The 57,671-nt window shown below is 32.5% G+C and carries 62 protein-coding genes and 1 riboswitch (1 of these 63 only partly in view); of the genes, 8 read left to right on the top strand and 54 right to left on the bottom strand.

Going from position 1 to position 57,671, the window contains the following annotated elements:
* From thiD to HMPREF3265_RS10120, 4 genes are all read right to left on the bottom strand, one after another.
* Nucleotides 1-577, bottom strand: partial view of a bifunctional hydroxymethylpyrimidine kinase/phosphomethylpyrimidine kinase gene (gene thiD, locus HMPREF3265_RS10135; protein ID WP_070440371.1) — the 5' portion only. Its footprint begins 245 nt before the window's first position; 577 of the gene's 822 nt are visible here — the first part of the coding sequence; its start codon is at nucleotides 575-577; the stop codon falls past the left edge of the window.
* The gene (gene tenA, locus HMPREF3265_RS10130) at nucleotides 570-1,259 is read right to left on the bottom strand and encodes a thiaminase II (RefSeq protein WP_070440369.1); all 690 of its coding nucleotides are present in this window, start codon (nucleotides 1,257-1,259) and stop codon (nucleotides 570-572) included. Before tenA ends, thiD begins: the two co-directional genes overlap by 8 nt.
* Nucleotides 1,260-1,334: 75 nt before the next feature.
* A riboswitch (TPP riboswitch) is annotated at nucleotides 1,335-1,437 on the bottom strand.
* Nucleotides 1,438-1,546: 109 nt separating this feature from the next.
* A complete protein-coding gene (locus tag HMPREF3265_RS10125) occupies nucleotides 1,547-2,254 on the bottom strand; it encodes a transglycosylase family protein (protein ID WP_070440367.1) in 708 nt (235 codons plus the stop codon).
* A 337-nt stretch (nucleotides 2,255-2,591) separates the two neighbouring features.
* Entirely contained in the window at nucleotides 2,592-2,990 is a 399-nt protein-coding gene (locus HMPREF3265_RS10120; protein WP_070440365.1) for a single-stranded DNA-binding protein, read from the bottom strand.
* A 188-nt stretch (nucleotides 2,991-3,178) separates the two neighbouring features.
* On the opposite strand from HMPREF3265_RS10120, the gene HMPREF3265_RS10115 reads away from it, so the two are divergent.
* The gene (locus HMPREF3265_RS10115) at nucleotides 3,179-3,622 is read left to right on the top strand and encodes a YwpF-like family protein (RefSeq protein ID WP_011275248.1); all 444 of its coding nucleotides are present in this window, start codon (nucleotides 3,179-3,181) and stop codon (nucleotides 3,620-3,622) included.
* Between the two features lie 49 nt (nucleotides 3,623-3,671).
* Here HMPREF3265_RS10115 and fabZ read toward each other — a convergent pair whose 3' ends face one another.
* The 27 genes from fabZ to fdaB all read right to left on the bottom strand — a co-directional run bounded on the left by fabZ (nucleotide 3,672) and on the right by fdaB (nucleotide 27,204).
* Nucleotides 3,672-4,109, bottom strand: a complete 438-nt coding sequence (fabZ, locus tag HMPREF3265_RS10110; RefSeq protein WP_016931213.1) for a 3-hydroxyacyl-ACP dehydratase FabZ — start codon at nucleotides 4,107-4,109, stop codon at nucleotides 3,672-3,674.
* Between the two features lie 39 nt (nucleotides 4,110-4,148).
* Complete coding sequence (murA, locus tag HMPREF3265_RS10105) at nucleotides 4,149-5,414, bottom strand: UDP-N-acetylglucosamine 1-carboxyvinyltransferase (protein ID WP_016931214.1); 1,266 nt, start codon at nucleotides 5,412-5,414, stop codon at nucleotides 4,149-4,151.
* Nucleotides 5,415-5,514: 100 nt separating this feature from the next.
* Nucleotides 5,515-5,748: a DUF1146 family protein gene (locus HMPREF3265_RS10100; RefSeq protein ID WP_011275245.1), complete on the bottom strand. Its 234-nt coding sequence runs from the start codon at nucleotides 5,746-5,748 to the stop codon at nucleotides 5,515-5,517.
* Nucleotides 5,749-5,875: 127 nt separating this feature from the next.
* The gene (locus HMPREF3265_RS10095; protein WP_053025287.1) at nucleotides 5,876-6,277 is read right to left on the bottom strand and encodes a F0F1 ATP synthase subunit epsilon; all 402 of its coding nucleotides are present in this window, start codon (nucleotides 6,275-6,277) and stop codon (nucleotides 5,876-5,878) included.
* A gap of 20 nt (nucleotides 6,278-6,297) precedes the next feature.
* Entirely contained in the window at nucleotides 6,298-7,710 is a 1,413-nt protein-coding gene (gene atpD, locus HMPREF3265_RS10090) for a F0F1 ATP synthase subunit beta (protein WP_037551943.1), read from the bottom strand.
* 21 nt (nucleotides 7,711-7,731) lie between these two features.
* On the bottom strand, nucleotides 7,732-8,598 hold the full coding sequence (gene atpG, locus HMPREF3265_RS10085) for an ATP synthase F1 subunit gamma (RefSeq protein ID WP_070440358.1): 867 nt from the start codon (nucleotides 8,596-8,598) through the stop codon (nucleotides 7,732-7,734).
* Nucleotides 8,599-8,629: 31 nt separating this feature from the next.
* A complete protein-coding gene (gene atpA / locus HMPREF3265_RS10080) occupies nucleotides 8,630-10,138 on the bottom strand; it encodes a F0F1 ATP synthase subunit alpha (protein WP_070861615.1) in 1,509 nt (502 codons plus the stop codon).
* A gap of 20 nt (nucleotides 10,139-10,158) precedes the next feature.
* On the bottom strand, nucleotides 10,159-10,698 hold the full coding sequence (locus tag HMPREF3265_RS10075) for a F0F1 ATP synthase subunit delta (RefSeq protein WP_070580756.1): 540 nt from the start codon (nucleotides 10,696-10,698) through the stop codon (nucleotides 10,159-10,161).
* Nucleotides 10,698-11,228: a F0F1 ATP synthase subunit B gene (locus HMPREF3265_RS10070; RefSeq protein ID WP_070861613.1), complete on the bottom strand. Its 531-nt coding sequence runs from the start codon at nucleotides 11,226-11,228 to the stop codon at nucleotides 10,698-10,700. The genes HMPREF3265_RS10075 and HMPREF3265_RS10070 overlap by 1 nt, the downstream gene beginning before the upstream one ends.
* Nucleotides 11,229-11,313: 85 nt before the next feature.
* Entirely contained in the window at nucleotides 11,314-11,526 is a 213-nt protein-coding gene (atpE, locus tag HMPREF3265_RS10065; RefSeq protein ID WP_011275238.1) for a F0F1 ATP synthase subunit C, read from the bottom strand.
* A gap of 32 nt (nucleotides 11,527-11,558) precedes the next feature.
* Nucleotides 11,559-12,284 carry a F0F1 ATP synthase subunit A gene (atpB, locus tag HMPREF3265_RS10060; RefSeq protein WP_070861611.1) on the bottom strand — a complete coding sequence of 242 codons (726 nt, stop codon included), beginning with the start codon at nucleotides 12,282-12,284 and terminating at the stop codon, nucleotides 11,559-11,561.
* Between the two features lie 27 nt (nucleotides 12,285-12,311).
* A complete protein-coding gene (locus HMPREF3265_RS10055) occupies nucleotides 12,312-12,662 on the bottom strand; it encodes an ATP synthase subunit I (protein ID WP_037551936.1) in 351 nt (116 codons plus the stop codon).
* A 154-nt stretch (nucleotides 12,663-12,816) separates the two neighbouring features.
* The gene (wecB, locus tag HMPREF3265_RS10050) at nucleotides 12,817-13,950 is read right to left on the bottom strand and encodes a non-hydrolyzing UDP-N-acetylglucosamine 2-epimerase (protein WP_049426600.1); all 1,134 of its coding nucleotides are present in this window, start codon (nucleotides 13,948-13,950) and stop codon (nucleotides 12,817-12,819) included.
* A gap of 18 nt (nucleotides 13,951-13,968) precedes the next feature.
* The gene (upp, locus tag HMPREF3265_RS10045) at nucleotides 13,969-14,598 is read right to left on the bottom strand and encodes a uracil phosphoribosyltransferase (RefSeq protein WP_037551932.1); all 630 of its coding nucleotides are present in this window, start codon (nucleotides 14,596-14,598) and stop codon (nucleotides 13,969-13,971) included.
* A 26-nt stretch (nucleotides 14,599-14,624) separates the two neighbouring features.
* Nucleotides 14,625-15,863 (bottom strand): serine hydroxymethyltransferase, encoded by a 1,239-nt coding sequence (glyA, locus tag HMPREF3265_RS10040; RefSeq protein WP_049426599.1) that lies wholly within the window; start codon nucleotides 15,861-15,863, stop codon nucleotides 14,625-14,627.
* Between the two features lie 26 nt (nucleotides 15,864-15,889).
* Nucleotides 15,890-16,414: a TIGR01440 family protein gene (locus HMPREF3265_RS10035; protein ID WP_070861608.1), complete on the bottom strand. Its 525-nt coding sequence runs from the start codon at nucleotides 16,412-16,414 to the stop codon at nucleotides 15,890-15,892.
* Between the two features lie 110 nt (nucleotides 16,415-16,524).
* On the bottom strand, nucleotides 16,525-16,941 hold the full coding sequence (locus tag HMPREF3265_RS10030) for a low molecular weight protein arginine phosphatase (RefSeq protein ID WP_053025295.1): 417 nt from the start codon (nucleotides 16,939-16,941) through the stop codon (nucleotides 16,525-16,527).
* A complete protein-coding gene (locus tag HMPREF3265_RS10025; RefSeq protein ID WP_070861606.1) occupies nucleotides 16,938-17,981 on the bottom strand; it encodes an L-threonylcarbamoyladenylate synthase in 1,044 nt (347 codons plus the stop codon). Before HMPREF3265_RS10025 ends, HMPREF3265_RS10030 begins: the two co-directional genes overlap by 4 nt.
* 83 nt (nucleotides 17,982-18,064) lie before the next feature.
* Entirely contained in the window at nucleotides 18,065-18,901 is an 837-nt protein-coding gene (gene prmC / locus HMPREF3265_RS10020) for a peptide chain release factor N(5)-glutamine methyltransferase (protein WP_053025297.1), read from the bottom strand.
* Entirely contained in the window at nucleotides 18,888-19,964 is a 1,077-nt protein-coding gene (gene prfA, locus HMPREF3265_RS10015; protein ID WP_053025298.1) for a peptide chain release factor 1, read from the bottom strand. The genes prmC and prfA overlap by 14 nt, the downstream gene beginning before the upstream one ends.
* The gene (locus tag HMPREF3265_RS10010) at nucleotides 19,964-20,563 is read right to left on the bottom strand and encodes a thymidine kinase (protein ID WP_053025299.1); all 600 of its coding nucleotides are present in this window, start codon (nucleotides 20,561-20,563) and stop codon (nucleotides 19,964-19,966) included. The genes prfA and HMPREF3265_RS10010 overlap by 1 nt, the downstream gene beginning before the upstream one ends.
* A 150-nt stretch (nucleotides 20,564-20,713) precedes the next feature.
* On the bottom strand, nucleotides 20,714-20,971 hold the full coding sequence (locus tag HMPREF3265_RS10005) for a type B 50S ribosomal protein L31 (RefSeq protein WP_070861604.1): 258 nt from the start codon (nucleotides 20,969-20,971) through the stop codon (nucleotides 20,714-20,716).
* A 119-nt stretch (nucleotides 20,972-21,090) separates the two neighbouring features.
* The gene (gene rho / locus HMPREF3265_RS10000) at nucleotides 21,091-22,407 is read right to left on the bottom strand and encodes a transcription termination factor Rho (RefSeq protein ID WP_011275225.1); all 1,317 of its coding nucleotides are present in this window, start codon (nucleotides 22,405-22,407) and stop codon (nucleotides 21,091-21,093) included.
* Between the two features lie 266 nt (nucleotides 22,408-22,673).
* A complete protein-coding gene (locus HMPREF3265_RS09995) occupies nucleotides 22,674-24,101 on the bottom strand; it encodes an aldehyde dehydrogenase family protein (RefSeq protein WP_070861601.1) in 1,428 nt (475 codons plus the stop codon).
* Between the two features lie 169 nt (nucleotides 24,102-24,270).
* Nucleotides 24,271-24,606, bottom strand: coding sequence for a winged helix-turn-helix transcriptional regulator (locus HMPREF3265_RS09990; RefSeq protein ID WP_011275223.1), 336 nt, complete (start codon nucleotides 24,604-24,606; stop codon nucleotides 24,271-24,273).
* Between the two features lie 186 nt (nucleotides 24,607-24,792).
* Nucleotides 24,793-26,064 (bottom strand): UDP-N-acetylglucosamine 1-carboxyvinyltransferase, encoded by a 1,272-nt coding sequence (locus HMPREF3265_RS09985; protein ID WP_070861599.1) that lies wholly within the window; start codon nucleotides 26,062-26,064, stop codon nucleotides 24,793-24,795.
* 282 nt (nucleotides 26,065-26,346) lie between these two features.
* On the bottom strand, nucleotides 26,347-27,204 hold the full coding sequence (gene fdaB / locus HMPREF3265_RS09980; RefSeq protein WP_070861596.1) for a class IIb fructose-bisphosphate aldolase FdaB: 858 nt from the start codon (nucleotides 27,202-27,204) through the stop codon (nucleotides 26,347-26,349).
* Nucleotides 27,205-27,404: 200 nt separating this feature from the next.
* Here fdaB and HMPREF3265_RS09975 point away from each other — a divergent pair, with 200 nt between their 5' ends.
* Entirely contained in the window at nucleotides 27,405-27,926 is a 522-nt protein-coding gene (locus tag HMPREF3265_RS09975; RefSeq protein ID WP_070861594.1) for a DUF2529 family protein, read from the top strand.
* A 64-nt stretch (nucleotides 27,927-27,990) separates the two neighbouring features.
* On the opposite strand, the gene HMPREF3265_RS09970 is transcribed toward HMPREF3265_RS09975, so the two are convergent.
* The 3 genes from HMPREF3265_RS09970 to HMPREF3265_RS09960 all read right to left on the bottom strand — a co-directional run bounded on the left by HMPREF3265_RS09970 (nucleotide 27,991) and on the right by HMPREF3265_RS09960 (nucleotide 31,307).
* Nucleotides 27,991-29,598 carry a CTP synthase gene (locus HMPREF3265_RS09970; RefSeq protein ID WP_070440342.1) on the bottom strand — a complete coding sequence of 536 codons (1,608 nt, stop codon included), beginning with the start codon at nucleotides 29,596-29,598 and terminating at the stop codon, nucleotides 27,991-27,993.
* A 215-nt stretch (nucleotides 29,599-29,813) separates the two neighbouring features.
* On the bottom strand, nucleotides 29,814-30,332 hold the full coding sequence (gene rpoE / locus HMPREF3265_RS09965) for a DNA-directed RNA polymerase subunit delta (RefSeq protein WP_053025303.1): 519 nt from the start codon (nucleotides 30,330-30,332) through the stop codon (nucleotides 29,814-29,816).
* Between the two features lie 114 nt (nucleotides 30,333-30,446).
* Entirely contained in the window at nucleotides 30,447-31,307 is an 861-nt protein-coding gene (locus HMPREF3265_RS09960; RefSeq protein WP_070861592.1) for a GNAT family N-acetyltransferase, read from the bottom strand.
* A 190-nt stretch (nucleotides 31,308-31,497) separates the two neighbouring features.
* Between HMPREF3265_RS09960 and coaW the strand changes: the two genes are divergently transcribed.
* Nucleotides 31,498-32,298 carry a type II pantothenate kinase gene (gene coaW, locus HMPREF3265_RS09955; protein WP_070861589.1) on the top strand — a complete coding sequence of 267 codons (801 nt, stop codon included), beginning with the start codon at nucleotides 31,498-31,500 and terminating at the stop codon, nucleotides 32,296-32,298.
* A 335-nt stretch (nucleotides 32,299-32,633) separates the two neighbouring features.
* Here the strand turns inward: coaW and HMPREF3265_RS09950 are convergent, their stop codons facing one another.
* The 3 genes from HMPREF3265_RS09950 to HMPREF3265_RS09940 form a co-directional block, all read right to left on the bottom strand.
* Entirely contained in the window at nucleotides 32,634-33,299 is a 666-nt protein-coding gene (locus HMPREF3265_RS09950; RefSeq protein ID WP_070861586.1) for a DUF2750 domain-containing protein, read from the bottom strand.
* Between the two features lie 252 nt (nucleotides 33,300-33,551).
* Complete coding sequence (locus tag HMPREF3265_RS09945) at nucleotides 33,552-34,745, bottom strand: L-aspartate--L-methionine ligase LdmS (protein ID WP_070861583.1); 1,194 nt, start codon at nucleotides 34,743-34,745, stop codon at nucleotides 33,552-33,554.
* On the bottom strand, nucleotides 34,742-35,926 hold the full coding sequence (locus HMPREF3265_RS09940) for a M20 family metallopeptidase (RefSeq protein ID WP_070440335.1): 1,185 nt from the start codon (nucleotides 35,924-35,926) through the stop codon (nucleotides 34,742-34,744). The genes HMPREF3265_RS09945 and HMPREF3265_RS09940 overlap by 4 nt, the downstream gene beginning before the upstream one ends.
* A gap of 255 nt (nucleotides 35,927-36,181) precedes the next feature.
* Here HMPREF3265_RS09940 and HMPREF3265_RS09935 point away from each other — a divergent pair, with 255 nt between their 5' ends.
* A complete protein-coding gene (locus HMPREF3265_RS09935; RefSeq protein ID WP_070861580.1) occupies nucleotides 36,182-36,652 on the top strand; it encodes an S-ribosylhomocysteine lyase in 471 nt (156 codons plus the stop codon).
* Between the two features lie 70 nt (nucleotides 36,653-36,722).
* Here HMPREF3265_RS09935 and HMPREF3265_RS09930 read toward each other — a convergent pair whose 3' ends face one another.
* The 4 genes from HMPREF3265_RS09930 to deoC all read right to left on the bottom strand — a co-directional run bounded on the left by HMPREF3265_RS09930 (nucleotide 36,723) and on the right by deoC (nucleotide 40,301).
* Entirely contained in the window at nucleotides 36,723-37,073 is a 351-nt protein-coding gene (locus HMPREF3265_RS09930; RefSeq protein ID WP_053025305.1) for a DoxX family protein, read from the bottom strand.
* Nucleotides 37,073-38,260: a phosphopentomutase gene (gene deoB / locus HMPREF3265_RS09925; protein WP_070861577.1), complete on the bottom strand. Its 1,188-nt coding sequence runs from the start codon at nucleotides 38,258-38,260 to the stop codon at nucleotides 37,073-37,075. Before deoB ends, HMPREF3265_RS09930 begins: the two co-directional genes overlap by 1 nt.
* Nucleotides 38,261-38,275: 15 nt before the next feature.
* Nucleotides 38,276-39,577 carry a pyrimidine-nucleoside phosphorylase gene (locus HMPREF3265_RS09920; protein ID WP_037551899.1) on the bottom strand — a complete coding sequence of 434 codons (1,302 nt, stop codon included), beginning with the start codon at nucleotides 39,575-39,577 and terminating at the stop codon, nucleotides 38,276-38,278.
* Nucleotides 39,578-39,638: 61 nt separating this feature from the next.
* Nucleotides 39,639-40,301, bottom strand: a complete 663-nt coding sequence (gene deoC / locus HMPREF3265_RS09915) for a deoxyribose-phosphate aldolase (protein ID WP_070440327.1) — start codon at nucleotides 40,299-40,301, stop codon at nucleotides 39,639-39,641.
* 166 nt (nucleotides 40,302-40,467) lie between these two features.
* Here deoC and deoD point away from each other — a divergent pair, with 166 nt between their 5' ends.
* Entirely contained in the window at nucleotides 40,468-41,178 is a 711-nt protein-coding gene (deoD, locus tag HMPREF3265_RS09910; RefSeq protein ID WP_037551894.1) for a purine-nucleoside phosphorylase, read from the top strand.
* Nucleotides 41,179-41,251: 73 nt separating this feature from the next.
* Here the strand turns inward: deoD and HMPREF3265_RS09905 are convergent, their stop codons facing one another.
* The 6 genes from HMPREF3265_RS09905 to HMPREF3265_RS09880 all read right to left on the bottom strand — a co-directional run bounded on the left by HMPREF3265_RS09905 (nucleotide 41,252) and on the right by HMPREF3265_RS09880 (nucleotide 46,327).
* Nucleotides 41,252-41,695 (bottom strand): Dps family protein, encoded by a 444-nt coding sequence (locus tag HMPREF3265_RS09905; protein WP_029376676.1) that lies wholly within the window; start codon nucleotides 41,693-41,695, stop codon nucleotides 41,252-41,254.
* 239 nt (nucleotides 41,696-41,934) lie between these two features.
* On the bottom strand, nucleotides 41,935-42,330 hold the full coding sequence (locus tag HMPREF3265_RS09900; RefSeq protein WP_070442136.1) for a thiol-disulfide oxidoreductase DCC family protein: 396 nt from the start codon (nucleotides 42,328-42,330) through the stop codon (nucleotides 41,935-41,937).
* 190 nt (nucleotides 42,331-42,520) lie between these two features.
* Complete coding sequence (locus HMPREF3265_RS09895; RefSeq protein ID WP_070861575.1) at nucleotides 42,521-43,894, bottom strand: EVE domain-containing protein; 1,374 nt, start codon at nucleotides 43,892-43,894, stop codon at nucleotides 42,521-42,523.
* A gap of 226 nt (nucleotides 43,895-44,120) precedes the next feature.
* Nucleotides 44,121-44,351, bottom strand: coding sequence for a hypothetical protein (locus HMPREF3265_RS09890; RefSeq protein ID WP_048667989.1), 231 nt, complete (start codon nucleotides 44,349-44,351; stop codon nucleotides 44,121-44,123).
* 53 nt (nucleotides 44,352-44,404) lie between these two features.
* A complete protein-coding gene (locus tag HMPREF3265_RS09885) occupies nucleotides 44,405-45,337 on the bottom strand; it encodes a type I phosphomannose isomerase catalytic subunit (protein ID WP_037551888.1) in 933 nt (310 codons plus the stop codon).
* Nucleotides 45,338-45,670: 333 nt separating this feature from the next.
* Nucleotides 45,671-46,327, bottom strand: coding sequence for an SDR family oxidoreductase (locus HMPREF3265_RS09880; RefSeq protein ID WP_048667988.1), 657 nt, complete (start codon nucleotides 46,325-46,327; stop codon nucleotides 45,671-45,673).
* Nucleotides 46,328-46,469: 142 nt separating this feature from the next.
* Here HMPREF3265_RS09880 and HMPREF3265_RS09875 point away from each other — a divergent pair, with 142 nt between their 5' ends.
* Together HMPREF3265_RS09875 and czrB are read left to right on the top strand one after the other, a co-directional pair.
* Complete coding sequence (locus HMPREF3265_RS09875; RefSeq protein WP_070580801.1) at nucleotides 46,470-46,799, top strand: ArsR/SmtB family transcription factor; 330 nt, start codon at nucleotides 46,470-46,472, stop codon at nucleotides 46,797-46,799.
* A complete protein-coding gene (gene czrB, locus HMPREF3265_RS09870; RefSeq protein WP_070861573.1) occupies nucleotides 46,792-47,742 on the top strand; it encodes a CDF family zinc efflux transporter CzrB in 951 nt (316 codons plus the stop codon). Before HMPREF3265_RS09875 ends, czrB begins: the two co-directional genes overlap by 8 nt.
* Before the next feature lie 77 nt (nucleotides 47,743-47,819).
* Here the strand turns inward: czrB and HMPREF3265_RS09865 are convergent, their stop codons facing one another.
* On the bottom strand, nucleotides 47,820-48,551 hold the full coding sequence (locus HMPREF3265_RS09865; protein WP_037551877.1) for a metallophosphoesterase family protein: 732 nt from the start codon (nucleotides 48,549-48,551) through the stop codon (nucleotides 47,820-47,822).
* A gap of 131 nt (nucleotides 48,552-48,682) precedes the next feature.
* On the opposite strand from HMPREF3265_RS09865, the gene HMPREF3265_RS09860 reads away from it, so the two are divergent.
* On the top strand, nucleotides 48,683-49,801 hold the full coding sequence (locus HMPREF3265_RS09860; protein WP_070861570.1) for a lytic transglycosylase: 1,119 nt from the start codon (nucleotides 48,683-48,685) through the stop codon (nucleotides 49,799-49,801).
* Between the two features lie 56 nt (nucleotides 49,802-49,857).
* Here the strand turns inward: HMPREF3265_RS09860 and HMPREF3265_RS09855 are convergent, their stop codons facing one another.
* From HMPREF3265_RS09855 to cdaA, 6 genes are all read right to left on the bottom strand, one after another.
* Nucleotides 49,858-50,712, bottom strand: coding sequence for an HAD family hydrolase (locus HMPREF3265_RS09855; protein WP_256323932.1), 855 nt, complete (start codon nucleotides 50,710-50,712; stop codon nucleotides 49,858-49,860).
* A 71-nt stretch (nucleotides 50,713-50,783) separates the two neighbouring features.
* On the bottom strand, nucleotides 50,784-51,566 hold the full coding sequence (locus HMPREF3265_RS09850) for an ABC transporter ATP-binding protein (RefSeq protein WP_070861566.1): 783 nt from the start codon (nucleotides 51,564-51,566) through the stop codon (nucleotides 50,784-50,786).
* Between the two features lie 258 nt (nucleotides 51,567-51,824).
* Nucleotides 51,825-53,630, bottom strand: a complete 1,806-nt coding sequence (glmS, locus tag HMPREF3265_RS09845; RefSeq protein ID WP_070861565.1) for a glutamine--fructose-6-phosphate transaminase (isomerizing) — start codon at nucleotides 53,628-53,630, stop codon at nucleotides 51,825-51,827.
* A gap of 668 nt (nucleotides 53,631-54,298) precedes the next feature.
* Nucleotides 54,299-55,651 (bottom strand): phosphoglucosamine mutase, encoded by a 1,353-nt coding sequence (gene glmM, locus HMPREF3265_RS09840; protein ID WP_070678216.1) that lies wholly within the window; start codon nucleotides 55,649-55,651, stop codon nucleotides 54,299-54,301.
* Between the two features lie 23 nt (nucleotides 55,652-55,674).
* Entirely contained in the window at nucleotides 55,675-56,607 is a 933-nt protein-coding gene (locus HMPREF3265_RS09835; protein ID WP_070861564.1) for a CdaR family protein, read from the bottom strand.
* A gap of 1 nt (nucleotide 56,608) precedes the next feature.
* On the bottom strand, nucleotides 56,609-57,415 hold the full coding sequence (gene cdaA, locus HMPREF3265_RS09830) for a diadenylate cyclase CdaA (protein ID WP_070442168.1): 807 nt from the start codon (nucleotides 57,413-57,415) through the stop codon (nucleotides 56,609-56,611).
* Nucleotides 57,416-57,671 lie beyond the last annotated feature (256 nt).

Genomic DNA, 57,671 nt, shown 5'->3' with positions numbered 1-57,671 from the left:
TAAACAAGAAATCTTTGGCATTGTTTAAATCAGTAGAATGCCCACCTTTTATTACGACGCCTTTACTACCTATCTCGTTAATAAATATGTTACCAGCTTTTCGTATATTTTCTTCAGTGTCTAGTTTGATACCTGTAATTTCCTCTGCTTCAGGAATATTAGGTGTGACGACATCTGCTAAAGGTAGTAATGTATTCTGTAAATGTTTCTTAGTATCATCATCCATGAGTGAATCACCACTTTTAGCAAGCATAACTGGATCAATAACGTATGGAATATCTGAGTGTTGTTTCAAATAATGTTGGATTAACTCCATTGTTTCATGAGTTGCAATCATGCCTGTCTTAATAGCATGTGGTAATTCATCATTAAAGACACTGTCTAATTGTTCTTGTACCCAACTTGTCTCAAGATTATGGATATGTTGAACGCCTTTAGTGTTTTGCGCAACGATACTTGTAATCGCTGCCATACCGTAGACGCCACAGGCATGAAATGATTTTAAATCGGCCATCACACCAGCGCCACCTGATGGATCGGTTCCTGCAATTGTTAAAGCAATTTTGGGTTTATGCATTTTTATCGCCTCCGAAGTTCCACTGTTCATTAATATAAGCCATATTAAAGAAATTACGTTCATGTACGGTACTTTGTAAGAAACTTTCTTTAATATCTTTCTTCTCTTGTTCTGTACAATTTGTTGTTAATTTATCTAATAAATTATCAAATACTTCAATTAATGGTCGCATTTCTGTACTATAGAAATCAAACCATTTTGCTGTAACAGAATCTCTATTTAGGTTTTGATCCTCTAATGCCATTTTAGCTACTACTTCATATACATAAGGACAAGGTGCCATTGCAGCTATAGTATACGCAGCATTTTCATGAGCATATGCGTGATAATACATATGTTTAATGTAATGATCTCCACTAGGTGGCCATACTTTTTCTTTAACAATTTCTTCATAAGGTTCATTGATATAATCTGCTAGGATTTCATGTGCCTCAACCTCACCATCAAGCATAAATTCAATTTGTTCAACTAAAAATTTAACATCCTTCATTGATGGCGCTTTTGGGATAAGAAGTGCATATAAATTTGTAAATTCTTTCAAATATGACGCATCTGCTCTTAAATATTGACGTACTGCTTGAGCATCTAAATCCCCTTTTAATAGGTCTTGTATAAAGCCATCATTATAAATTTCTTCAATAATAGGTTGCGCAGCCTCTTTAATCTCAGTTGAAAATGTCATATTAATCCTCCTTAAAATTAAAAAATGCTACATTTCAACGTAGAAATGTAGCTATCATTCAATAAAGAGAACGTAACATTTACATAACTACTTTCCTACGTTGGTACTAACCAAATCAGGTTATAAGGGTCTGAATTAATCATCTCAGCCATTTACTATGGCTCCCCTAGTAGCATTAATTTATTAATTTAACAATATCAAAATGACTGCGTTTTATCAAACAAAACAAAAAAGAGTGGAACAAAATTCACTGTTCCACTCTTACTTTAAATGATTAAATTACTATATTATGCAGTTACCCATTGTGAAGCGCCTGCAGTGTTATATAATTTAACTGCTGCAGCATCTTGTACGTGTTCAGGAGCTTGTGCTGGTGAAACACCTTTATATTCATCAGGAGCTACTGAATCCCAAGTAGATTGTAAGAATTGATATTTACCTGCTGCACCTGAACTTGGGTTGATAGCAGTAATGTCGCCACCAGATTCACGTTGTGCAATTTGTTGTAAATGACTGTTAACATTTACAGAAGAACCACTTGAAGCATTGTTATTTGAAGAACTTGAGTTAGAAGTTGTAGCTTCAGTTTGTGGTTGTTGTGTTTGTTCAGTTTGAGGTGCTTGTTGAGTTTGAGTTGGTTGAACTTGACTAGATTGTTGTTGAGAACCAACTTGTTCAGCTGAAGTTTGATTAGAAACAGTTGAAACTTGTGCACTTACATCTTGTTGTTGAGAAGCTTGACCTGATTGTGCATAGTTCCAACTCCAGTTAGTACCATCTGATTCAAAATGATAAGTGAAACCTTCATAATCAAAAGTTACATTGTAAGCACCCTCTTGAATAGGGCTATCATTTAATGATTGATCATTTGATTGAGCTAATTGAGCTAATTCTGCTTTATTTACTTGAGCTTCGCTCGCATCTGCGTGTCCAGCGTTGCCAGCAACTACTCCTAAACCTACTGCTAATGATGAAGCAATAATTGTCTTTTTCATAATATATATATCCTCCTAAGAATGTTTGTGTCTTAATTAATTTTACAAGTACCACTTTAACATCCATAAAATCATAGTAGGTTACAGTGAAATAAAAAAAGACAGGACTTTTTTACATAGAAATTACATTAGTAAAACCATAATTATTTCAATTGCAAACTATCATGACAGCTTTGAATAGGTATATAAACATCTTTTCTTTGTAATATTTATGAAATCTTTCAGATAATTAAACGGGTAATTTAATAGCCTCCCTTATAAATTCTTTATATAAGAGAGGCCATGAGTATAATTAAAAGAAGTTTTTATAGTAAATAGGGATGGAGTTATTAGAAGATTATTTAACATCAATCACTTCAAGGTGATCAAAGGAATAAGCGTCTTCATCATATGAGGTGTTAGGAAGAATATTATCGTTTTTAGATTTAGGGGACATAAATTTAATTGTTTCAACATATAATTCAGTCACAAAGTGCGTTTGGCCATCTTTATCGTACTTACGAGATCTCATTTGTCCTGTAATACCAACTAAAGTGCCTTGGTCTGTATATGATTCTATATTTGTTGCTGTTTTACCAAATGCTTTACAAAAAATATAATCACAAGCTATTTCATTATTTTCATCTTTATAATTACGTTCAGTTGCAACACAGAACGTAGCTATCTTCACCTCCTCGTTTTCAAATATTTGTGCCTTTTTGGTCAATCGACCTACTATCACAATTTTATTTAGCATGTGTCACCTCCTTCTATAACTATATTATTCATTTATAATTTAGGCGTCAAAATTCTATTTTTAATATTTTTATTCCTCTTATTACACAAAGTTTGATATATTTAAAGAAAATAATTGTAAAACTCATATTAGATTATTAATAATTTCATTTTTTGCATAATTTCAAATTTTTTTGGGGATGTGATGAAGTGAAGACATTTAAAGCTGTACGTTTTCAAATCGTTAACGAAAATGGTGGAATAACTGAATTCGAGTTAGAAGATGGTGTAATCATTAATAAAGAAAATAGTGGCACAGGTTGGCTCTTAGAGGTTGTCATTTCAAATGCACATTATGAGACAATGAAAAAATATTATGATGATCAAACTTTATTGGACATTAGAGTCGTGATAACGCGTCCTTCAAATGATCCCGCTTTATTTGATGCCACAATTAAAAGCATTTCTGAATTCGAAACAACAATGTCAATAGTATTTGACTGTCATATTTATACTTTACGTCAAGTATATGCAGAGAGTTTATTAGAACAGTTAATTGATGAAGGTCTTTCTGGTGAAGAGTTAAAAATAACATTCAATCGAATGATGCAATCAAAACCAAAACTTAAAGAAGAAAAATTTGAGAGAGAATAAAAAATTGCCTCCTAACACTTTATTAAGTTAGGAGGCAATTTTTGATTATTTAAGCATCTTGAATTGCAAAAGTTAGTTCACAACTGCAAGCTAATTGTCCATCAACAGTTGCTTTAGCTGTACCTTTTCCAATCGGACCTTTAATTTTAGTAATTTCTACTTCTAACATTAAAGTATCACCAGGAGTTACTTGCTTTTTAAATCTACATTTATCAATACCAGCAAATAAAGCAATTTTACCTTTATTCTCTTCACTGTTTAGCATAGCAACAGCTCCTGTTTGAGCTAAAGCTTCAGTAATTAGTACGCCAGGCATCACAGCATAATCTGGAAAGTGTCCTTGGAAAAAAGGCTCATTACCAGATACTTGTTTTAAGCCCACACATCTTTTGCCTTCTTCATATTCAACTACACGGTCTATTAGTAAAAATGGTTGTCTATGTGGAATGATTTGTTTAATTTGATTATAATCGAAAATTGTTTCCATAATGTAAGTCCTCCAGAAGTTTATACGAAAAATATCTTATTAATCATTTACTCTTTCAATGTTAGCACCCAATGATTTTAATTTCTCATGGAAATTAACGTAACCACGGTCTAAATGTTTCAATTCAGTAACCTGAGTTGTACCTTCAGCTACTAAACCAGCTAATATTAATGCCGCAGCTGCACGTAAATCCGTTGCTTTAACTTGAGCACCTTGTAATTGACTCTTACCTTGTATTTTAGCGCTTCTGCCTTCTACAGTAATATTTGCATTCATACGTCTAAATTCGGCAACATGCATAAATCTATTTTCAAAGACTGTTTCAGTTATCACTTTATGACCTTCAGCTGTTAATAATAACGCCATCATTTGTGATTGCATATCTGTTGGGAATCCAGGATGTGGCAATGTTTTAACGTCAACTGGTTTAAGTTCATCCTCAGCAGTGACTCTTACACCATCTTCTTGGAAATCTAAATTAACACCCATTTCTTCTAGTTTATAAATTAAACTAGTCATGTGTTCCTTCACAGCGTCTCGAACAAATACATCACCACGTGTAATTGCAGCAGCTATGATAAGGGTACCTGCTTCAATTCTATCTGGAATAATTGAATGTTCAACACCTCTTAATTTTTCGACACCATGAATTGTAATAGTATCAGTACCAGCTCCGGTAACTTTACCACCCATTTCATTGATATAATTTGCTAAATCAACAATTTCAGGTTCTTTAGCAACATTTTCAATTACTGTTTTACCCTTTGCAAGTGAAGCAGCCATAATAATGTTTTGAGTTGCACCTACACTAGGGAAATCTAAATGAATATCTGTACCTTTTAAACCATCTTTTGTACTAGCATAAATATTTCCATTTTCAAGGTGAATTTCAGCACCTAGAGCTTCAAAACCTTTAATATGCTGCTCTATTGGTCGTGCACCAATTGCACAACCACCTGGTAATGCGACAATGGCATGTCCTAATCGAGCTAGTAAAGGACCCATAACCAATATGCTTGCACGCATCTTACTAACATATTCATAAGGTGCCTCTTCTTTTAATGTTGTAGATGCATCAACTAATACGGCACCTTCTTCTTTGTTATACTCCACATTAGCGTTTAATGTTGATAACACATTATTTATTGTTACAACATCACTTAGATCTGGAACGTTAACAAGTTTACTTTGACCTTCTGATGCTAACAGTGATGCAGTTAGTACTGGTAAAACTGCATTTTTAGCTCCTTCAACTTTAACTTCTCCAGTTAGGCGATTGCCACCTTTTATAACTATTTTATCCATAATAATCCTCCACTTTAAACTCCTATTACTATCATCATTTCCCGATTTTCAATCAATTATTTATTATATCCATTTTTAAAAAGAATTTACAATAAACTCATTATTGAAATAAAAATTTCACTTGTGTTGAGAATTGTAATAAATCAATTAAAAAATTACTGACAGCTGTACCCAATAATACTGCTAAAAACATTAGACAAACTTGTACTTGAGTAGCATAGCCTTTTTTAAAAAATTGATCTAATTTTAGAGAGTTTAATGCCCAATAAGCTATGCAAATACACAGAACATGTAAAATTAAGTGTACTATTGCAAATTGTCCAATATAATCCATGACATTCTCTCCTTTTAGATTTCTGTACTATATTGTACATTAAATAAGCACAGAATGATACTAATCGTGACTATGATACAACATAAAAAAGGTTTGAAAACTAAAGTTAGTTTCCAAACCTTTTTAATTATTTTAATTCTGCTACGCGTAAGCGGTTTTCAGCTCTTGCCAACGCTCTTTTAGCTCTGTTTATATCACTGTTATCCTGATCTTCTAAATGAGATTGTGCTCTTTGACGAGCTAATTTAGCTCGTTCTACATCAATTTCACTTGCAGTTTCAGCTGTTTGAACAATGACAGATATTTTATGTTGTCTAATTTCAACAAAGCCACCACTAACAGCTATATATTCAGTACCATTTCTAAAATTTACTTTTACATGGCCTGTTTTTAATGCGGCAACTGTCGGAATATGCCCGCTCATGACACCCATTTCACCAGCTGTAGTTTGAAAAACAACTAATTCAACGTCATCTTTTTCGTAGACTGAACCATTAGGAGTGACAATATCAAGATTAACTGTACTCATTATCTATACCTCCTAATTGTTTAGACTTCAACACCCATATCTTTTGCTTTGGCAATGACATCTTCCATACTTCCAACTAAACGGAAAGCATCTTCAGGAATATGGTCATATTTACCATCTAAAATGTCTTTAAAATCAGCTACTGTAGTTTTAACAGGAACGTATGAACCTTTTTGACCAGTGAATTGTTCTGCTACATGGAAGTTTTGTGACAAGAAGAATTGAATTCGACGTGCACGTTCTACAGTCAATTTATCTTCTTCTGATAACTCATCCATACCTAAAATAGCAATGATATCTTGTAATTCTCTATATTTTTGAAGTGTTGATTGGACATCTCGTGCCACTTCATAATGCTCTTGACCAACAATTGCTGGTTCTAACGCTCTTGATGTAGATGCTAAAGGATCCACGGCAGGATAGATACCCATCTCAGTTAATTTACGTTCTAAGTTAGTTGTAGCATCTAAGTGAGCGAATGCAGTTGCTGGCGCTGGGTCAGTATAGTCATCGGCTGGTACGAATACAGCTTGAATTGAGGTTACTGAACCTTTATTCGTTGATGTAATACGTTCTTGTAATTGACCCATTTCCGTAGCTAAAGTAGGTTGATAACCTACAGCTGATGGCATACGTCCTAATAATGCTGATACTTCTGAACCTGCTTGAGTAAATCTGAAAATGTTATCGATGAATAACAGAACGTCTTGTCCTTGTTCATCACGGAAATACTCAGCCATTGTCAATGCAGAAAGTGCCACACGCATACGCGCACCAGGTGGCTCGTTCATTTGACCAAATACCATTGCTGTTTTCTCAATAACGCCACTATCTCTCATTTCATAATATAGGTCGTTACCTTCACGTGTACGTTCACCTACACCAGCAAATACTGAAATACCACCATGTTCTTGTGCGATATTATTAATCAATTCTTGGATTAAAACGGTTTTACCAACACCGGCACCACCAAATAGACCGATTTTACCACCTTTGATGTATGGTGCTAATAAGTCTACAACTTTGATTCCAGTTTCAAGAATTTCTACTTCAGTAGATAATTCGTCAAAATTAGGTGATTGTCTATGAATTGGATCACGTCTTACTGAACCATCTAATTTATCTTCTAAATCAATTGTGTCACCTAATACGTTAAATACACGTCCTAAAGTTACTTCGCCAACTGGTACTGAAATGTCTTTTTCAGTGTTCTGAACTTCCATACCACGTTGAACACCATCTGTTGAATCCATGGCAATTGTACGAACAACGTCATCACCTAGTTGTAATGCAACTTCAAGCGTTAATTCAAAAGTACCATCTTCTTTGGGAACTTCGATGATTAAGGCGTTATTAATTTCAGGTACTTCATTATGTTCAAAACGAACGTCAATAACAGGACCCATAACCTGAGTTACACGGCCATTACTCATGTTGTTTCCTCCTTTTAATTATTATTCAAGTGCTGCGGAACCACCAACAATTTCTGTGATTTGTTGAGTGATTTCAGCTTGTCTAGCTCTATTATATTGTAATGATAAGTCATCAATAAGTTCAGTTGCATTATCAGAAGCATTTTTCATTGCAGTCATTCTCGCTGCATGTTCACTAGCCTTAGCATCTAAAATCGTTCCATAAATTAAACTTTCAACATATTGAGGAAGAATAACACTTAGGATAGACTCTTTATCAGGCTCAAATTCATATGAAGACATTTGGCCTTGACCTTGGCTAGAATCTTCACGAGATAATGGTAAAACTTGTTTAGTTGCTGGTTTATTTTCAAGAACACTAACATAGTGACTGTAATAAATTTTTAATTCGTCAATATGTTCTTCACTGAATAAGTCAATCGCATGTTTAGCAATTGCTTGTATTGATTTAAATGAAGGTTGATCAGGAACTTCAACAAGTGAATTCTCAATTTCATAACCTCTATTTTTAAGGAAATCAACACCAGATTGACCCAATACAATAATACTATATTCGTCACTGCTAGAATGCTTTTCTTTAATATCATTAATAAGTCGTTTTAGTACATTTGAACTATAAGCACCTGCTAAGCCTTTATCACTTGTAATAACTAGGTAGCCACTACGTTGAACTTGTCTAGGTCTAAGCATAGGATGACTAGAATTTTTACTAGCACCTGCAATTGCAGTAATAGCATCTTGCATTTTCTCCATATAAGGTTCAAATTGTTTAGTGTTTTTTTCAGCTCGACGTAATTTTGAACTTGATACCATATTCATCGCTTTGGTAATTTGTTTCATTTTTTTCGTCGATTTAATACGACCATCTATCTCTTTTAATGAAGCCATTATCTCACCACCCTTTCAATTTAAAGTTTAATTATTCAGATTTGCTAAAGCTTTTCTTGAATTCATTAATAGTTGCTTCAAATTTCTCATCAGATGGTAAGCCACCAGTTTCTCTAATTTCATTTAATAAGTCTGAACCATTTGATTTAGTCCAACTATTCAATTCATCTTCAAAACGTGTGATGTCTTCTACAGGAATATCATCTAGGTAACCTTTTGTTAATGCATAAATAATTAAAACTTGATTTTCAACAGGAAGTGGTTTGTTTTGATCTTGTTTCAAGACTTCAACCGTACGTTTACCTCTTTCAAGTTTTCTAGCTGTAAATTCATCTAAATCAGAACCGAATTGTGCAAATGATTCTAATTCTCTATATGAAGCTAAGTCTAAACGTAGCGTACCTGCTACTTTCTTCATTGCTTTAATTTGAGCAGATCCACCTACACGTGAAACTGATTGTCCTGCATTAATCGCTGGTCTTACACCTGAGAAGAATAAATCAGATTGTAAGAAAATTTGTCCATCTGTAATTGAAATTACGTTAGTTGGTACGTATGCAGAAATATCCCCTGCTTGTGTTTCAATGATTGGTAAAGCAGTTATTGAACCGCCACCTAAATCATCATTAAGTTTAGCTGCTCTTTCTAATAATCTACTATGCAGGTAGAATACGTCACCTGGATACGCTTCACGACCTGGTGGTCTACGTAATAATAATGATAACTCACGATAAGCAGCAGCTTGTTTAGTTAAATCATCGTAAACGATTAATACATGTTTACCATTGAACATAAACTCTTCACCCATAGTTACACCTGAGTAAGGTGCAATGTAAAGTAATGGTGAAGGTTCAGATGCTGAAGCTGAAACAACAATTGTGTAATCTAATGCACCAGCTTGACGCAATTTTTCTACATTTGCACGCACAGTTGAATCTTTTTGACCAATTGCTACGTAAATGCAAATTGTATCTAAACCTTTTTGGTTTAAGATTGTATCAATACCGATTGTTGTTTTACCTGTTTGTCTATCTCCGATAATTAACTCACGTTGACCACGTCCAATTGGAACTAATGCGTCAATCGCTTTAATACCAGTTTGAAGTGGTTCGTCAACAGATTTACGAGCCATTACACCTGTAGCTTTTTGCTCAACAGGACGTGTTTTAGTTGTATTGATAGGACCTTGCCCATCAATAGGTTGACCAAGTGGGTTAACAACACGACCCATAAGTTCTTCACCTACTGGAACTTCCATAATACGTCCAGTACGTCTAACTTCGTCGCCTTCAGTAATTTCAGTATATGGTCCTAAAATAACTACACCCACATTTGATTCTTCAAGGTTTTGAGCTAAACCAAGAACACCATTTGAGAACTCTACTAGCTCACCAGCCATACAGTCATTTAATCCGTGAATTAATGCGATACCGTCACCAATTTGGAGTACCGTACCAACATCAGTTACAGACATTTCAGACTCATAATTTTCAATTTGTGAGCGAAGTAATGCACTGATTTCTTCAGCTTTTATGGCCATCTATGTCACTCCTCTTTATTTTAGTTTACTCTTCTAAATTTGCGTTCGATTTGTTCTAAATCTTTTTTAACACTGCCATCTAGCACAGTAGTACCAACTTTAACTCTAAATCCTCCAATTAATTCTGGATTTATTTTCGTAGTAATATGTACTTGAGATAAATTAGTTTGTTTTAAAATTAAGTCTTTAATGCGATCAAGTTCTTCATCACTTAATTGATAAACTGATTCAACAATTGCTGAATCTTCATTATGATATTCATTATATAAACTTTTGAATTCTTTAAAAATTGAATTGATAAGTACTAAATGACGATTATTAGCTAATATCATTAGCATATTTTTCAAGTAATAATTAGCATCTCCAAAAATGATACCAACAAATTTGCGTCTTTCTGAAGCTGGTTGGTTAGGATTTGAGTCAATTGCTCTAAAATCTTCACCATAGTTTCTCGTAGCTTCACTAACTTCACTCAATTCGTCATACATTAAATCTAATCTATCTTTATCAATAGCGACGTCAAATAATGCTTTAGCGTATTTATTTGCTACATCTGCCATTATTTATCGCCTGCCTCTTTTAAATACTTATCAACAAGTTCTTTTTGATCTTGTTCTGAAATTTCTTTTTGAAGTACTTTAGAAGCAATTAATACTGATAATTCAGACACTTGATTGTTAATATCCGCTAATGCACGTTCTTTCTCGCTATTGATTTCACTTTGAGCAGTTTCAATCATACCATTTGCACGAATATTTGCTTCATGAATGATTTCTTCGTGTTGTTTACGTGCTTGAACTCTAGCATCTTCTAAAATACGTTGAACTTCATCTTGAGTTTGTTTTAGTGTCTTTTTGTTTTCTTCTTCAAGTTTTTGTGCATTTAATTTTGCTTCTTCGGCTTCATCAATGTCTCTATTGATGTCACGTTCACGTTTATCCATTACTTCTTTTAATGGACCCCAAGCAAATTTCTTAAGTAGTGCTAGTAATATAGCAAATGTGATAATTGTTACAATGACAGTACCCCATTCAACTCCACCACCTGCTGCACCTATAACGAATGAATTAGTTAATGCATTCACTGGCATTTGACACTCCTTTCATAATTAATCACCACTTGCCATTAAATAAAACGAACGGCGAAGATCCAAGTGACTTCGCCATGAAATTTTCTTATTGGAAAAGAGTCATGAATGCGATTACAACACCGATGATAGGTAATGCCTCAACTAAACCAATACCGATGAACATGATACTCATTAATTGTCCACGTGCTTCTGGTTGACGAGCTACACCTTCTACTGTTCTTGAAACGATAAGACCGTTACCGATACCTGCGCCTAGTGCTGATAAACCAATTGCAATTGCTGCTGCGATTAAACCCATATTAATAATTCCTCCTAAAATGTTTGTTTAAGTTAATGTGTGTCCGCTACTTTGTGGGACATGTAAACCATTGAAAGCATGATAAATATATATGCCTGGATTGAGCCAACAAAGATTGAGAATCCTTGCCATACGATTAAACCTGGAATACCTATAATCCAACCCCAAGCACTACTTACAACTAAACCGGCTAATAATGAAAGTAATAATTCACCGGCAAAAATATTACCGTATAAACGTAGTCCAAGTGTTAATGTTGAAGAGAATTCTTCAAAAACATTGATAATTGCTAAAGGCCAGAATGGTTTGAAGTAATTACCTATGTATGCCTTAGTACCACGGATTTTCACACCATAATAGTGTGTAAGTAATATCATCATAGTTGACAATGTCAATGTGACTGTTGCATCTGCTGTTGGAGATTTCCACCATAGATAATGATCTTTAGTGACTATAGCAAATGGTAACCCTAACATGTTTGCAACAAAGATAAATAATATCAATGTTACAGCTAAGAAGTGAAACTGACCACCTTTTTTCCAAGCCATATTACTCTCAATGATGCTTCTCACAAAGTCAAAGATCCATTCAATAAAATTCTGTTTACCTGATGGTCTTTTCTTTAAATTACGTGTACAAATAATTGCTATAAGAAAAACAATGATTGCTGTAATAACTAACATCATGATGCTTGCTAAATTGAAAACGAGATCAAAACCAAACACATTCCAACTCACGAGTGGGTTTTTGTGATCCATGTACTCACCTCTTTCGTTCTTAAAATTTTAACTCTTTAGCAGTAGAGGGCGTAGTATGATTAAAACATAAGAAAACATAAGACCTATCATTATTCCAATAATATTGACATAAACTTTTAATAAAAACCATATTACGCACGCAATGATAGCGACTAAGTATCTCCAAGTATTGCCTGTAGAAATGTGTATATTATCTGGTTGTTTTGCCCTAGATAAATATAATTCGAAAATATAGGTATTTATTAAAGATCCAACTGTGCCGATTATCAATCCAAGAATAAAAGGTTTTGGAATAATGATATACAATACACCCAATAAAATTAGAAAATAAATATAATATTGAATGAATTGTTTAAATATGATGCTGAAACGCCTCATTTTTTTCCTCCAAATTAACTTATGACAACCATGCAAACCGTTCCACTCATACAAATTTAATAATAATATAGGGGAAATAGTGTGTCAATTCTATTCAAATTGTTGTAAAAATTGACTATTTAGTTGTCAAAAAATGTTCACAATTAAGATTATTTTATGAATTGAAAGATTTTGGCATTTTTGAAGTTAAGCCGAAATAATATTTTATACTCTCACATATTCTCAAAGATGCATTGCCATCACCATAAGGATTTTGAGTTAGCGCCATTTGATCATAAATCATTTGATTTTCTAAGATTTCTGTTGTTGATTTAAAAACATTATCAAAATCAGTGCCTACAACCTTTAAAGTACCTGCTGTTACACCTTCTGGTCTTTCAGTTACATCTCTTAGAACAAGAACAGGTTTATTTAATGAAGGGGCTTCTTCTTGAATCCCCCCTGAATCAGTCAAAATTAAATATGCTTTATTTGCAAAATTATGAAAATCTACAACATCGAGTGGTTCAATTAATTCTATACGTTCATGTTCTCCTAAATACTCGTAAGCTAGTTCTCTTACTTTAGGATTTAAATGTAAAGGAGACACAATAACGATATCTTCATATTCATCCACAATTTTGCGCATCGCTTTGTAAATATCAATCATTGGCTGTCCGACATTTTCTCGTCTATGGACAGTTAATAATATAATACGTTTACCTTGATGTTTTCTTATAATATCTGAATTATATTCTTTTTGAATTGTTAGTTCGAGTGTGTCGATAGCAGTATTTCCAGTAATAATAATTGAATCAGGACTCTTGTTTTCTTGAAGTAGATTATTAGCCGCCCCTTTAGTAGGTGCAAAATGTATATCGGCTAAATTACTTACCATTTGCCTATTCACTTCTTCTGGAAATGGCGTATATTTATGTCGCGTTCTTAAACCTGCTTCAACATGACCAATAGCAACTTTATTATAAAAAGCAGCAAGAGCACCAGAAAATGTTGTAGTTGTGTCGCCATGAACTAATACCATATCTGGTTTCTCTTTTTTTATAACATCTTCAAGTTTCGTCATAGCTCTTGAGGTAATGTCGGAAAGTGTTTGACCTTCCTTCATAATATTTAAATCATAATGTGGCTTAATGTTAAAAGTATGTAATACTGAATCTAACATCTCACGATGCTGAGCAGTTACAACAATCATTGGTTCTAACTCAGCATCATATTCGAGTGCCTTTACTAAAGGTGCCATCTTAATCGCTTCTGGTCTAGTACCAAAGACTGTCATAATTTTTTTCATACTTTAAGCTCCTAAATACTATTTTGTACCAAATAATCTGTCCCCAGCATCACCTAAACCAGGCGTAATGTATGCTTTGTCATTTAATTTTTCATCTAATGCTGCAATATAAATATCTACATCATCATGCGCCTCTTGCATCTTTTCTACACCTTCTGGTGCTGCAATTAAACACATGAATCTAATATTTTTTGCACCGCGTTTCTTTAATGAATTGATGGCTTCAATTGCTGATGCTCCAGTTGCTAGCATTGGATCTACAACAATGATTTGTCTCTCATCAATATCTTGTGGAAGTTTAGCAAAGTATTCTACTGCTTTTAATGTGTTAGGATCACGATATAGACCAATATGACCTACTCTAGCCGCTGGCACTAGATTTAACACACCATCTGTCATACCTAAACCAGCTCTAAGTATTGGAACGATCGCTAATTTTTTACCAGCTAATCTTTTTGCAGTCATTGTTGTTACTGGCGTTTTAATTTCTACATCTTGCAGTTCTAAATCTCTAGTAACTTCATACGCCATTAACATGCCTACTTCATCAACAAGTTCTCTAAATTCTTTAGTTCCCGTATTCATATCACGGATGTAACTTAATTTGTGTTGAATTAGTGGGTGATCAAATACATGTACTTTACTCATTTATATTTCCTCCAAAATTTTATAAATTATTCATATAGCGGATATTTAGCAGTTAAACGACTTACTCTTTCTCTTGCTTCTTTTAATTTAGTATCATTATTAGGATTTTTTAGTGCTAAGCTAATAATACGACCTACTTCTTTAAACGCTTCCTCATCAAAGCCTCTCGTAGTCGCTGCAGGTGTACCTAAACGTATACCACTTGTTACGAATGCTTTTTCTTGATCAAATGGGATTGTATTTTTATTACATGTTATTCCAATAGAATCTAAAGTCGCTTCAGCTTCTTTACCAGTAACATTAACTGAATTTTTAACATCTACAGAAAGTAAATGATTATCAGTTCCTCCTGAAACAATTCTAAAGCCTTCTTCTTGCAATGTTTGTGAAAGTACTTTAGCGTTTTTAATTACTTGTTCTTGATAAACTTTAAAATCTTGCTCAAGCGCTTCACCAAACGCAACAGCTTTAGCTGCAATGACATGCTCTAAAGGGCCACCTTGAATTCCAGGGAATATTGTTTTATCAATATCTTTCTTATACTCTTCTTTACAAAGAATTAAGCCTCCACGTGGGCCACGTAAAGTTTTATGAGTAGTTGTAGTTACAAAGTCTGCATGTTCAACAGGATTTGGATGTAAACCTGTTGCTACTAAACCAGCGATATGGGCCATATCAACCATTAATTTAGCACCAACTTCATCAGCGATTTCTTTAAACTTTTTAAAATCCAGTTGTCTTGAATATGCTGATGTACCTGCAACTATCAATTTAGGTTTATGTTCATGCGCTAATTGACGCACCACTTCATAGTCAATTTTTTCAGTTTCCTTATCTACACCATAGTCAACAAAATTATAGAATTTACCACTAAAATTAACTGGTGACCCGTGTGTTAAGTGACCACCATGACTTAAATTCATTCCTAAAACAGTATCACCCATCTCTAGAGCGACAAGATAAACTGCCATGTTTGCTTGAGAACCTGAATGTGGTTGCACATTTACATGTTCAGCACCAAATAATGCTTTAGCTCGTTCGATAGCAATTGTTTCTGTAACGTCTACATAATCACAACCACCATAATAGCGACGACCAGGATAGCCTTCAGCATATTTATTAGTCATTACAGAACCCTGTGCTTCCATTACCGCTTCAGATACAAAATTTTCAGATGCTATTAATTCAATGTTGTTATTTTGTCTATTGTATTCATTTTGAATCGCTTCATAGACAGCTTTATCTTGATTTTGGATATAAGACATAAAAATCCCCTCCTACGCTTTCAAGCTTATTCGTATTTAGCTCGTTCACCACCGATTTTCTTAGGTCTTGAGGTTGCAATCGTTACAATTGCTTCACCAACCTGTTTGACACTTGTCCTAACCGGTACACAAACGTGTTTAATATGCATTCCAATTAATGTTTGACCTATATCAATACCTTTAAGTACTGAAATATGTTCAACTACGATTGGGTCATTCATATGCTTATAAGCATATGTAGCAAGACTACCTCCTGCGTGAACATCGGGAACAACAGTGACTTCTTCCATAGTTAGAGGGTTGAAATCTTCACGTTCAATTGTGACTGCTCTATTAATGTGTTCACAACCTTGGAATGCAAAAGAAACACCAGTATCTTGTTTCACTTCTTCTAATGCATTAAAGATTGTTTCAGCAACTTCCATTGACCCTACAGAACCAATCTTCTGTCCTATAACTTCAGAAGTCGAACATCCTATCACACAAATTTCATTTTCATTGAAAAATGATTGCGATTTAAGTTCATCAAGCAAAGTTTTAAGTTTTTGCATTGAAATCTCCACCTTAAATACATAATTAAAAAGAAGCATAGCAAACTAGCTATACTTCTTCATTATAACTTATTTAAAGCTTAACATATACTAATTGTATAATATTTGGCTTATGAATTTGTACGTAACTTACCTATCAAATACAGAAGTTGTTCAAACGTTTGACGGTAAGTATCTATGCTACCACCAAAAGGATCAACAATGTCACCTATTTCTCCAACATATTCACTGAGTTGATAAATGCGACCATTGTCACCATAATGAGAAACCAGTTGTTGTTTATGCATATCTGTCATCGTTAAAATTAAGTCACTATTCAAATCATTCTCACTAAATTGCTTAGCTACAGTCGGTTCAGGAAAATTATGCTCCATAATGACTTCTAATGACTCTGGTGATACGGATTGACCATCAATCGCGAACAGTCCTCTAGAATTAATTGTGTCATCTACAAGCATTTTCTTCGCGATACTTTCGGCTATTGGACTTCGGCAAGTGTTTCCAGTACATACAAATGTTATTCTCATAAGTTCTCACCTCTAACAATGTGATTACCTGTAGCTTTAATAATCCGATTCATAATTGCTTCAGATTCATCTGTTTTATCAAAAGCATAAATATATGCTTGATCTATTGATGGATTTTCATCAATACTATGAAGTATTTGATACAAATTATGATTAGCTTGTCTTATATCTTTTTCATCTTTACAAAGTTTAATGAATAGTGCATCACTTGGAGCATACTGCTTCAAAGTTTCCGGTAAAATAAAAGCTGTATTACTCCATTCTTTAATTGTTTTAATAGGTTCACTAAGATGCGTTAGCATCGTTACTGGTATATCAGGGGCATAGTGTTTATACTTCATTCCAGGTGCTATTGGTTGGCTACTGACGTCATAATGATAATCCTCAACACTTCCTGGTAAAACATCATTGAGCATTGCTTGTGTTATTGATCCTGGTCTTGCTATTCTGAAAGGAAACTGTGTACAATCTAGCACGGTGCTTTCTAATCCTTCTTCACTTTGATCACCATTGACTATACCGTCAATTTTGCCATTCAAATCATTAAAAACGTGTTGAAAGGTTGTAGGAGAAGGTCGCCCACTTACATTAGCACTAGGGGCAGCGATAGGCATATCAATGTATTGAAGTATAGCTCTTCCTATTGGATGACTTGGCATTCTTACCGCAATTGATTGTAAGCCACCTGTTACTTTCTCACAAAGATAACCCTGTCTTAAAGGTAAAATAAATGAAATAGGTCCAGGCCAAAATTCATCCATCAAACATTTGGCTTCTTCAGGCAAATGAGAAATAATTTGATCAAGCTGAGATTTATCATGTATATGGACAATTAATGGATTGTCAGAAGGACGTCCTTTGGCTTGATATATGTTTGAAACTGCATGTTGGTTTCGAGCATCTGCACCCAATCCGTAAACAGTCTCTGTTGGAATTGCAATTAAACCACCATCATTATATACCTGTTTTATATTTTCCAATTCTGGATAATCCAATAGCGATTCTTGATAATTACGCATATCCCATATCTCAGTTTTCATCAAGCTCACTCCTTCATTATTGTTTTATTCATATATATGAAAAGTTACTCATCTAAATTTTATCAGATAAGTAACTTTGAGTTTTACCATTTAAATGACACTATTCTTTCATTACCATTTATATCTTTAACAACTTTAACATCAAGTTTTGGATACTTTTCTAAAATAATATTTTTTAACCTTTCACCCTGGTTATAACCAATTTCAAAGGTGACAAAAGCATCTTTATTTAAAACTTTAGGCAAATCATTAAGGATTAATTCATAAATAGCGAAACCCTTATTCTCTGCAAACAATGCTATATGAGGTTCATACTTAACAACTGTGTTCTCCATCATTTCTATCTCATCTACATCAATATATGGTGGATTAGAAACAATACCATCCAATTTTATATTCTTTTGTATGAAAGGTTTCAATGCATTGCCTTTAAAAAAAGTTACAGCTGCCTCATGATAATGCGCATTATCTGATGCAACTTCTAAGGTCTCTTGGAGAATGTCTGTTGCATAAACAGTAAAATCTTTATTTAACTTTTTTAAAGTAACAGCTAAAACACCACTACCAGTTCCAATATCAGCAATTGTAGCACTTGATTTACAATTTTCAAGAAAATGCAACATCACTTCCTCCGTTTCAGGACGTGGAATTAAACAATGTTCATTAACTTGAAATTGATAGCCATAGAAAGATTGAAAACCAACAATATATTGTATAGGTTCACCTAAAAGCATCCGTTCAGTAGCAAGTGAAAACTTGATTTCTTCTGCTTTTGACATGTCATCATACATGTGAATTAAATAATCAGTTCTTGACCACCCAAACAAATCAAGCATCAACCATTCTGCTCTCGATTGTTCATAACCCTTATCTACAGCTTGTTTAATCGCATAATCTAATTGTTCTTTAAAGTTCACCATTGTTTAGTTCTTTCAATTTCTCAGTTTGTTCAGATAAAGTTAATGCATCAATAATTTCATCTAATTTACCTTCCATAATTTGATCTAACTTTTGTAAAGTTAATCCTATTCTATGGTCAGTTACACGGCTTTGTGGATAATTATATGTTCTAACTCTTTCAGACCTATCTCCTGTACCCACTGCTGATTTACGTTGTGCTGCATATTTTTGTTGTTCTTCCTGTAATTTCATATCATATAAACGTGCTTTTAAAACTTTCAACGCTTTTTCACGGTTTTGAATTTGAGATTTTTCAGAAGAAGTTGCAATAACACCAGTAGGTAAGTGAGTGATACGAACAGCTGAGTCAGTTGTATTAACATGCTGACCACCAGCACCACTTGAGCGATAGGTGTCTATTTTCAAATCTTCATTTCGGATTTCAATCTCAACATCTTCAACTTCAGGAAGAACAGCAACTGTCGCTGTTGAAGTATGAATTCGTCCACCTGATTCTGTTTCAGGTACACGTTGAACTCGGTGTGCACCATTTTCAAATTTTAATTTACTATAAGCACCGCTACCTGAAACTGAGAAACTAATTTCTTTATAACCACCATGGTCACTTTCAGCCGCTTCAACAATTTCAGTTTTAAAGTTTTGAGATTCTGCATACTTACTATACATTCTTAGTAAATCGCCAGCGAAGATTGCCGCTTCATCCCCACCTGCTGCTGCTCTGATTTCAACGATAACGTCTTTCTCATCATTAGGATCTTTTGGAATTAATAAAAATTTAAGTTGTTCTTCCAACTCAGGAATCACACTTTTCAAACTAGCACTTTCCTCTTTCAGCATTTCAATTTCTTCTTTATCTTCTGTTTCATTTAACATTTCATCAATTTCAGCAATTTCTTCTTTTTTACTTTTATAATCTCTATATACATCAACTGTTTTTTGTAAATCAGCTTGTTCTTTTGAATATTTACGTAACTTATCTGAATCATTAACAATCTCAGGGTCACTTAACATTTCATTGAGTTGTTCATATCTTTCTTCAACGATATCTAATTGGTCAAACACTACATTTCCTCCTCGTCACTTGTACTTGGTGCTACGATATGATGTGCACGACATCTCGGTTCATAACTTTCATTTGCCCCAACTAAAATGATAGGATCATCTACTTTAGCTGGCTGTCCATCGATTAAGCGTTGTGTTCTACTTGATGATGAACCACATACTGCACATACAGCCTGTAATTTAGTAACTTGTTCACTTACCGCCATGATTTGTGGCATGGGTTCGAATGGTTCCCCTCTGAAATCCATATCTAAGCCTGCAACCACTACTCGATGGCCATTTTCAGCAAGCTTCTCCACTATATTTACAATTTCTTTATCGAAAAATTGAATCTCATCAATACCAATGACATCAACATGAGACAAATCCTGTAATAATATATCTCTTGAACTAGAAATATTAATTGCTTCTAATTCATTACCGTCATGAGAAACAACTTTTTCTTTATGATAACGATCATCAATCGCTGGTTTAAACACTACTACTTTTTGTTTAGCGTATATCCCTCGTCTTAGTCTACGAATTAGTTCTTCTGACTTACCGCTAAACATACTTCCAGTAATGCATTCAATCCAACCGGAATGGTAAGTTTCATACATTATAAGTTCCACCTTTTACAAAAACATAATCGCTTAATTATATCATATTTCTATGTATTATAAATATCACTTTAAATACTACTTAAATTTAAAAAAACTGTCTACGCATTTCTATATAAAATAGATTAGGCAGACAGTTTAAACTTATAATTAGTTGTTTTTTGATTTGAGACCAAACTTTTTGTTGAAACGTTCCACACGACCATCCGCAGCAGCGAATTTTTGACGTCCTGTGTAGAATGGGTGTGAATCAGAAGATACATCTAAACGAATAACTGGGTATTCATTACCATCTTCCCATTCCATTGTTTCTGAAGATGTTTTAGTTGAACCACTTAAAAATTTAAAGTTAGTAGTTGTATCTAAAAAGATAACTTTGTGATAATCAGGATGGATTCCTTGTCTCATTAATTTTCAGCTCCTTTGCCCTGAACCATCTGGAACAGAGTTATTTGTGAGTTTTTTACCCAATACTTGGTAATTATAATAGTTATTAGATTAAAACGCAACCCTCAAACAGACATTCGTTAAATAATCGGTTTTCCTGTTTTTGTACTTTCTTCAGCAGCCTTTTGCAACTGTTGGAAAAATTCTTTATTACTTTTAGAGCGTTTTAATTTTCTAATAAATCTTTCTGTGAAATCTGTAGAGTCTGTAAACATGTTTCTTAACTGCCATAGTGAATCAAGTTCAGATTTACTAATTAGTAATTCTTCTTTACGCGTAGAACTTCTTCCAATATCAATCGCAGGGAAAATTCGACGTTCAGATAATTTACGATCAAGATGAAGTTCCATATTTCCTGTTCCTTTGAATTCTTCATAAATCATATCATCCATGCGTGATCCAGTTTCAACTAATGCAGTGGCTAATATCGTTAAACTTCCTCCTGCTTCAATGTTACGCGCAGCACCAAAGAATGCTTTAGGTTTGTGTAATGAAGCAGGATCAAGACCACCTGATAATGTTCTTCCACTTGGTGGTATAACTAAGTTATACGCTCTTGCCAATCGAGTAATTGAGTCCATCAGAATAATAACATCTTGACCAATCTCAACTAATCGTTTAGCACGTTCTAGTAATAATTCAGCTACTTTAACATGGTGTTCTGGTGGCTCATCAAAAGTCGAGTGCACTACTTCAGCAGATTCAACGGATCTTTCAATATCAGTTACTTCTTCTGGACGTTCCCCAACTAATAAAATAAATAATTTTGCATCAGGTTTATTTTTACTAATCGCATTTGCAATTTCTTTTAATAAAGACGTTTTACCCGCTTTAGGAGGTGCAACAATAAGTCCACGTTGACCTAGACCAATAGGCGTAACTAAATCCATTATACGTGTTGAATAATTTTGGGGATCTGTTTCTAAAACGATTCTTTCCTCAGGATAGAGAGGCGTTAAAGCTTGAAAGTGAGGGCGTTTTTTTACAACTTCAGCATTCTCATCATTAACAAAGTCAACTTGCAATAAACCATAATATTTTTCATTATCTTTAGGTTTACGAACTTTTCCGGTTACTTTATCACCACGTTTAATTTCGAAACGTCGTATTTGACTTGCAGATATATAAATATCTTTTTCACCTTTTGAATAGTTGACTGTTCTTAGGAACCCATAACCATCAGGCTGGATATCATCTAAAACACCCTCCATGTAATAGTTACCATCTTTTTCCATTTGGGCTTCCATGATAGCTAAAACTAATTCACTCTTATTCAATTTACTATAATTAGTAAGTTTTAATGTTTTTGCTTTTTGTGTTAATTCTTTCGTTGTGTAATTTTTATACAATTCATGAAACGACTCATACTGTGGAGATGTACGTACTTTTTCAGGCATAAATTGCACCCATTTCTTATATATTTATAAAGACTTCAATTTGATTAGAAAAGAGATATTTTAAATAGTTTCATTTCAAGAACTCACTAAGTCTATTTAGGATATCTCATAAAATAATATTTAAAGTCTTGAATACTAGAATTAATATAGCAAATTTTCAATTTAAATACAAAACGATTTTATTAAATTTCCAAAAATAAAACAGCTCATGGAACTAAAAATATTCCATGAACTGATACAAATAATATATAAATTAATTTTTTAAATTAACTGAAATAACCAGCAATTGATTTCACTTCTAAGAACTCTTCTATACCATAATCGCCCCACTCACGACCAATTCCAGATTGTTTATATCCACCAAATGGTAAATCTGGTTGGTTTCCAGCTTCATTGATTTCAATTCTACCTGCTTCAATTGAACGAGCTACTTTTTGAAGTGTTTCTTTATCTTTACCTATTACATATCCTGCTAATCCATATTTAGTATCATTAGCAATTTTGATTGCTTCATCTAAATCATTATATGTGATTACAGAAGCAACTGGTCCAAAGATTTCTTCTTTAGCAATTGTCATGTCATTGTCTACATTGATAAAAATAGTTGGTCTCGCGAAATAACCAGTATTTAATCCTTCAGGTTTACCAGGACCACCGTAGAATAACTCTGCACCTTCTTCAATACCTTTATCAATATATGATTGGACTGTATCAAATTGTTTCTTACTAATAATCGGTCCAACTTGAGTACCTTCTTCTCGTGGATCTCCAACTTTAACTTTACTAAATTCTTCTTTAAGTGCAGTTAATAAGTCTTCTTTTTTGCTTTCAGGAATTAAAATACGAGTACCTGCAGTACATACTTGACCTGTGTTATTAACTACTTTGCCAGTAGTTGCTTTCGCTGCTTCTTTAACATCAACATCATCTAATACGATATAAGGCGATTTACCGCCTAATTCAAGTGATACTTTTTTGAAATCCTTAGAAGCTTTTTCCATTATTTTTGAACCTGTGCGTCCTGAACCAGTAAATGACATCATTCTAACTTTTGGATGTTCACTTAGTGGATTACCTACACCTTCACCGTCACCATTAACAAGATTAAATACACCTTTTGGTACGCCTACTTTATCAAATATTTCAGCTAAAATGACTGCAGCAAATGGTGTTTCTTCTGAAGGTTTTAGAACAACAGGACTACCTGCTGCAAAAGCGGCTGCTAATTTCAATGAAGTTTGATTAGTTGGGAAATTCCAAGGTGTTACTAGGCCTGAAACACCAATTGCCTCTTTAATAACTAATGCATCTCCACGTCTTTCTTCAAATTCGAATGAATCTAGTGCTCTACTTGCCTCTTCAAAATGATTTAGTCCCATTTGGTAGTGGACATTCTCAGATACTGTTAAAGGTGCACCTAATTCATCCGTTATGGCTTCTACAATATCTTGTTTTCTATTTTTATATTCTTCTACAATTTTATCTAATAGTTCTTTTCTTTCTTTCACTGAGCTATGACGAAATTCTAAATAAACGTTATTTGCAGCTTCTACTGCTTTTTCCACATCATTAGCATTACCTTTAGCTACTTTACCAATAACTTCTTCAGTTGCTGGATTGATTACTTCAATCGTTTCATTACTATCGCTATCAATCCATTCGCCATTTATATATTGTTGAGTATAATTTCTCATAAATTCTTCACTCCTTAAGAATCATTATGTCATTTGTATACCTTTTTTCATTGAAAATTAAACATACCATCTTAGTATGAAATAACAAAAGAGTTTTGCACCTAGCAATGATGAACAATTATAAAAAGTGATTATTCATTCAATATAAAGCACAAAACTCTTTATTACATTATTTAGATTTAACTTCTTCTTCAAGTGTTACATGTTCTTGAGCCCATTTTTCAATGGGTTTTAAAGCTTCTGCTAAAGCTTTACCTTTATCAGTCAATTCATAAATGATTGAAACTGGACTAGTTGAGACTACTTTCTTTTCAACTAATCCCCATTCACCTAAATCAGTTAATTTAATACTTAATGCACGTGGTGTAATGGTCTTTAAATCCCTTTTCATATCGGAAAAGTGCGCAGTATAATCAGTGCATCGTGATAGATAATTAATGATTAAACCGTTCCAACTTCTACCAACAATTTTAAAGGTTTCTTCAAGATATGGACAGATTTCCATTGTCTTCACCTCTATTCAAAACTTCTTTAGATTGTAAGTACTAAAAATCGCTTATAAATATAAACATTGTATAGGCTTTAATGATATCTATAAACCAAAATCTTATTAGTATCTAATATAATTATTATACCAGAAAAAGCTAATATGTCGAGAGTTGAAACTGTCAATATTAACTTATCAATACCTTTAGACTTCTTCAGTCCAAATATTTGCACCTAATTCTTTCAAATGCTTAACAATGTCAGTATAGCCTCTATAAATATGTCTAACGTTATAAATTGTAGTAACGCCTTCAGCTAAAAGACCTGCAATAATTAAACATGCACCTGCACGCAAATCACTTGCATATACTTTAGCACCATTAAGTGATGATGGTTTAATTGTAGCAGTTCCAGTTTCCATATCGACTTCAATATTAGCACCCATGTTTTTTAACTCATCGACATGTTTAAAACGTGCAGGATATATTGTTTCTGTTACAAATGAAGGGCCATCTGCCATAAATAATAAAGGCGTGATTGGTTGTTGTAAATCTGTTGCAAACCCAGGGTATACTAAAGTTTTAATATCTACATTTTTATAAGATGATTTGCGCTTTATGATTGCTTTTTCAGCATCATCATCTACTTGGATGTCTACACCAAGTTCTTTTAATTTAACAGTAAGTGCTTCAACATGTTTTGGAACAATATTATTAATAGTAATTTCTTCTCCAACTGCTGCCGCTATACACATGTACGTCCCTGCTTCAATACGATCAGGGATAATTTGGTATTCAGAACCATGTAAGCTATCAACACCATTAATTTTTAACGTACTTGTCCCTGCCCCTTTAATATCTGCGCCAAGACTATTCAAGAAATTAGCAACATCTACAACTTCAGGTTCTTTAGCTGCATTTTCAATGACTGTTTGACCAGTTGCATGAACAGCTGCCAACATAATGTTGATTGTTGCGCCTACACTAACCATATCTAAGAAGATATTAGCACCATGTAGTTCTTTAGCTTCTATTTTAATAGATGTATCATTTGATTCATCTATTTCTGCTCCTAATGCTTTAAAACCTTTAATATGTTGATCAATTGGACGTGGTCCTAATGGACAACCACCAGGTAAACCTATTACACATTTTTTAAAACGCCCTAACATTGCTCCCATCATGTAATAAGATGCTCTAAGAGATTCAACTTTATTGTTAGGCAGTGGTGCATTTTCAATTTCTGAAGTATCTACTTCTAAAGTTTTTCCATTTAAATGGGCTTTAATATTTAAATCTTCCAATAAACTAACTAGCGTCTCTACATCGGAAATTTGTGGTAAGCCATCTAATTTAACTTGGCCTTGAGCTAATAATGTTGCTGGGATAATTGCTACCGCACTATTTTTGGCACCACTTATCGTAACGTCTCCCTTTAGTGTTTGACCACCGCGAATTTTTATTACCTCTTGAGTCATAAGTTTATCTCCTTTGTTTCTCATTTATTTAAAATAATACATTAGTAACATTATAAAATACATATTCTTTATTTGTAAAACATAAATTATTACGAATTATTGATAATTGCAATTTTTAAAATTATCGATTCAAAATTTATAGAACTAATTCGAGAATTATATATACAAATATTATAAATCATTTTTGAAAAACATTTAAATATGAATACTCAAATTATAAAGAAAAAGAGTGAAACGACTTAACGTTTCACTCCTATTTCAAAACATCTTCAATTAAATTATTTATTTAGCACGATTAGATGTACCAAATTCTCTAATTTTACCTTTAACTGTTTCTTTAATCGCTTCACGAGCAGGTCCTAAATATTTACGTGGATCATATACATCTTGATCATTATTTAAAACTTCTCTTACTGCTTTAGCTGAAGCAATTTGGTTTTCAGTATTAACATTAATTTTAGCAGTACCATAAGGGATTGCTTTTTGAATGTCTTTAGTTGGGATACCAGTACCACCATGTAAAACTAATGGTAAACCAGTTGATGCACCAATTTCTTCCATTTCTTTGAATCCTAATTTAGGTTCACCTTTATATGGCCCGTGAATTGAACCTAATGCTGGAGCTAAAGTATCAATGCCAGTTCTTTCAACTAATTCTTGGCATTCTTTAGGATCAGCATAAATAATGCCACCTACAACATCATCTTCTTGTCCACCAACTGTTCCTAATTCAGCTTCTACTGATACACCATGTTGATGAGCATACTCTACAACTTTTGAAGTAATTTCGATATTTTCTTCAAAAGGACTATGAGAAGCATCGATCATTACTGAAGTGAATCCAGCATCAATAGCTTCTTTACATTTTTCAAAGCTTGAACCATGGTCCAAGTGAATAGCTACAGGTACAGTAATATTTAAGTCATGAATTAAACCTTCAACCATTTTAACTACTGTATAGAAACCACTCATATAACGTGCAGCACCTTCTGAAACACCTAAGATAACTGGCGCATTCTCTTCTTGTGAAGCTTCTAAAATAGCTTGTGTAAATTCTAAGTTATTTAAGTTGTATTGACCAACCGCATAACCATTTTCTTTCGCATCGATTAACATTTCTTTCATTGAAACTAATGGCATGAAAGTTCCTCCTTGTGTGCAACTGCACAATTTTTAAAATCATTATATCAGATATTTTTTTGAATTGCATGTGAATGCATGCTTGATTTAAAATAAACTTTTACTATTAAATACTAAATTATTAATAATTCAATATATGAACGGTTTTATTGCACATAAGTTTGAGTTTATTTACAATACATATGAAACGGAGGAACAACATGTCTAAAATATTACAAACTCAATTAACGGGTATATTTAATCGGTTAGAAGATCAAGCTTTAGATATTCAAATGGCTGCTCAATGTCTAATACAAGCAATCGGTGGCGAAGGTTATGTATACATTAAAGGCTATGGCGATTTGAAATTTTTCGAGCCTTTCGTTATAGAAAGTGAAGAGCACCTTAAATCTAGTAAATTATTATCCACGCTCACAACATTTGATGATATAGATTCAACAGATCGCGTGTTACTCTTTTCACCATTTTACACTGAAGAAGTAGCTAAAGATTTACAAACATTAGTAGATAACGATATAGATGTTGTCTTAATTTGTAATCGACCCAAAGATTCAAAAATACCAGAACACTTTATACATTTCATCAATCTAGCTACCCCTAGACCAATTGTTTATACTGAAGATTATGATAAAGTTGTTCAACCTCATACGATATCTTTTAATTACATATATTATGAAATTTACACTCAAATGATTGAAATGACACGAGATTTAGAGTTGTGATGTCATTCATTATAAAATCAACCCTTACGTCACCATTTCAGTACGTAAGGGTTGATTTATTATATTATTTATTTTGATGTTTATAAGCCGCTTCTACAAACGATTTGAAAATAGGTTGAGGTCTGTTAGGTCTTGATAAGAATTCAGGATGGAATTGACATGCGATATAGAAGTCATTCTCTGGAATTTCTACCATTTCTACTAATCGACCATCTGGACTAGTACCAGAGAACACCATACCATTAGCTTCTAATTGTTCTCTAAATTCATTATTAAATTCATATCTATGGCGGTGTCTTTCTTCAATATTTATTACGTCATAAATTTGATGTGCCAATGTGTTTTCTTTAATTTTACATGGATATAATCCTAAACGTAACGTGCCACCTAAATCTTCAATATCCTTTTGCTCAGGTAATAAATCAATAATTGGATAAGGTGTGCTAGGATCAAGTTCTGCTGAGTGTGCTCCCTCTAAACCTAGTACATTACGTGCAAACTCAACAGTCGCTAATTGCATACCTAAGCAAATACCAAAGTATGGAACATTATTTTCACGAGCGTATTTAATTGCAGCAATTTTACCTTCGCTTGCTCTAAATCCAAATCCACCTGGTACAAGAATGCCATCTACATCTTTTAAATAGTCTTCAACATTATTATCATTAACTTCGCCAGAATCAATCCACTTAACTACAACGTCTTTCTTCAATGGGTAGCCAGCATGTTTCAATGACTCTACAACAGATAAGTATGCATCTTGTAAGCTAACATATTTACCTACTAATCCAATCGTGATTGTACCATCAAGTGAATTAACGGTATCTAGTAAATATTGCCATTCATCTAATTGCGTTTCATATTTAGCATCTAAATCTAATCGCTTGATGACAATGTCATCCATATCCTGTGCACTTAATTGTAATGGAATTTCATATAAAGATGATGCGTCTCTACATTCTATAACGCTCTCTTTATTAATATCACAGAATAAAGCAATTTTATCTTTTAAATCTTGTGTCATTTCATATTCTGTACGCACTACAATTAAATCCGGTTGAATACCTAAACCACGTAGTTCCTTAACACTGTGTTGTGTTGGTTTTGTTTTCATTTCACCAGCAGCTTTAATGTATGGAAGCAATGTACAATGTACATACATTACGTTTTCACGACCTAAATCACTTCTAATCTGTCTAATTGCTTCGATAAATGGAAGTGATTCAATGTCACCAGTTGTACCACCGATTTCAGTAATAACTACATCTGCGTTTGTACTCTCACCAGCAAGTAGTAAACGTTCTTTAATTTCATTAGTAATATGTGGAATAACTTGAACTGTTCCACCTAAGTAATCACCACGACGTTCTTTCTTGAGTACATGTGAATAAACTTTCCCAGCTGTAACATTTGAATATTTATTTAAATTAATATCAATAAAACGCTCATAGTGTCCTAAATCTAAGTCAGTTTCAGCACCATCATCTGTAACAAATACTTCTCCATGTTGATACGGACTCATAGTTCCTGGGTCAACATTTAAATATGGATCAAATTTTTGAATTGTTACTTTTAAGCCTCTATCTTTTAACAATCTACCTAGAGAAGCGGCTGTGATACCTTTTCCTAATGATGATACTACTCCGCCCGTTACAAAAATAAATTTTGTCATTTCCTGACCTCCTAATTTATAAAGGGATGCTTCCTTACCTATTTATTCTTTTTAAATAATCAATTTTGAAAAATAAAAAAATCGCTCCCTCTCACATATCTGTAAGGGGAGCGTATATGATTTATACACGTGTCCTATTTAAAGGAGCCCGAATAAAATTCTATCATTTTTTTAGTAAAAGTCAATTAAAACTAAAATTTAGTTTTAAAATCTTCTTAGTCTTCGAATTCGTCCTCGTCTTCTTCGTCGAGTTCATCATCTTCGTCATCTTCAATTACTAAATCTGATTCACTAATCTCGTCTTCTACTTGTTCATCTTCAGGGTCGTCTAAAGTTTCTTGATCATCCGTTTGGGCAGGAATGTCATCGTCGTCATCCATTTCGTCATCACCCAATAATTTAAGATTTTTATCTTCTTCATCTTCATCATCAAGAATATCGAATTTTTGAATTGTAGGTGCGATTTTTTCTTCAATATCGTCTACAGAATACCAATCACGTAATCCCCATTGATTTTCACCAATGTTTAAGAAACGTCCATCTGTATTTAAGTCTGTATAGAACTGAACTACACGATTTTCAATCTCTTCAAATTCATAACCACCTAAATCTTTGAATTCATCGATGATATCGTATAAATTCATCGTTGCACCTTTATCATTTAATAACGTATAAGCCATATCTATAAATGACTTTTCATCAACCATTTCTTTAGTATAATCTTGGATTTTCATTATAGCTAATCTTCCTTTCGAAGAATTTTTTAATTATGTCGTTAGATTTCATTAATTAATAGTAACAAAAATAAATTATAAATGACAATACACGATTTCGCAATTACGATTATCTCAGTAATTTACATATTTCTCGAAAATAACTAAATCATCTGACTGATCAATTTCTACGAAACCACTATTTACACATAATGATTTTAATTCATTGTTTTCACCAAATAACGTAATCATAATCGTTTTAGCTTGTTTGAAATGCTTTCGTACATATGTAGGAATTTGTCTTAATGCACTTTCAGCGATACCTTCTTTTCGTTGTTCTTTATACACTTCAATAGCCACAATATCAATTCGATTATCCGTTTGTTCAAGTGCTATAAAACCTACCTTTTGGTTATCTTTTAGTAAATCAACAATACTATAAGATGAAATGCTTGATGCTTCATTTTCAGTTAATCGTAGTGAAGACACATGTTTTGAATCTAAGTCCAAATAATATAAGCGTTCTTTACCAATAGGACCTTCTTCTTTAGTAGCAGTGTGCATAAAACCAGCACGTTCATACACATTCCAAGCCCCTTTATTTTCAGCATCGACAACCAGATACAAGTGATTGAAATCAGGGAATAAATCTTGTACATATTGAGGTAAATACATCATCATCGTAGTTCCATAGCCATTTCCTTGAAACTTCTCATTAATTGATAATGATCTTACATATACAACATTCTCAGGTGTATCATACCCTTCATGTTGATAATATTGATGTAATACAAAGAAACCAACAACATCACCATACTCATTAATAGCTATATTAGCCACTCTATTTGAATCTGAAAGAGCATCATCTAGAACTGATTTCGGTAAGGATGAGTATATTTGTTGTCTCTCACTTAATTCAAAGTTAACTACATCCTGCCTATACTTTTCTTCAAATTCTTGAATCGTTATATTTTCAAACTGCTTTTTTATAGTCATAACCACTAACCCCTATGCCTCTTTTAATTAATCAACTTTATTATAATTGTTTTTTTACACTTATCAAAATAAAATCCACTTTAATTAGGTACAATTGTTTTAAATTTTTACAATTTAAAAATAATCTATTGAAATTTAGCTAATTTGCTTTACTATAAATATGACATATAAAATCACGAGGTGAACTAGAATGAAAGTCGGTATAGATGCCGGTGGTACGCTAATAAAAATCGTCCAAGAATCTCAACAAGGACGTTCGTATGAAACAAAACTTACTACAAACATTTCAGAAGTAATTGCATGGTTAAACGCAAACACTTTTGAATCAATCAGTCTTACTGGCGGAAATGCAGACGTTATTGCTGAAAGTTTAAATGTGGATGCAACTATATTTGTTGAATTCGATGCATCATCCAAAGGTTTGGGTATGCTTCTTAAAGAGCAATGTCATCATATTGACGAATATATATTCGCTAATGTCGGTACAGGCACTTCGTTACATTATTTCGATGGCAAACAACAACGTCGTGTAGGCGGTGTAGGTACTGGTGGAGGTATGATTCAAGGACTGGGATACTTATTATCACAAATTACAGATTATGAAGCACTTACAAATCTAGCTCAGTCTGGAGATAGAGATACAATTGATCTTAAAGTTAAGCATATTTACAAAGATACCGAACCACCTATTCCAGGTGAATTAACAGCTGCTAACTTTGGAAACGTCTTACATAATTTAGACGTAGATTTTTCACCTGCTAATAAATTAGCATCAGTGGTTGGAGTTGTTGGTGAAGTAATAACTACTATGGCCATAACCGTTGCTCGTGAAAATAAAACTGAGAATGTTGTATATATCGGGTCTTCTTTTAACAATAATCCACTTTTACGTGAAGTAATTGAAGATTATACGGTATTACGTGGTTTCAAACCATATTACATTGAGAATGGTGCTTTTTCAGGAGCACTTGGCGCAATTTATTTAAATTAAATACTTATTATTGAAAAGAGCCTGGGACATAATTCAATGCCTCAGGCTACAAATATATATTGGCAGTAGTTGACTGAATTAAAAAGCGTACTTGTAACAAGCTTTTTAATTCTAGTAACCTTGCATGGCAGACGGGCCCCAGCAAAGAGAATTTCTTTAAGAAATTCTACAAGCTAAGCTAGCTAGGGATACAACAAATAAATTTTGAAAAATATTAATTCTGTCTGCTCCCTCTACAATTTATCTAATTCTTAAATGCATCGACATATTTAACATCGACTATTTATTAATGTATATATAAAGACAAGATTTCACTAAATGTTACGTGCTTCAAATTAAAAAGTTAATTCATTTGATAATTTTTGTGCAGAAATGACTGTTCCTACCACACCAGGTTTCAAATCAATTGCGACAGCTTGGTCATTATCACGCAACTTATCTAACCAATCACTAAATACACTACCTTCAATTTTAATTAATTCACATTCCTCAAAATCTTCATCACGAACTTTGAGTGCTCTATTTTTCAAGCTCCAAACCGGCATGATTTGAGGTTTGTCTTCACTATCATCACTAATCAATATAAAGTGATTTTCGCCATGTTTTGATAAACCAAATACTTGGTCTTCTTTGGCAACATCCTTTACAAATTCTTTAATACGAATTTTATCCAACTCTGACATTAATTCATCAGTCATTTTAACGACTTTTACAATTTGACCAGTTTCTTGTGATGTTTGATTAATGATAACTTGATCATCCTCATCAAATAAGTCATCCAATTCATATGTAACGAATGTATCAATATCAATTTTTAGCACACGGTCATAATCGATTGACGCATGTTTTAAATAGTCTTCCGCTTGTCCTTCTTGAGTCCAAACGCCAACATAATCTTGGTTATTACTATTTAGTCTGACCAGTTTTTTATTTTTGTTAGCAACATAAAATACTTCATTAATCAGTACATCTTTAAAGTACGCCTCATTCTTATAAGACAATGCATAACCCTCCATTTCTAATTTGCAACTATTAAAATACTAAATGACAATACTTATGTCGTCAAATTTCTATTCTAAAAAAAGGACCAAGACTGTATTCTTGATGAATGCCATGTCTTGCTCCCAAATTGACGCATAGAGCTATAACTATATTGAATTATTATCTTTTGATTCATTTAAATGCTAAGAATTGAAATTATGCTTTTTAAAATTATTGCTATATTCCTATCAATGGATATTGATTAGGGTAATTTAATTTTTATCTAATTCAACTAAAAAGGATTTTTCAATTTTCTCTATGGCTTCTTTTGAATCTCCAGTCCATATACAACCAAAACGAGAATTAACTGCATTCTTTCCAAACCAATCACCATCATAATAAGATAATGGATATAATACGCCCTTTTTGACATATTTTAAAATTGTATTAAAGAAATGTTCATTATCACCATTAGAGAAGTAACTATAGAATTTCTGATATGATGAATTTAATTCTTCTTGTAATAATAACATGCTTGTTGAGCCATTTTGTCTAAAGTTTAAATCGATGGCAAAAACATCACCGTTTTTATCTAATAGTAAATCAAATCCAGCTACACCGAAGAAACCCAACTTTACACCATTTTCCATAATTTCTCTTCCTGCATCAATAACTTGTTGAGGAACATCATGAACATTTTCATTTCCAGCATAAAATCCATATTTATCAGTGATTTGATGTGCAGTCCCTAAATAAGTCACACCTATTTCTTCAGAATAAGCATACTGAACACAATAATTCTTTACCGCTTCAAATTTTTGTTCAATAATTAAATTATCCGTAGCATCACTTGCTTCTAAAATACGTTGTGTTGCTTTAGCTAAGTCTTCTTCATCATAGCAAATCATTACACCATATCCACCAGCTGTTGGTAAGTCATCACCTGGTTTAATTACAAAAGGGAAATCCCATTCTTTTATGCGCGCTTTAAAATCATTTATCGATACAATTTCTCGCTCTGGTAAATATTTATGATTCGTCCATTCTGGTATTCGCGCTTTATTGTTCAAAGCTACAAATGTCTCTTTATCTACAGCGTAGCATTTATCTGAAACAACATCTTCACTATGAATATATTGAAAATATATATCTTTACCTTCTTCTTTAACAATTCGATTTAAGAGTGCTTCATATGTTTCACGGTTTTTAAATTGATACGTATTTGTGGGAACTTTTTTTCCAACAAGATTAAATAGTTGGTCTAATTTTTCAGTAATACTTGCTTCATGTACAATCATTGGCATTGAATCTGCAATAAGCATTTCCCTACCAGTTAAGAAATTAGATTGATGCTCCTCTGGCTTTAACCATGGATTTGAAACATAAGATGGTCTCGAGTTATACACTATATTTTCATTATATAAGTCACTTAAAGTTAATTTTAGACCTTTTTCATTTATCGTCATTTTGACTCCCCCTTTATATGAGAGTGCTGTTGAACAATTTCATCAAACAATCCCTTATTTTCAATTAGTTCTAATCCCATTAATGCTATAATTTTCGCACCATGAATTAATGCTTGATCACCATGTACACTTGCTGCAGCCTCTCTAAATCTATGTGTATGACCAACTAAGTTTCTAGATCCTATCTTCACATGAGGATGAATCGTAGGTACTATATGACTGACATTACCCGTATCTGTTGAACCAAAACCAAAATCATCATGACTTACATCTTCACCAACTTCGAGCGCGTACTTTTCAAATAATTTATCTAATTTAGGTGTCTTAATAAATTCGTTCACACCATTTTGTATAGGGCCAAATTCATAATCGCAACCTGTTTGAATTGCGGCACCCCTAGCAATTTGATTAACTTTTTCTGTTAAAATATCTAGTTCTTTTCGAGTTGTTGCACGTGTGTAGAATCGAGCATGTGTAAAATCGGGTATAATATTTGCAGCTTTTCCTCCGTCTAAGATAACACCATGTACGCGTTGACTTTTTTTAATGTGCTGTCTTAACTGTGCTACACCGTTAAAATATGAAATCATTGCATCTAAAGCGTTTAAAGCTTCGTCAGCATTTTCAGAAGCATGTGCACTTTTGCCATAAAATTTTATATCTAATACATCCACCGCTAGTGTATCAATGGTTGGATAAGTTGCATTACCTGGATGAATCATTAATGCTATATCGATAGCATCGATAATATCAGCCTTAACATATGACGCTTTTGCACTACCATTTTCGCCACCTTCCTCTGCAGGACAACCGAGCACGACAACTTTGCCACCGATGCGGTCTATAACTTGTTTCAATGCTGAACCCGCAAGTACACTAGCAGTTCCAATAATATTATGACCACATGCATGACCTAGGCCTGGTAATGCATCATATTCAGCTAAATAGCCAATAACTGGGCCTTCTTGTCCAGAATCATATGTAGCTATAAATCCAGTAGCGTGTCCAGCAATATCCGTTTCTATATCGAAATCATTCTCTTTCAATTTATCTATAAGCGTTCTAGACGCAAAAATTTCTTCATTGCCTAATTCAGGGCGTTCATGTATTCTATGACTAATTTCAACATAATCATATTTATTATTCTCTATATAATCTAAAATTCCTTGTTTATTACTCATAAATCATAACTCCCTTATTATTGTAAAAATTTTTAAAAATATTTTGGATATTGTAACCATATCGTTTCTCAATTAATTATTACTTATTTTATCGGATTTAAAGATTGTTGTCATTAAATAACTTTATATTTACGAAATTTTCTCACAATTCACTTTGTTTAACTATAATTTTGAAAATTGTAAATACCCTTAACTATTGATACAATCAAATCGTTAACTTAATAATTAAGCTTATTTAATCTAGGAGGATTTATCATGACTAAAATGAACGTTGAAAGTTTTAATCTAGATCACACTAAAGTTGTCGCACCTTTCGTCCGTTTAGCTGGTACAATGGAAGGCTTAAATGGTGATGTTATTAAAAAATATGACATTCGCTTCAAACAACCTAATAAAGAGCACATGGAAATGCCTGGGTTACACTCACTAGAGCATTTAATGGCTGAAAACATTAGAAATCATACTGATAAAGTTGTAGATTTAAGTCCAATGGGTTGTCAAACTGGTTTTTATGTTTCATTTATTAATCATAACGACTATGAAGATGTGTTAAATATAATTGAAAAAACACTAAATGATGTTTTAGAAGCTACTGAGGTACCCGCTTGCAATGAAGTACAATGCGGTTGGGCAGCAAGTCATTCACTTGAAGGTGCAAAAGAAATTGCGCAAGCATTTTTAGATAAACGCAATCAATGGTCAGATATTTTTGGTGAAGGTAAATAAATTTCATATTTAAAATAAAAACCACCAATACTTAAGTATATTTAAGTATTGGTGGTTTTACTTTTCTCTTCTATAATTTTTTCACTAGTGCAATTAAAACAAATTGCATTGGTAGTCTTGTGTATAATGCCCATTTAGGTACTTGTTTATCACCTAAAGGTAATTCTTTTCGTGCCATATATATATTTGCTGGTAATACAGCTAATAAGAAAAGATTTATACCTGTTTTTAACCAATTAGCAGGACGTTTTAATAACAACATAATGCCAAAGAAAATTTCAAATACACCTGTTACTAAAACAGCTGTTTTACGTAATGGTAAGTATTCTGGAACAATATTTCTAAATGAGCGTTCATTTGTAAAATGTAGAACGCCAGCTGTTCCAAATGATAGACCTAATAAATAACGAAATACTTTCATTAATGTTCTACTCCCATTTCATTCAAATAACTTTTACCAAATTCAGGTAATTCCACATTGAAATTATCTGCAATGGTCGCACCGATTGAACTAAACGTACTGTCTCCTGATAATTCATGGTATTTATCAATTTTAGGGCTAAACATAAGTACTGGGATAAACTCTCTAGTATGATCAGTACCATCGGCAATAGGATCATTTCCGTGATCAGCCGTGATAATAACTAAATCATCTTCTTGAAGATTGTCGATTAATTCTGGTAATCGCTCGTCGAAATCTTTAATAGCTTGTGCATAACCTTCTTTGTCTCTACGATGGCCGTATAGTGCATCGAAATCAACTAAATTTAAGAAACTAATGCCATTAAAATCTTTTTTTACGACATTAATTAATTGATCCATACCATCCATATTATTTTTTGTTCTTATTGCTTCAGTTACACCTTCACCATCATAAATATCATTAATTTTTCCTATAGCAATAACATCATAGTTATTATCTTTTAATGTATTCATAACAGTTTTGCCAAATGGTTTGAGTGCGTAATCATGTCGATTAGAAGTACGTATAAAGTTTCCTGGTTCACCTACATACGGACGTGCAATTACACGACCAATTAAGTATTTAGGATCTTTAGTTAATTCTCGAACCTTTTCACAAATATCATATAATTCTTCAAGAGGAATAATATCTTCATGTGCAGCAATTTGAAGTACTGGGTCAGCGCTAGTATAGACGATTAAGTCCCCAGTTTTCATTTGATGCTCACCTAATTCATCAATAATGGCTGTCCCTGAAGCGGGCTTATTTGCTACAACTTTACGACCTGTCATTTCTTCAATCTCTTGTATTAACTCATCAGGAAATCCGTTTGGATATACTTTAAATGGTTGCATGATATTTAAGCCCATGATTTCCCAATGTCCTGTCATGGTATCTTTACCCACTGAAGCTTCACTAAGTTTAGTATAGAAAGCACCTGGTTGTTCAACTTTATTGACAACAGGTAATTCTTCAATATTACCCAATCCTAATTTTTCCAAATTAGGTAGCGTTTGGTTAAATCCTTCTAATGTATGCTTTAATGTATGAGATCCTTCATCATTGAAAACTGCAGCATCAGGCGCTTCTCCGATACCTACTGAATCCATAACAATTAAATGTACTCTTTTGAATGGTGTAGTCATATTTAACACTCCCTCCTACTCTGTAATTATTTTATGAATTAATGTTGGTGTTGTTGCTTGTGCTTGAATTTCAATACTTTCATCAAGTTTCTTAATAACGTCGTCAACATTTTCACGATTACTGTGAATGGTTAATAAAGATTCTCCCTCTTTAACAACGTCTCCTACTTTCTTGTTTAATACAATCCCAACACTTAAATCTATTTCATCCTCTTTAGTTTGTCTCCCTGCCCCTAACATCATTGAAGCAACACCAATTTCATTAGCAATAAGTTCTGAAACTACGCCACTTGATTGAGCTTTATACTCGATTTGATATGTTGCTGTTGGTAATAGTTCAGGCGCATCAACTACTGAGGCATCGCCACCTTGATTCTCTAAAAATGTTTTAAATTTTTCTAAAGCTGAACCATTTTCAATTGCTTCATTTAATAATTGACGTGCTTCCTCAAGTGTTTTTGCTCTATTAGCTAGAACTACCATTTGAGAACCGAGTGTTAATACAAGTTCAGTTAAATCTTCTGGTCCTTTACCATTTAATGTATCAATAGCTTCTTTTAATTCTAAAGCATTACCAATCGCTCGACCAAGTGGTTGGCTCATGTCAGAAATAATAGCCATTGTATTTCTACCTACATTATTCCCTATACTAACCATAGCATGAGCTAACGCTTCAGCGTCCTCTAATGTTTTCATGAAAGCACCATTACCAGTTTTAACATCTAAGACGATAGCATCAGCACCCGCAGCAATTTTTTTACTCATAATAGATGATGCAATTAAAGGAATTGAGTTAACTGTCCCTGTTACATCTCTCAATGCATAAAGTTTCTTATCAGCTGGAGTTAAATTACCTGACTGTCCAATAACAGCTACTTGATTTTCATTAACAAGTTTAATGAAATCCTCTTCAGAGATTTCAACGTGGAATCCTTTTATTGATTCTAATTTATCAATTGTTCCACCCGTATGTCCTAAGCCACGACCACTCATTTTGGCTACTGGGACACCCACTGCTGCCACTAGAGGCGCTAATACTAATGTAGTTGTATCACCAACGCCTCCTGTTGAGTGCTTATCAACTTTAATACCATTGATTTTTGATAAGTCAATCACATCACCTGAATTAACCATTGCCATAGTTAATGCTGCGCGCTCTTCGTCATTCATATCTTGGAAAAAGATAGCCATAGCTAAACTCGATGCCTGATAATCCGGAATATCCCCATTCGTGTAACCTTTGATAAAGAATTCAATTTCTTCTTTTGATAATGATTTACCATCGCGTTTTTTTTCAATAATATCTACCATTCTCATAATTCTGAACCCCTCTCAAAATAAGCTGTTGTATCTATGTGCTGTTACGTTAATTGCATTATTAATAATCAGAATCTGACTCTAAGCCTTGAATAATTTGAACACCTGCACTCGCACCTATACGCGTAGCACCTGCATCAATCATTTTATTGAAATCTTCCAAACTGCGAACGCCACCTGATGCTTTAACTTCTAATTCGTCTCCCACTGTATCTTTCATTAATTTCACATCTTCAGGTGTAGCGCCTCCCCCAGCAAAACCAGTTGATGTTTTAACGAAATCAGCACCTGCTGCTTTCGCTAATTCACTTGCTTTAACTTTTTCTTCATCTGATAAAAGCACAGTTTCAATAATCACTTTTACTGTTTTTTCATTTGCTGCTCCAACTACGCCCTCAATGTCTTTTTGAACTTCTTCAAATCTTCCATCTTTAAGTGCGCCGATATTGATAACCATATCAATTTCAGATGCGCCATTTTTAATGGCATCTTCAGTTTCAAAGATTTTAGTAGCAGTTGTAGTAGCACCAAGTGGGAAACCTATAACGGTACAAACCAATACATCAGAATCATTTAATCGTTCTGCTGCATATTTTACATGTGTAGGATTTACACAAATAGATTTAAAGTTATACTCTTTGGCTTCATCAATAATTTGATCGATTTGTTGACGTGTAGATTCCGGTTTCAATAATGTGTGATCAATAAATTTAGCATAATTCATAGTAGTTTCCTCCAATATGTTGTTAAATTTAAATGATATTCCATCTAACTGGAATATTAACTATTTAAATTAATATAGTCCTCTCATTTCTATAGTACAAAAATTCGCAAAAAAGTTAAACAAATGTTATCTTAAGCTTAACAATCATGATAAGGAGAAGATATTAATGACAAATGGCACACCTCATATTCAACCTAATGGAACAAAAATCGCAAAGACTGTTTTAATGCCTGGCGATCCATTACGTGCAAAATATATTGCTGATAACTTTTTAGAAAATGTTGAACAATTTAATGAAGTTAGAAATATGTTTGGTTACACAGGTACATATAAAGGAAAAGAAGTTTCTGTAATGGGATCAGGGATGGGAATACCAAGTATCGGTATTTATTCTTATGAGTTATATAATTTCTTTGATGTTGATACTATTATTCGCGTAGGTTCATGTGGCGCCTTACAAGAGAATGTAAATTTATATGATGTCATTATTGCTCAAGCAGCATCTACAAATTCTAATTATGTTGATCAATTTAATATACCTGGTCACTTTGCTCCAATAGCTGACTATGATCTCATCACTAAAGCTAAAAATGTAGCAGATGAAATAGGAGCAGTAAGCCATGTAGGTAATGTTTTATCTTCAGATACATTCTACAATGCTGATAAAACATTCAATGATAATTGGCAAAAAATGGGAATATTGGGTATAGAAATGGAATCAGCAGGTTTATACTTGAATGCAATTAATGCTAGTAAAAAAGCGTTAGGTATTTTTACAGTTAGTGACCATATTCTAAAAGACGAAGCAACTACAGCTGAAGAAAGACAAAATTCATTTACTCAAATGATGGAAATTGCATTGGAAATCGCCGAGTAATTTCAACTTCTAATAGATAATAAAAGGTGCTTGAGACGATAATGAAATCTCAAGCACCTTTTTATATGATTAATTAAACTAAATATGATTTGAACATCCAATTGTGTTTATCAACAGAATTTTTCATACCGATGAACATATCTTCTGAAACATCATCGCCAGCTTCTCCAGCTACTTCTATAGATTTAACTAATTGCTCTGAAATATGAGTTAAATCATTAGAGAAGGCTTCAACCATTTGTTCAGCTGAGTAATTTTTACCAGCTTCATCAACGATAGAAATTTCAAGACTTTCTTTCAATGTACCAACTGGATTTCCACCAATTGCTAAAATACGTTCAGCTAAGTCATCTACATATTGGCTAGCTTCATTGTATAACTCTTCGAATTTCTCATGTAATGAGAAGAAATTAGGTCCTTTAACATACCAATGGAAATTGTGTAATTTAGTATACGCTACAGTCCAGTTTGCAACTTGTTGATTTAATTCTTTTACTACATCTTGTTGACTCATTATATTCTCTCCTTGTACTTCTGAATTGGTTTCTCTTTATTACAATAATTATTATATTATAATCATTATAATCTGTAAATAGTTATATTTAACATTTTTTGCACTGATTTTTATAACTACCTTTTCCTATCAACTATTAAAACTTATTTACCAGTGTTTGAAAAGTGATTAACATCAGCAACTAAAATAATATATATTCACTAACAAATCTCTCGTTATCAATTATGATAATATTTTATCAATTATATGCGTTTATCATCTATGAAAAAGGATTTTTCATATTCATTTGGTTTATGCCAATGCGTCTTCCACATCCTATTTCGATTATTTGCAAATAAATTATACGCTAGATCTCTTATTTGACGTGGAATGACTTTAATTAACAATCCTAACCACTTGTAATTCGTTGTAGTCATGATAAGATTAGCAATCGCATTGGATTTAAACTCTAAATGTTGACCACGTTGTAAAATCACGCTGTTTTTATTTAATGCTTCTGGATGTTGTTCAAATAAGTGTTGCCCTGCTTCCCCTTTTAAAGTTGCGAATTCATAACTCTTAGGAAGTCCATTCTGTATTAACCAAATGCAATAGTTATAACAATAAACACAATTACCATCGTAATAAATAATAGGCATTTCTTTCACCTTCCTCTAAGTCTTATTATTAATATTCCATTCTATGCCTTACATTAAACACTAAAAATGTCCATAGCATAGCATTCCTTTAACTATGAATGATTTAAATTTGATATAAAATGTTAAAGTCATAATAATAAAATTAAAAACCTGAGACATAGTAAAACGTCTCAGGTTTAGTTATCTTAAGTTATTCATGATTTACTTTTACAATTCTTGTATACTTAAGAAATTGATTTGAATATTTGCGTTTTATATCTTCTAGACGGTCGTAAGTTACACCAATAATATGCCAGTTCGGATTAAAATGATAGAATGAATCTTTTTCTCTTGACCATTTTACCATTTGTCCCTCTTTATTATATCTAGGTAATGTTACTTCATATCCTTCTAACACATTGATGTACGTTTGGAAAATGTCAGGATCAATTCTATTAAAATTATCGATGACTAAATAACTTTTATCATTTTTAGGCATTAATTGAGTGATAAAACCTTCGCGATAGTATAGGGCACCAGTTTCATTTGGTAAATATTTACCATATAACATGTCCTCTGTAAAATCTGGATGTCCACTAGTTATTACAGGATTTGCATTTGTCTTTTGTAATAAATTATTTGCCGCTTTCAATCCTTCTTCACGTTGTTCCACAACCAACAAGATAAAAGGTTTTATTGACTCATCATGACTTGCTGAATCAATTTCAGTTTTTTTAATTGTTTCAAAAGGTGTTTTCACACTATCATTATTACTCATTTCAATAATAGCATCGTATTGAGTTTGACTCATGCTTGCGATGGCTTGTTTCGCATTTTCTTGTAAAAAATAAAGATTTTTTAACTTAGGATGTTTATTTAATGCACCTAATGTCACTGGAGTAATATGCTTATCATAATATATTTCAATGGCAGTACTATTTGTTCTACCAGGAATAGGTGGTTTCTCATGAATATGTCGAGAAACTTCTCCAATACCTACCACTGATTGATCTTCATATTTATTATAGAAGATAAGATTATCTCCTATTTCTAACTGATTGTAAAAATGATATCCATTACGTTTAATGCCATTATACGTATGTGTATAAATAGTATAATATTCTCCTGATTCAAATGACTCAGTTTCAGAAAGGAAGAAATAACGTGGAAGTTTCACTTCACCTTTACCTAGTGAAACAATTAAATCATACTCTTCTTTAGTTAATTGATTGATTAAAGTTTCACGCATATTATTCATGCGAAAATCAAGCGTTTCACTTCGTTTTAAATAATCAATTGTAAGTGGTTTTAATAGTTCATTAAATTTAAATTCAACTCTAATTTTATTTTGAGCACCTGTTTGAACACTAATAATTTCTCCAATACCAAGTAATCCAGTATCTGTTTGGACTTGATAAAATATAACTTGATCCCCTGTCTTAGCCTTTTTGAAGGCTCTAAAACCTTGAGTAGGGTTGAATTGAGCTCCAGATTCAAATAATGTTGTTTGACCTACTAACGGTTCATTGTGATTCCATCTAGTATAGCCACAGTTAAGCCAAAAGTAATTTACTTCTTCTTCCATTGTGGGTCTCCTTTAAATTAATTCTCGAAAGTTATTATGTATTTTAATTGATTTCATTGTATTTTAATTAAATGCTATGTTTATTAAGTTATGCTATAAATCTTAACATATCGTCGTTATTTATGTTTAATTTTTTTAGTGTTTTATCTCATTTTAATAAGTTGCTATAAAGGGGAACATTCAGAATCCATTATAAATAATTCTAAATATTCCCCTATGCATTAATTTAATGAGGTGCTAGTAAACTACCTAATAATGGCATTAGATTGATCATGATGCCACCAAGTTTTAGTAATCCACTTAAATCTTTGTCTTTAATGGTAATAGTTGCGCTTATAATACCTAATATAGCAACAACTCTAGGAATAACAAGTGAAGGATATTGTGGCATATTAAAAAAGACACCTGCCCCTGCTATCACACCACATACTAAAGAGATATATAAAAACTGCTTCAATATTCACACTCCTCTTTAATACAATGAATCATTTATAACACGAACAATAAAAATCAAATATAACTAATGATTAGGGTAAAGTCTCCTTCAAAGACACTATCTAAGTCTTCTGAAGTCAGCACAAAATTGGAACCTTTTTGAATCTTGAAGATTTCTCCATCAATAATAATTTGTCCATCACCATTTAAAACTGAAACAAGACAAAATTCTCTAGGTTTCATATAATTTAATGTCCCACTAACTTCCCATTTAACCATTGTAAAGAAATCATTAGACACAATGTGACTGCATTTATGATTTTCAATAATTTCATTTTCGGGAACGATACTAGGTAGTTCTTGAGAATATTGAATAACATCTAATGCTTTATCAACATCTAATGAAGAACTATTTTCACGTTGTCTATTATAATCATATAATCTATATGTAATATCTGAAGATTGCATTGTTTCATACACAGTTATACCTGAACCGATTGAATGTATAGTACCAGCAGGAATAAAATAAAATTCCCCAGGTTGTACTTTAACTCTTTTTAAAGATTCCAAGAAATTATCTTGGCTAATCTGATCTTCCAGTTCTTCTTTAGAGTTAACCGTAGTACCAATTAAAACTTCAGCATCTTCTTCTGCATCAATAATATACCAACATTCTGATTTGCCATATTGCCCATTTTCAAATTCATAAGCATAAGAATCATCTGGGTGAACATGAATCGATAGCGGCTCATTCGCATCAACTATTTTGCACAATAACGGAAAATCTTTGCTTGGAAAATCACCGAACAATTCTCTATGTTGCGTCCAAACTTGGTCTAATGTTTGTCCAGCATAAGGTCCGTTAAGGATCATACTCTTTCCATTTGGGTGTGCAGAAATCCCCCAACATTCTCCTGTGGATTCACTAGGTATATCATAATTGAATTGAGTTAATTTATTACCGCCCCAAATTTTCTCGAAAAAAATAGGCTTTAAAAATAATGGCATAGTTGCACCTCCTAAAACCATTTAAGGCTATATTCTCTATTTCTAAAGTAAATGATAATATCTGATTTATATGTATAAAACTTAAAAATTAATTATGTAAAAGTGAAATTATATTCAAAATAATTATTCAACATCACTTGTGTTACCATTCGTTTCTTTATTATATCAACTTTATCTCTATTTTAATAGAAATTATTTAAATGATAAAACACATAAAGAAGTGGGACAGAATTCAATTAGAATTCATTATCCCACCACAACTGAAATAATTACTATTAGTTAAAGTTTAATGAAAGCATTTTTTAATTCAATGATTATCTTTAAACAACTCATTTATTCAAATGAAGACAATGCTTCGATTATTGATTGATTACCTGTAATAACTTGGAATTCTTTATTTATGAATTTATTCTCAGATAAAGCAACTTCTTTTAACACAGATGCCACATCTTCTCTAGGTATAGAACCTCTTCCATCAAAGTATAAATCAGTCTCTATTTTAGAAGTTCCTTCTTTATCTTCTAACGCACCTGGATGAACAATCGTATAATTTAATCCAGAATTTTTTAAGTGTTCATCAGCATAGTGCTTAGCAATTGTATATGGTTTTAAATCACCGCTTGAATCAAAAGCTTCACGACGAGCATCATACGTTGACACCATAATATAATGTTTAATATTGGCTTGTTTACTAGCTTCAATTGTCTTAATCGCACCATCTAAATCTACAATAATAGTTTTGTCAGCACCTGTACTGCCTCCAGAACCCACAGTAAATAAAACTTTATCATAACCGTTAAATGTTTCAGTTAAGTCTTCAATACTATCTTTTTCTACATCAACTAAAGTTGCTTCAATATTATCTTGCTTTAATGTTTCAATCTGTTCGTTTTTACGTACTCCAGCTGTAAAATCTACCTGATCTTCTTTTAGTTGCTTTACTAATTTAGAACCTACTCCACCGTTAGCACCTATAACTAATAAACTCATTCAAATCGTCCTCCTTAATATTTCTACTTCCATCAATTTACCACTTAAATTAAAATTAAAACGTAAATCATTTTTGACATAGTCAATCATGTATATTAAATTAATATATGAACATATATTCATATATTAAGGGGTGATTTATTTGAATGTATCTTTAAGCAGTTGGAACGAAGATGCTACCTTAATACAGACTACGGAAATTTTTAAAGCACTAAGTGATACAAATAGATTAAGAATTCTATTATTGTTAGAGCAAGAGGAATCTAGTGTTGGTCATATTACACATACGCTAAACTTGAGCCAGTCTAATGTTTCTCATCAACTTAAAATCCTTAAACAAGCTAGACTTGTTAAGTCCTTAAGACAAGGTCAATCAAAAATCTATTCGATTGATGATCAACATGTTTCAACCCTATTGAAACAAGCCATTCATCATACGAAACATCTAAGAGGTGAAGTTTCAAATGACTAGTCATTCTCATACACATTCACACAACCATTCACATGTACACACTAATAATAAAAAAATTTTAGCCATTTCCTTTATTATTATTGGACTTTTCATGGTGATAGAAATTGTAGGTGGCTTTATTGCTAATAGTTTAGCATTATTATCTGACGGACTACATATGTTCAGCGACACAGTTTCTCTAGGTGTTGCCCTTATTGCATTTATTTATGCTGAAAAGAATGCCACATCTAGTAAAACTTTTGGTTATAAACGTTTTGAAGTTTTAGCTGCATTGTTTAATGGCGTCACTTTATTTGTTATTAGTATAGTTATTATCGTTGAAGCAATTAAAAGATTTCTTGCACCACCTGAAGTTCAATCAACAGAAATGTTTATTATTAGTTTAGTAGGCTTAATAGTTAATATCGTAGTAGCACTTATAATGTTTAAAGGCGGAGATACCAATCACAATTTAAATATGCGTGGTGCGTTTATTCACGTACTAGGAGATTTATTAGGATCTGTTGGTGCAATTATTGCCTCAATACTCATATGGACATTTAATTTTACAATTGCAGACCCTATTGCGAGTATAGTGGTTTCACTGCTTATTTTAAAGAGTGCATACGGAATTACGAAATCATCTATTAATATTTTAATGGAAGGAACGCCCTCTGACATAGATTTAGAACAAATCATCTATACAATAATGGGTCATGAGGAAATACAAAATGTTCATGATTATCATGTTTGGACTATTTCTAATGATATGAATGCTTTAAGTTGTCATGCAGTAGTAGATAAATCACTTACGATAGAGGCTTGTGAACAATTACTTAAGCAAATAGAACATGAATTAGCACATCTTAATATACAACATATGACGATTCAATTAGAAACACCAAAACATCAACATGACGAATCAATTTTATGTTCTGGAGTTATGCATCAACACTCACATTAGTATAACTTATTAAAAATCAATCAGGGGTTAGACGTTGAATTCAAGTTAAATTCTGTCTAACCCCTGATTTTTAAAACTTATAGAAAATGTTCAAAAATGAGTTGCTTCGCTGGCACTTGTTTTTCATCAAACCCTTGTAAATATTCTTCATTATCATAAGGTAGCTTAATTCTTTCGATTGAAAACTCATTATCATTAATAGTTACAATACCGTAGACGGCATTGGCTCCATTGTTTAAACCTATTGCGCCAGGATTAAAATAAATTGTTTTATTATCATCATATAAATGCATTTGATGGTTATGGCCAAATGCAATTAAATCAGCATCTTTATCTTTAAATAATTCAATAATATTTTCTTTACTATTTTCAGTAATTGGACTAAACGGCTGTCCTTCTATGCCAGTCTCCAATTTTTGATTCTCTATTTCATAATGAATGAATAGTAATTTTTTTCCACAAATAGTTTTTTCGATATATCTAGGTAACAAATTAAGTTGGTCATAGTAATCTTCATCCATATGGCTCTCTATCCATTGATGATGCTCATAAAATTTATCCTTCAAATCTTCAGGATAAGGCGTGTTATTTACTAATGACATAACCGCTTCATCATGATTACCAGCTATAATTTCCATATCATCACGATCAAATATTGTATCGAGTACTTTATTTGTTTCATGACCAATTCCGATATTGTCCCCGAGATTATAAATTTTATCGATGTCTTCTCTATTATCAATATCATCTAAGACAGTTTGTAATGCATCGAAATTACCATGCACATCTGTAATAATCGCGAATTTCATGATGATATCTCCTTTCAAAATTTAATCATTAGCATATTTTAACACTTAATCTTCAAATATGTTAGATATTATTTTAAAAAAAGTATAAATTTTGATATTGTATTTATATTAAAGTAAAGGAGTGCTTATATTTGTTCAAATATCATAGTTTGGCATTAAAAAATGCTAAACCGCAAATTCTTAAGACGATTTTGTTTAGTATCGTTAGTTTCATTGTAGTATTTGCGGTTTTTGCTGTTGCTAGAACTTTCTTTATGCAATATTTCATGCAAATGCAGCTAGCAGCGCAATTACAACAATCATCGGGTCCATATTTAATCATTATGATCCTGGCTTTATTATTGGGATTATTATTCTTTATATTTGCAGGTTATCAATTACTAGCAGGTGCAATTAATGTTATTGCAAAAGCAATTTCAAGTGAAAATGTTCATTTCAATGACTTATTTGTTGCATTCAAAAAAGGTAAATATGGTAAGAGTTTAATTTTATCATTAATCTCAATTGGCTTATTTATAGTGATGTACTTAATTATAATGGCATTAAATTATTTATTTAATTTAGCATTAACACCTTTATTTACATCATTACAGTCAGCTGTAAGTTCATCTGATAATGCAATTGCCATTTTACTAACAATTCAAATTATTATTTTAATTATTATTGAATTAATCACATCAATCGTATCATGGTTCTTTTTCATTTTAATGATTAATTATACTGTTTCATTAGTAAGAGAATCTAACTATAGTGCCATGTCTCACTTTAAAGTTGGCTTTAAAGGTATTAGAAATGGCCATAAAACTTGGTTTAAATTCTTTATAGCTGTTCTTTTATTAAATTTAATTATTATTATCATTACTCAACCACTTGGTACAATTCTTTCTGTAACAACTGGAAACATGTCTCAAAAAGTTGCTACAGTCATTCTGTATGTAGCACAAGTTATTATTGTTATATTACGTTTAATCCTTTATTTTGTTCTTATAATGGGTGCAGTTCAGTACTTCTTAAAACGTGGTGAAAAATTAAATAAAACTACTAACGAGCAGAAGAAAAAGCACAAAAATAAAGATAAAAGCGTAACTAATAAAAATGACACATTGAGTAATCAACAAAAAATTGATAATACTCATCAATCTTCTAAAAACAATGTTGAAGAGCATTCAAATAATGTTACAAACAATGTTAAACAAAAATCTGAGAACCCCAAAGATGAAGCGAGTCATAATTTCAATAAAGATAAATAATACAAATAAGGTGGAACCCAATTAAATAAGGGTTCCACCTTTTATGTTCCACAATTTTATTTTAGGAATTTGCTTTCTAAGAATAATGCAGCGCCATCTTCTTCATTAGTGAATTGTGTCACTTCATTAGTAATTTCCTGTATTTCTTGTCGTGCATTTTTTATTGCGACGCTATAACCACCAAATGCAAACATAGCTCTATCATTATCACTATCCCCTATTACAAGCGTGTCTTCTTGTTTAATATTAAAGTGTTCTATCATTTCTTTAATACCCGTTCCTTTATCGGTATGATATGCCATAGTTTCAGCGTTAAATCTTGATGAATTAGAAACACTAATGTTTAAAAGCACTTGATTTTGAATAAGTTCATCTCTAAAAGTTGTTATTTTTTCTAAGTTTGGCGTAAATAAATAAATTTTAGCATAGTCATCTTCAGGTATATCCTCTTTCCAATCAATCTTACCAGACATTGCATCTAATCTTGATTTCCATTCACTTTCGCTTACATGATTTGGAGGCGTATCACCTTTAATCATCTCTTGCATCCATGCTTTATCTTCATTTAGCGCAATTCTTGATCCATTAAATGGGAAAACTTCATAATATATTTCTTGCTGTTGTGCTAAAGATACGATTCGTTTAACACTTTCACTCGATAAACTATGCATGAAAAGATTATCACCGTTTACTTCTCCACTCGTACCATTAGAACTGATGATTCCATCAACTTCAAATTGATGAGGTACAAGTTGATCAATCTCTGTATATGATCGACCAGTTGCTAAAAATACCTTATATCCCTTTTCTCGTAATTCATCAATAATTGATTTTGTTTTAATTGAAGCTTTATTATTCTCATGTAAAATTGTTCCATCCATATCTAGAAAAATCGCTTTGATATTATTCAATGTCATATAGCCTTCTCCTTTACGTGTCTTTTTTAAAATTGTGGCATTATTTGATGAAATGTGCAACGAGATTACCCTATCATGTGTAAAGAAAATCGATTTTTATAATTCACAACTTCTACATTTCTATTGAAAAGAGATGACATCGTTTTATTAGTTAAAACATCATTAATCTTTCCTTGTGCAAAATTCATGCCTTTACTTAAAATAAAAATTTTATCAAATATTGATATGATTTCTTCAATGAAGTGTGTCACATAAATGATAGTAATTTCAGGTCGCTCATGTGATAAAGTTTCTAATACTTCCAATAGTGTTTCACGCGCTAAATAATCTAAGCCCGAAGCTGGCTCATCTAAAATTAATAATTCTGGATTACTTATAAGCGCACGTGCAATCATAACCCTTTGTTGTTGTCCAGTTGATAAATAACCGAGGTATTCATTCTCTAATTCTGCCATACCGACTAATTTTAACAGTTTCTGCGCTTCTAACAATTGTTGATGATTGAATGTTTTGTATAGGCCAATAGATTTAAAATAGCCACTTAATACCACATCTATCACATGCTCTCCATCTTGAAATTGATTAGTGAGCTTGTTTGAAATGAAACCTATATGTTGTCTCACATTATCTGCTGAATATCCAACCATTCCAGGTGTCATACCAAAAAGGACTATGTTGCCACTTGTAATTGAATCATAGGTGTTTAGAATATTTAATAAAGTTGTTTTTCCAGCACCATTTAAACCATATAATATCCATTTATCCCCTTTTTTAATATTCCAATCAATACCGTTTAATATATGCTTACCTCTTCTATATCGATGTACATTATTCATTGAAATTAGCATAGTATCACCTCACAATACGATAATTGTAAGATAATTCAGACATTTTTTCAAAATAACAAACTGTATATTTTATAAGTTAGTATTTCAAATAAAGAAGGAGCAAGATCAAATTCTTAATGAATTTAACATCTTGCTCCCAATAGGGTAACTATATTAGAGAAGAGCATACGATTAACGCTTTCACATTTAAGTTAGCCACTTCAAATTCAATGTTGTCTAACATTATTAAATTTTATCCCGACTCAAAATTTATACGAATTATTCAACTGTAACTGATTTAGCTAAGTTACGAGGTTTATCTACGTCTAATCCTCTGTGTAGTGCTGCATAGTAAGCAATTAATTGTAATGTAACTACAGATACAAGCGGAGTTAATAACTCATGTACATGTGGAATTACATAAGTATCTCCCTCTTTTTCTAAACCTTCCATAGAGATAATACATGGTTTTGCACCACGTGCTACTACCTCTTTGACATTACCACGAATTGATAAGTTAACCTTTTCTTGTGTAGATAATGCGATTACAGGTGTGCCGTCTTCAATTAATGCAATTGTACCATGTTTAAGTTCTCCACCAGCGAATCCTTCAGCTTGAATATATGAAATTTCTTTTAGTTTTAATGAGCCTTCAAGACTTACATTATAGTCCATTGTACGTCCGATGAAAAATGCATTACGCGTTGTTTCTAAGAAATCCTTAGCAATTTGTTCCATTACTGGAGTATCATCTACAATTGTTTCAATTGCAGTTGTTACTTTAGCTAATTCTCTCAATAAATCAATATCATTATCTCGACCATGTGCTTTAGCTACAACTTGAGATAAGATTGATAAAACAGCAATTTGAGCTGTATATGCTTTTGTTGAAGCAACTGCAATTTCAGGACCAGCATGTAATAACAATGTATAATCTGCTTCACGTGATAATGTTGAACCAGCCACATTTGTAACTGTTAATGATTTGTAACCTAATTTGTTAGTTTCAACTAACACTGCACGGCTATCAGCAGTTTCACCTGATTGAGAAATATAAATGAATAATGGTTTTTCAGATAATAGTGGCATGTTATAAACAAATTCAGAAGCTACATGTACTTCAGTAGGTACACCAGCCCATTTTTCTAAGTATTCTTTACCAACTAGACCTGCATGATAACTTGTTCCTGCTGCGATGATATATATACGATCTGCAGCTGCAACATCCTTAACAATTTCAGGGTCAATTTTTAGGTCACCATTTTCATCTTCATACTCTTGAATAATACGACGCATAACTGCTGGTTGTTCATTAATTTCTTTAAGCATGTAGTGATCATAGATACCTTTTTCAGCATCTGAAGCATCGATTTGAGCAGTATAAGTGTCTCGATCTTGTACATTTCCATCAAGGTCTTTAATAGTTACACTGTCTTTTTTAACAATAACAATTTCATGGTCATGAATTTCTTTGTATTCATTCGTTACTTTAATCATAGCTAATGCGTCTGATGCAATGACATTGAAGCCTTCTCCAACACCAACTAATAAAGGTGATTTGTTTTTAGCTACATAGATTGTATCGTTATCTTGATTATCAAGTAAGCCTAATGCATATGAACCGTGTAATAGAGAAACTACTTTAGAGAAAGCTTCTTCAGTTTCTAAACCTTTATTCGAGAAGTGTTCAACTAATTGAACAATAACTTCTGTATCTGTCTCAGATTGGAATGTTACATCTGATAAATATTCACTTTTTAATTCTTCATAATTTTCAATTACACCATTATGAACTAATGTAAAACGTTCATTATTAGATTGGTGAGGATGTGAATTCACTGTACTTGGTACACCGTGTGTAGCCCAGCGTGTGTGACCGATACCAACGTGACCATCAGTGTCATTGTTGTCAGCAACTTTTCTTAATTCTGCAATACGACCTTTTTCTTTAAAAACAGTTGTACCATTATCGTTTGCAACTGCAATACCAGCTGAGTCATACCCTCTATATTCTAATTTTTCTAATCCTGATAATAATAATTCTTTTGCATTATCATATCCAATATATCCTACAATTCCGCACATAAATTTTTCCTCCGTTAAATATAGCTTGAAAATTTTATCTGTTATATAAAATTTAAAAAGGTAACGTGTTTTTAAACATTAGTAATTTTATTAAAAATTCTATTTATTATTAATGTTTTATCTTTATTGTATTTACCCATTAAAGCCATATTATATTTCTAAGATTTTATAAATTTTAGGCATTCTTATTATTTTTGTGCATTTAGTTACCTAAATGTTTTAAATAATAAGCTAACGAATGAGCCTCATCCGGAATAGCATCCGCCGATATTTTCGATGACTATTCTCCTCGTCTGCAAAGTAATAAATTGCCCTACAAAAGCTCTCATATTTAACTTTTGATTATAGGTACACTTATATTTTGCCCTGGCGCTTTATAATTAATTTTGAACTTTCCTCCTTCCAATATTATTTATTTTACACTTTTCAGATAAATGAATGCAAACAATTTCCGACCTTTTTAGTAAAAATTTAAAATAAATATCTTTTGTAATCTTCTAAAATACATAATAATTGTTTCTAATTATTAAATTATTACCAAACAATATCGCAACCAATCAAATGAAAGCGTTTCAACAAAAACCGTTAATTAAACATTTAAAAAACCTCCAAAGCTACACATTAAATGTAAACTTTGAAGGAAAACGAAAATTGTTTTATTAAATTGGTTACTCTAAGCCCATTTTAGATTGAACTTCATCAGCAATTCGTTGTGCAAAACGTTGCGCATCTTCGTCAGTTGAAGCCTCGACCATTACACGAATTAACGGTTCTGTACCTGATGGTCTAACTAAAATTCTACCTTCACCATTCATTTCAGTTTCTACTTCATCCATCACTTTTTTAACATCTACATTTTCTTCTACATGATGCTTATCTGTAACTTTAATATTGATTAGAGATTGCGGATATTTTTTCATTTGAGCAGCTAACTCACTTAAAGGTTTACCACTCATTTTAATAACAGCAGCTAATTGAACACCAGTTAATAAACCATCTCCTGTAGTATTGTAATCCATCATAACAATATGTCCTGATTGCTCACCACCAAGGTTGTAGTTACCTTTTCTCATTTCTTCTACTACGTATCTATCTCCAACTTTTGTTTTATTAGATTTGATACCTTCGTTTTCTAAAGCTTTATAGAAACCTAAATTACTCATAACAGTAGAAACAATCATATCGTTGTTTAATTCTTGGTTTTTATGCATTTCTTGACCAATAACAAACATGATTTGGTCACCATCAATAATATTACCTTTTTCATCAACAGCAATTAATCGATCACCATCGCCATCAAATGCTAAACCAAAGTCGCTTTCAGTTTCAAGAACCTTTTCAGCTAATAATTCAGGATGAGTTGATCCACAATTATCATTAATATTATAACCATCTGGGCTGCAGCCAATTGTTTCAGTATCAGCTTCTAAATCTCCAAATAAGAAAGGTGCTAGTGCTGATGTAGAACCATTTGCACCATCAAGTGTGATTTTTAATCCTTCTAAATTAACATCAATAGTTGATTTTAAGTAGCTTAAATATTTCTGAGCACCTTCGAAGTAATCAGAAAAATGTACAATATCTGTTCCAACTGGTCTTGGTAAATCAGGATTTTCTTGATCCAATAATGTTTCAATCTCTTCCTCTTGAGCATCAGATAATTTAAAACCATCTGCACCGAAGAACTTAATTCCATTATCAGCCACTGGATTGTGCGAAGCTGAAATCATTACACCTAATTCAGCTCCCATTTCTCTAGTAAGATAAGCTACTCCAGGTGTAGATATAACACCTAATCTCATAACTTCAGCCCCAATTGAAGCTAATCCTGCAATCAAAGCAGATTCAAGCATTTCACCTGACACACGTGTATCTCTACCAACTAAAACTTTTGGTCTGTCAGCACCTTCATTATGTGCTAATACATAACCACCATAACGACCCAACTTAAATGCTAATTCAGGTGTTAACTCTTTATTGGCTATTCCTCTTACTCCATCAGTACCAAAATATTTTCCCATCATTAATACTCCTTTTTAATTTGTTATTTTAAGCTAATATGTGCTGTTATTTCATCTGGATCAGATTTCTTTACTTTATCTGGTAAATTTAATTGAACATTCTGATCTGTAGATTCAGTTATATTCTTAAGATCAACATTTGCCTCTATCTCATTAATATCTTGTAAATCATCTCTATTACCATAAATCTCTATCTCATTCTCATCAAGTGTTATATCATCCAAGCTAGCACCATCAGGTAAACTGCCTTTTTTATTAATTTTAACTTTAACCTTTTTGCTGTATTCTTGGAGTTTAACATTTAATTTGACTTCATTAGGCTGTATATTAACATTTAATTTATTTAATGATTTATCAAAAGCAGTAACATCTGCTACATCAGAAGTATCTTGCCTTAATTTGTTAGCTTCTTTATAAGTAGCTTTTAAATATGCGATTTTCTTAAGTTGTTCTCGTCCTCCAGTTACTTTGACAGAATTAGGCTCAACAGAACTGTCTTTCACTTTATAGTTTGGGTCTATATCATCTTTCCCTATATCTGCTTGAACATGCATCGTTTTAGTTTCTTTATTTTCTAAAGTAACATAAGCTTGCTTAGGTTTAACATTGTAATTAATATCATTACTTAAGCCTTTAACGATATAGTCTTCTTTGTATTTTCCGGCTTTAGCGTTGGATAAATCCACTGCAACTTTGATATCATCGGCGTTTTCGATTTTTAATAATTTAGATTGTGGACCTGAAACAGTTACATTAACAGTCTCAGGAGCTTTAGTTACATGTAATTCTTTGGAATTATAAATTATCTCAACAGGTACATCTTCAATTGTTTTAGATGAATTTTGTGATAAATTATCATTACTAAAAATATTTCCAAATACATTATTAACTGATAAATAGAAAAAGATTGCCAATAGTAAAGCAATAAATCTGAGACCCCATTTACTTTCTAGCATCTTATTTCACACCTTTCTTTTGAAAGCGTGTGCCAAACCAATGTTCGGCTAATAATTCTTCAAATACCTCAGTTGAGATATCTCTACGTAATTTACCATCAAAAGTTACAGATATTGAACCTGTTTCCTCTGAAACAACAATTGTAAATGCGTCTGAAACTTCAGAGATACCCACTGCAGCTCTATGTCTAGTTCCTAGACTTTTAGAAATTTTAGCACTATCTGATAAAGGCAAGTAACTAGCTGCACTAGCAATCTTAGAATTTTGAACAATCATTGCACCATCATGTAGCGGCGTATTTGGTATAAATACATTAATTAATAATTCTTGAGATATTTCAGAATTCATCGCTATACCCGTTTCAATATAATCTTGTAATCCCGTTTCTTTTTCAAAAACAATCAAAGCACCAATACGTCTTTTAGCCATATATTGAACAGCTTTCGATACTGCTTCAATTAACTTTTCTTCATCATGACTGTATGTATTATTATAACGTTTAAATAAGCTTCCACGACCTAACTGCTCCAATGCTCTTCTTATTTCGGGTTGGAAAATAACAATAAGCGCAAGAACACCCCATTGAATTACAATATCAAAAAGTTTAGATGTAGCAGTTAAATTTAGAATTTTACTCACTTGTTGACCAATTACAATAAAAAGAATACCTTTAAGTAATTGAATTGCTTTGGTTCCTTTAAATACAGTTATGAGAAGATAAAGGACATACCATACTATTAGTAAATCCAGCACACTCGTCACAATTTTTAATGTACTAAGATTATCAAAAAAGTTGGAAAAATCCATAGCATCTCCTCCGAATATATTTTCCATAGTCATAATTATACCAATGATAATTTCAACTGTCATATGAACAAATAGATTGTATTAAAAAAAGTAGATTATTCAATTAATCAGCAATTGATTAATGATTTATTACCAATATAATCAATCTTCAAATAGATAAACTCTATAATAGTTTTATTTAATTTTATAAAAAAAGCACTCCTGATTAGGAGTGCTAATAAGTGAGCCATAGAGGATTCGAACCTCTGACCCTCTG

The organism is Staphylococcus sp. HMSC62B09 (genome assembly GCF_001839115.1).
Classification (GTDB): Bacteria; Bacillota; Bacilli; order Staphylococcales; family Staphylococcaceae; genus Staphylococcus; species Staphylococcus haemolyticus.
The sequence above is the reverse complement of the archived record's forward strand: the minus strand, read 5'-3'. Positions and strand labels throughout refer to the sequence as shown.

Coding starts and splice junctions, on each gene's coding strand:
- murA (WP_016931214.1), bottom strand. CDS start 5,414: ATGGATAAAATAGTTATAAAAGGTGGCAATCGCCTAACTGGAGAAGTT.
- HMPREF3265_RS09885 (WP_037551888.1), bottom strand. CDS start 45,337: ATGCCATTATTTTTAAAGCCTATTTTTTTCGAGAAAATTTGGGGCGGT.
- HMPREF3265_RS09945 (WP_070861583.1), bottom strand. CDS start 34,745: ATGACGATAAATGAAAAAGGTCTAAAATTAACTTTAAGTGACTTATAT.
- deoC (WP_070440327.1), bottom strand. CDS start 40,301: ATGAATTATGCTAAATTTATTGATCACACATTATTGAAACCGGAATCT.
- HMPREF3265_RS09975 (WP_070861594.1), top strand. CDS start 27,405: ATGTCTAAAATATTACAAACTCAATTAACGGGTATATTTAATCGGTTA.
- HMPREF3265_RS10070 (WP_070861613.1), bottom strand. CDS start 11,228: ATGCCAGTGAATGCATTAACTAATTCATTCGTTATAGGTGCAGCAGGT.
- HMPREF3265_RS10100 (WP_011275245.1), bottom strand. CDS start 5,748: ATGGATTATATTGGACAATTTGCAATAGTACACTTAATTTTACATGTT.
- coaW (WP_070861589.1), top strand. CDS start 31,498: ATGAAAGTCGGTATAGATGCCGGTGGTACGCTAATAAAAATCGTCCAA.
- HMPREF3265_RS10035 (WP_070861608.1), bottom strand. CDS start 16,414: ATGCAAAAACTTAAAACTTTGCTTGATGAACTTAAATCGCAATCATTT.
- HMPREF3265_RS09865 (WP_037551877.1), bottom strand. CDS start 48,551: ATGAAATTCGCGATTATTACAGATGTGCATGGTAATTTCGATGCATTA.
- HMPREF3265_RS09960 (WP_070861592.1), bottom strand. CDS start 31,307: ATGACTATAAAAAAGCAGTTTGAAAATATAACGATTCAAGAATTTGAA.
- HMPREF3265_RS09850 (WP_070861566.1), bottom strand. CDS start 51,566: ATGCTAATTTCAATGAATAATGTACATCGATATAGAAGAGGTAAGCAT.
- upp (WP_037551932.1), bottom strand. CDS start 14,598: ATGAGTAAAGTACATGTATTTGATCACCCACTAATTCAACACAAATTA.
- HMPREF3265_RS09935 (WP_070861580.1), top strand. CDS start 36,182: ATGACTAAAATGAACGTTGAAAGTTTTAATCTAGATCACACTAAAGTT.
- HMPREF3265_RS10125 (WP_070440367.1), bottom strand. CDS start 2,254: ATGAAAAAGACAATTATTGCTTCATCATTAGCAGTAGGTTTAGGAGTA.
- HMPREF3265_RS10075 (WP_070580756.1), bottom strand. CDS start 10,698: ATGGCAGATGTAGCAAATAAATACGCTAAAGCATTATTTGACGTCGCT.
- tenA (WP_070440369.1), bottom strand. CDS start 1,259: ATGACATTTTCAACTGAGATTAAAGAGGCTGCGCAACCTATTATTGAA.
- HMPREF3265_RS09970 (WP_070440342.1), bottom strand. CDS start 29,598: ATGACAAAATTTATTTTTGTAACGGGCGGAGTAGTATCATCATTAGGA.
- atpG (WP_070440358.1), bottom strand. CDS start 8,598: ATGGCTTCATTAAAAGAGATAGATGGTCGTATTAAATCGACGAAAAAA.
- glmM (WP_070678216.1), bottom strand. CDS start 55,651: ATGGGAAAATATTTTGGTACTGATGGAGTAAGAGGAATAGCCAATAAA.
- fdaB (WP_070861596.1), bottom strand. CDS start 27,204: ATGCCATTAGTTTCAATGAAAGAAATGTTAATCGATGCGAAAGAAAAT.
- HMPREF3265_RS09880 (WP_048667988.1), bottom strand. CDS start 46,327: ATGAGTTTATTAGTTATAGGTGCTAACGGTGGAGTAGGTTCTAAATTA.
- atpA (WP_070861615.1), bottom strand. CDS start 10,138: ATGGCCATAAAAGCTGAAGAAATCAGTGCATTACTTCGCTCACAAATT.
- czrB (WP_070861573.1), top strand. CDS start 46,792: ATGACTAGTCATTCTCATACACATTCACACAACCATTCACATGTACAC.
- HMPREF3265_RS09900 (WP_070442136.1), bottom strand. CDS start 42,330: ATGCCTATTATTTATTACGATGGTAATTGTGTTTATTGTTATAACTAT.
- wecB (WP_049426600.1), bottom strand. CDS start 13,950: ATGAAAAAAATTATGACAGTCTTTGGTACTAGACCAGAAGCGATTAAG.
- HMPREF3265_RS10025 (WP_070861606.1), bottom strand. CDS start 17,981: ATGAAAACTGAGATATGGGATATGCGTAATTATCAAGAATCGCTATTG.
- deoB (WP_070861577.1), bottom strand. CDS start 38,260: ATGACTACACCATTCAAAAGAGTACATTTAATTGTTATGGATTCAGTA.
- HMPREF3265_RS10095 (WP_053025287.1), bottom strand. CDS start 6,277: ATGAGTACAGTTAATCTTGATATTGTCACTCCTAATGGTTCAGTCTAC.
- prmC (WP_053025297.1), bottom strand. CDS start 18,901: ATGGTGAACTTTAAAGAACAATTAGATTATGCGATTAAACAAGCTGTA.
- HMPREF3265_RS10030 (WP_053025295.1), bottom strand. CDS start 16,941: ATGAGAATAACATTTGTATGTACTGGAAACACTTGCCGAAGTCCAATA.
- HMPREF3265_RS09985 (WP_070861599.1), bottom strand. CDS start 26,064: ATGACTCAAGAGGTAATAAAAATTCGCGGTGGTCAAACACTAAAGGGA.
- HMPREF3265_RS10055 (WP_037551936.1), bottom strand. CDS start 12,662: ATGAGGCGTTTCAGCATCATATTTAAACAATTCATTCAATATTATATT.
- atpE (WP_011275238.1), bottom strand. CDS start 11,526: ATGGGTTTAATCGCAGCAGCAATTGCAATTGGTTTATCAGCACTAGGC.
- rho (WP_011275225.1), bottom strand. CDS start 22,407: ATGCCTGAAAAAGTACGTACATCTCCACAGTATGAGTCGTTTCATGAA.
- HMPREF3265_RS09835 (WP_070861564.1), bottom strand. CDS start 56,607: ATGCTAGAAAGTAAATGGGGTCTCAGATTTATTGCTTTACTATTGGCA.
- HMPREF3265_RS09920 (WP_037551899.1), bottom strand. CDS start 39,577: ATGAGAATGGTAGATATTATTGAAAAAAAACGCGATGGTAAATCATTA.
- rpoE (WP_053025303.1), bottom strand. CDS start 30,332: ATGAAAATCCAAGATTATACTAAAGAAATGGTTGATGAAAAGTCATTT.
- fabZ (WP_016931213.1), bottom strand. CDS start 4,109: ATGGAAACAATTTTCGATTATAATCAAATTAAACAAATCATTCCACAT.
- HMPREF3265_RS09995 (WP_070861601.1), bottom strand. CDS start 24,101: ATGAGAAATTATACTCAACAATATATAAATGGCGAATGGATTGATAGC.
- glyA (WP_049426599.1), bottom strand. CDS start 15,863: ATGTCTTATATCCAAAATCAAGATAAAGCTGTCTATGAAGCGATTCAA.
- HMPREF3265_RS10120 (WP_070440365.1), bottom strand. CDS start 2,990: ATGCTAAATAAAATTGTGATAGTAGGTCGATTGACCAAAAAGGCACAA.
- atpB (WP_070861611.1), bottom strand. CDS start 12,284: ATGGATCACAAAAACCCACTCGTGAGTTGGAATGTGTTTGGTTTTGAT.
- atpD (WP_037551943.1), bottom strand. CDS start 7,710: ATGAGTAATGGCCGTGTAACTCAGGTTATGGGTCCTGTTATTGACGTT.
- HMPREF3265_RS10010 (WP_053025299.1), bottom strand. CDS start 20,563: ATGTATGAAACTTACCATTCCGGTTGGATTGAATGCATTACTGGAAGT.
- deoD (WP_037551894.1), top strand. CDS start 40,468: ATGACAAATGGCACACCTCATATTCAACCTAATGGAACAAAAATCGCA.
- HMPREF3265_RS09930 (WP_053025305.1), bottom strand. CDS start 37,073: ATGAAAGTATTTCGTTATTTATTAGGTCTATCATTTGGAACAGCTGGC.
- glmS (WP_070861565.1), bottom strand. CDS start 53,630: ATGTGCGGAATTGTAGGATATATTGGATATGATAATGCAAAAGAATTA.
- cdaA (WP_070442168.1), bottom strand. CDS start 57,415: ATGGATTTTTCCAACTTTTTTGATAATCTTAGTACATTAAAAATTGTG.
- HMPREF3265_RS09895 (WP_070861575.1), bottom strand. CDS start 43,894: ATGGAAGAAGAAGTAAATTACTTTTGGCTTAACTGTGGCTATACTAGA.
- HMPREF3265_RS09990 (WP_011275223.1), bottom strand. CDS start 24,606: ATGGAAATCTGTCCATATCTTGAAGAAACCTTTAAAATTGTTGGTAGA.
- HMPREF3265_RS10005 (WP_070861604.1), bottom strand. CDS start 20,971: ATGAGACAAGGAATCCATCCTGATTATCACAAAGTTATCTTTTTAGAT.
- HMPREF3265_RS09940 (WP_070440335.1), bottom strand. CDS start 35,926: ATGAGTAATAAACAAGGAATTTTAGATTATATAGAGAATAATAAATAT.